Origin of the sequence: Roseateles violae, from assembly GCF_030410485.1 — a bacterium.
Classification (GTDB): domain Bacteria; phylum Pseudomonadota; class Gammaproteobacteria; order Burkholderiales; family Burkholderiaceae_C; genus Roseateles_D; species Roseateles_D violae.
Map to the genome: position 1 here is coordinate 655,852 of NZ_JAUHHC010000004.1, position 55,379 is coordinate 711,230.

Below are 55,379 nucleotides of genomic sequence, written 5' to 3' on the forward strand. Positions count from 1 at the left end.
ATCCGCATTCGCCGCCTAAGTTCCGTGCCAATGGCGCCGCGGTGAACCACGACGGCTTCCACGAGGCCTTCGGCACCAAGGACGGCGACGGCATGTTCAAGCCGGCCGACAAGCGCATCCGCATCTGGTAAGCGCGACCGCGCTCGCGCCGAAGCAAGCCGCGGCGGGCCGCGGCTTTTCCATCCCCCGCACAGCGCGGGGGTAAACCCCTTCGGGTACGGTCGAAGCGGCTTTTAGAATGATTTTGTGCACTCGCACAATGTCCGAGACAAGGAGCATGGCATGGTGACTGCCCGCAGAGGCAAGGCGGCGAAGACGGCGGAAGACGCCCCTCAAACCGGCGCTGAGCCGGCCGGCGCTCATCTGCGCGTGCTGAAGAAGTACCCGAACCGCCGGCTCTACGACACGCAGACCAGCAGCTACATCACCCTGGCCGACGTCAAGGCGATGGTGCTGGACGGCCAGGCCTTCGAGGTGCGCGACGCCAAGACGGCCGAGGACATCACCCGCAGCATCCTCCTGCAGATCATTCTGGAGGAAGAGACCGGCGGCGTGCCGATGTTCAGCACGACGGCGCTGTCGCAGATCATCCGCTTCTACGGCCATGCGATGCAGGGCGTGATGGGCGCCTATCTCGAAAAGAATATGCAGAGTCTGGCCGAACTGCAGGACCGCTTCAGCGCGCAGAGCAAGGGCCTGGCCTTCAGCCCCGAGCTCTGGACCCAGTTCCTCGGCGCCCAGGCGCCGGTGATGCAGAACCTGATGGGCGGCTATGTCGAGCAGAGCAAGAGCCTGCTCGAGCAGATGCAGGAGCAGATGAAGACCGCCGGGGCGCTGTTCCCCGGAATGCCAGGAATGCCCGGTTTTCCGCCGAAAAAGTCCTGATTCCGGGGCTCGGCGCCGCGGATAGGGGAAAATCGCGGGATGAGCGAATCCCATGTCCCGAGCCCGGCCGCCGCTTCCGCCGCCGTCGCTTCCCCCAAGATCGGTTTTGTCAGCCTCGGCTGCCCCAAGGCGCTGACCGATTCCGAGCTGATCCTGACCCAGCTGCGTGCCGAGGGCTACGAGACCTCCAAGACCTTTGCCGGCGCCGATCTGGTGATCGTCAACACCTGCGGCTTCATCGACGATGCGGTCAAGGAAAGCCTGGACACGATCGGCGAGGCCCTGGCCGAGAACGGCAAGGTCATCGTCACCGGCTGCCTCGGCGCCAAGGGCAGCGAGTCCAACCAGGACGCCGGCAGCCTGGTGCGCGAGATCCACCCCTCGGTGCTGGCCGTCACCGGTCCGCATGCGACGCAAGAGGTGATGGACGCCGTCCACACCCATGTGCCCAAGCCGCACGATCCCTTCATCGACCTGGTGCCGGCCTACGGCATCAAGCTGACGCCCAAGCATTACGCCTATCTGAAGATCAGCGAGGGCTGCAACCATCGCTGCTCTTTCTGCATCATCCCCAGCATGCGCGGCGACCTGGTCTCGCGGCCGATCGGCGATGTGCTGAACGAGGCGCGCGCGCTGTTCGAATCGGGCGTCAAGGAGCTGCTGGTGATCAGCCAGGACACCAGCGCCTATGGCGTCGACGTCAAGTACCGCATGGGCTTCTGGGACGGCAAGCCGGTCAAGACGCGCATGTACGATCTGGTGGCGCAACTGGGCGAGCTGGCCCGCCAGCATGGCGCCTGGGTGCGCCTGCACTATGTCTACCCTTATCCGCATGTGGACGAGGTGCTGCCGCTGATGGCCGAAGGCCTGGTGCTGCCCTACCTCGACGTGCCGCTGCAGCATGCGCATCCGGACGTGCTCAAGCGCATGAAGCGCCCCGCCAATGGCGAGAAGAATATGGAGCGCATCGCGCGCTGGCGCGAGACCTGCCCGGACATCGTGATCCGCTCGACCTTCATCGCCGGCTTCCCCGGCGAAACCGAGGCGGAGTTCCAGTACCTGCTGGACTTCATGCAGGAGGCGCGCATCGACCGCGCCGGCTGCTTCGCCTATTCGCCGGTCGAGGGCGCCAGCGCCAACGAGCTGCCCGGCGCGCTGCCCGAGGACGTGCGCAACGAGCGCCGTGCCCGCTTCATGGCGATCGCGGAAGCAGTCTCGGTCGACAAGCTGCGCAGCCGCATCGGCTCGACCATGCAGGTGCTGGTCGACTCCGCACCGGCGCTGGGCCGCAAGGGCGGCGTGGGCCGCAGCTATGCCGACGCACCCGAGATCGACGGCAGCGTGCGCCTGCTGCCGCCGCAAAAGGCCAGCAAGACCCTGAAGGTCGGCGAATTCACCAAGGCCAAGATCGTCGCCGCCGAGGGCCACGACCTCGTGGCCATGCCGGTCTGAGCGGAGCCCCTCGCCCAGTCCCGCCGCGCTGAACGCGGGCAGGTCCTGGTCGGTCCCCCAAGGGGACGGAGATGCCGGCGGCATGGAGCCGCAAGCATCTCCGGGCGGGCCGGCTTGGGAGCGGCCCGGCGCTCGGCCCGGAAGACGGGCCGCCTTCCTACAATGGCGCGTTCATCAACGACCGGGCCCGACCTTGAGCAAGAAGCGCGCGATTTCGACCGAGCAGATCCACCACCCCTACAGGCCGCCCGAAGGCTGGAACGCGATCCCCGTGCCGGTGGCCAAGGCCTCGACGGTGCTGTTCAAGAACGCGGCCGATCTGCACCACTACAAGCCGCGCGACGGCAAGAGCTACCGCTACGGTCTGCACGGCACGCCGACCAGCTACACGCTGGCCGCGCGCCTGGCCACATTGGAAGGCGCGAACCATTGCCTGCTGACGCCCAGCGGCCTGGCGGCGATCACCCTGGTGGCCATGGCCTTGCTGCGCCCCGGCGACGAGGTGCTGGTGCCCGACAACGCCTATGGCCAGAACCGCTATCTGAGCGAATCCTTCCTGCCCGAGTTCGGCATCACGCATCGCTTCTACGACCCGCTGGACGTGGCCGGCTTCGAGGCGCTGCTGAGCGAGAAGACCAAGCTGGTCTGGCTGGAGGCGGCCGGCTCGATCACCCTGGAGTTCCCCGACCTGATCGGCCTGCTGCGCGCCTGCAAGGCACGCGGCATCGTCAGCGCGCTGGACAACACCTGGGGCGCCGGCGTCGCCTTCAATCCCTTCGAGATCGCGCCCGCCACCCATCCGGGCCTGGGCGCCGACATCTCGATGCAGGCGCTGACCAAATACCCGAGCGGCGGCGCCGACGTGCTGATGGGCGCTGTCTACACGCGCGATCCGGCGCTGCACGACAAGCTCAATCATGCGCACGAGCATCTGGGCTATGGCGTCGGCGCCAACGACGTCGAGCTGCTGCTGCGCGCGCTGCCCAGCCTGGAGCTGCGCTACCGCGCGCAGGACGCGAGCACGCGCGCGCTGGCGGCCTGGATGCAGGGCCGGCCCGAGGTCGCGCGCGTGCTGCACCCCGCCCTGCCCGGCTCGCCCGGCCATGCGCATTGGCAGCAGTGCAGCGCTGAAGGAGCCGCCTGCCTGTTCTCGGCCGTGTTCAGGGCCGAGTACGACATGCAGCGGGTCGACGCCTTCGTCGATGCGCTGCAGCTGTTCGGCATCGGCTATTCCTGGGCCGGCCCGATGAGCCTGGCCGTGCCCTATGACATGAGCCGCAGCCGCAGCCTGCCCCTGCCCTATGAGCAAGGCGTGATCGTGCGCTTCGCGATCGGCCTGGAGGCTGAGGCCGATCTGCGCGCGGATCTGGAGCAGGCGCTGGGCGCGCTCGGACGCAGCGCCTGAAGTCCGGAGCTCAGCGCGCGCGCTGCTTCATCGCGCGCTCGACCTCGCGCTTGCCTTCGCGCTCCTTGATCGTGTCGCGCTTGTCGCCCTTGTCCTTGCCCTTGGCCAGGGCGATGTCCGCCTTGATGCGGCCGCCCTTGTAATGCAGGTTCAGCGGCACCAGGGTGAAGCCGCGCTGCTCGACCTTGCCGACCAGGCGGCGGATCTCGTCCTTCTTCAGCAAGAGCTTCTTGGTCCGGTCGGCCAGCGGGTTCACATGGGTGGACGCGGTGCGCAGCGGGTTGATGCGGCAGCCGATCAGGAACAGCTCGCCGTCGCGGATCATCACATAGCCGTCGGTCAGCTGAACCTGGCCGGCACGCACGGCCTTGACCTCCCAGCCCTCGAGCACCATGCCGGCCTCGAACTGCTCTTCAATGTGATATTCGAATCGGGCGCGACGGTTTTCGGCGATGGACATGCGAACAATCTGGGGCCGAAACGGCCCAATACAATTCCCGCATTGTATGAAGCAAGTCAAAAAGTCCGTTCTGCTCTGGTACTCGGCGCATGAAATGTACGAGCTGGTCACCGGCTTCGAGCGCTATCCGGAGTTCCTGCCCTGGTGCGAGCGCGCCGAGGTGATCGCGCGCGACGCCGACGCGGTGACCGCCCGGCTCTCGCTGTCCTTCATGGGCGTGCAGCAGAGCTTCACGACCCGCAATATCGAGATCGCCGACGAGCGCGTGCAGATGGAACTGGTGGACGGTCCCTTCTCGCGGCTGGACGGCGTCTGGCGCTTCCTGCCGCTGAACAAACCGGGCAGCGAAGCGGCCGCCAGCGCCTGCAAGATCGAGTTCGAGCTGCGCTATGCCTTCTCCAGCAAGACGCTGGAGGCGGTGGTCAGCCCGGCCTTCGACCGCATCGCCAACACCTTCGTCGACAGCTTCGTGCAGCGCGCCGAGGCGGTCTACGGCGCACGCTGAGCTCATGGCGACGATCCATGTCGAGCTGGTCTGGAGCCCGGCGACCGGCGATGTCCGCCAGCGCGCGCTCGAGCTGGCCGAAGGCAGCACCATCGAACAGGCGCTGCGCGGCTGCACGGACTTCGCCGATCAGCTGCCCCGCCTGGCCGAATTGAAGATCGGTGTCTGGGGCCGTTTGCGTCCGCTGGACACCGTGCTGCGCGAACGCGACCGCATCGAGGTCTACCGCCCGCTGACCGTCGACCCCAAGGAAGCCCGCCGCCAGCGCTATCGCGACCGCGGCGAGCGCATCGTCTCGCGGCATCGGCCGCTGGCGGGGAAGACGACACGCTGAGCAAGGCGCTTGCCCGCGCGACGCCCAGGTCGGGGAAACCTGCCAGGCCTCAGGCCGTGCTGCGCCGGCGTTCCAGCACGGCCAGCGCGTTGCGGGCGGCGGCCAGGCCCATGTTCAGATAGGCGTCGCTGGTGACGCCGCCGATATGCGGGCTCAGCGTCAGCTTCGCGACGCCCTGGAAAGGGTGACCGGCCGTCATCGGCTCGACCTGGAAGCTGTCCAGCCCGGCGCTGGCGACCTGGCCCGAGGCCAGCGCGGCCAGCAGCGCCGCCTCGTCGATCAGGCCGCCGCGCGCGGTGTTGACGATGATGACGCCGGGCTTGCAGCGGGCCAGCGTCTGCGCGTTGAGCAGATTGCGGTTGTCCTCGGTCAGCGGGCAGTGCAGCGAGATCACGTCGGCCTCGCGCCAGATCGTTTCCAGATCGACGGCCGTGATCGCCTCCGGCAGGTTCTTCGCATAGGGGTCGTGGCCGATCACGCGCATGCCCAGCGCATCGGCCATCCTGGCGAAGCGCTGGCCGATCGCGCCCAGGCCGACCAGGCCGACCGTGCGCCCGCCGAGTTCCAGGCTCTTGTGCGTCGCCTTGTCCCAATGGCCGGCATGCATGCGGGCATCGAGCGTCGTCACCGACTTGGCGCAGGCCAGCATCAGGGCCAGGGCCTGCTCGGCGACGGCGGCCGCATTGGCGCCGACCGCGGCGACGACTTCGATGCCGCGCGCCTGTGCCGCCATCTTGTCGATGGTGTCGGTGCCGCTGCCATGCTTGGAGATCACGCGCAGCGACGGCGCCGCGGCCATCGCGGCGTCCCCGACCTTGCCGTAGCGCACGATCATGGCGACCGGGTCATGCTGGCGGCAGAGCGCGATGATGTCGTCCTCGCTCGGTGCCTTGCCGGCGTAGACGACCTCAAAATCGTTCAGCAGCTCCAGCGCGGGCTGGGCGAGATCGGCGCCGGTGATCAGGAAGGCGGGCTTGATGGCAGGCTGGCTCACAGCGTCTCTCCTTCCTTCAGCACGCCGGCGGTGCGCAGGGCGGCATCGAGCCAGCCCGGGCGCAGGGCCTCGCGGCTCTTGATGCCGGCGATGCGCTTGGTCTCCGCCGCGACCTTCTCGGCCGCCAGCGGCAGCAGCGAGGCGGCCTTCTCGCGCTCGATGACGGTGACGCCATCGGCATCGCCGACCAGCAGATCCCCGGGGCGCACCGTGACGCCGCCGATCGAGATCGGATGGTTGAGGCGGCCGGCGACCTGCTTGGTCGGGCCGTTCGGATTGGTGCCGACGGAGAACATCGGGAAGCCCAGCTTGCGGATCTCCTCGCTGTCGCGGCAGGCGCCGTCCAGCACGACCGCCGCGATGCCCAGCGCCACGCATTGCTGCGACATGATCTCGCCCATCAGAGCGCTGGACTGGTCGCCCTTGCCGTCGACGATGATGACGTCGCCCGGCTGGGCGATGGCCATCGCGGCATGGATCATCAGGTTGTCGCCGGGCCGTACCTCGACCGTGATCGCCGTGCCGGCGAAGCGCATCGTCGGCGACAGCGGCGCGATGCGCCCATTCAGCGCACCGCGGCGGCCGGCCACATCGGCGAGGATGGACGATGCGTAGCCCGAGGCCTTGTCGACGATGTCCCTGGGCGTGCGTTCGATCTCGCGGATCACGTCGGGCAATGCGGCGGCTTGACTGCTCATGAAAGTCTCCTGGTTTGAGGTCGGTTGACGGCGCCTCGGCGCCGGCTCGGCCCGTCGAGGGCTGCGGGTCTTGGGCTCAGTATTGGCGACGGCATTCCTTTGGTCCAATCGATAATTTCTGCAAATTGATCGATACGACTTTTGGATTCAAACAAAGCCCTTGCCCTGCCGACCGCAAAAGGGGCATTGATGAATTGCCAATTACTTTCGATTGGACCTTGGCTGCACATGGCTTGAATACTTGCCGCCGCCGCCTCGAGACGGACGGTGACGCGGCCATGGCAAGCCCTGCCGGCCCTCTATTCCAAGAACCTTCGGAGACCATGTTGAAGCACAAGAAAATCCTCTCGGCGGCCCTGCTGACCGTCCTTGCCGGCGGCGCGGCCGCCGAGGGCAGCGTGACGATAGGCGGCATCCTCGACGCCGCCGTTCGCAATGTCCACAACGAGGGCGGCAGCGCGATCCAGTCCCTGGTCAGCGGCTCCAATGCGACCAGCCGGATCTATTTCCGCGGCGAGGAGGACCTGGGCGGCGGGCTGTCGGCCGGCTTCTGGCTCGAGTCCGGCATCGCCGTCGACACCGGCGCCAGCACCGGCGGCACGCAGTTCTTCGACCGTCGCGCCACGCTCTCGCTGCAAAGCCGCAGCCTCGGTGAACTGCGACTGGGGCGCGACTATGTGCCGACCTACACGCTGTGGTCGCGCCACGATCCCTTCACCCATGTCGGCGTGGCCGGCTCGAACAATTTCTCGTCCTCGTCCCAGCAGGGGCCGATCCGCAGCGCCTTCGGCACCGGCCCGAACACGACGGTCCGGGCCAGCAATGCGGTCGAGTTCCTGCTGCCCGCGGGCCTCGGCGGCGTCGAGGGCGGCCTGATGCTGGCCGCCGGCGAGGGCGGCACGGCCGCGAACGGGCAAGACAAGGTGGTCGGCGGCCGCATCGGCTGGCAGGGCGCGAGCTTCGGCGCGCACGCGAGCCAGGTGACGACCTCGAACGACCTGCCCGCCTCGGGCAAGTTCAAGGACAGCCTGCTGGCCGTCAACGGCACGGTCGGCGGCGTGCGCCTGAACGCCGCTTGGCGGCAGTACGAACAGGCGCAGTCCGAGCAGACCATCCTGCTGCTGTCGGCCATCGCCAGCTTCGGCCAGGTCGACCTCAAGGCCTCCTACCTGCAGGCGAATATGAAGGGCCGCGTCGGCACGCGGGTGATCGACGCCAACGATGCGACGCAGTTCGGCCTCGGCGCCGTCTACAACCTGTCCAAGCGGACGGCGCTGTACGCGCAGGGCGCGCTGATCGAGAACGACGGCGCGGCGACCTTCTCGATCCCGGGCGGCACGACGATGCTCACCGGCGGACGTTCGACCGGCTGGGAAGCCGGCGTCCGCCACAACTTCTGATTCGAGGCCTGCTTGCGGCCGCCTCAGGCGGCCGTCGCCGACTTGGCGAACAGCTCGATCAGCCGCCGCGCCGCCGGCGACAGAAAGCCATTGGCGCGATACGTGACGACCAGGCGCCGCCGCATCTCGGCGCCCTGGACCGGCACCTCCTTCAGGCGCAGAACGCGCCCGCGCCCTTCGAGGTGATAGCGCGAGATGAAGCTCAAGAGGCCGGTCTGCGCGATCAGATCGGGCAGCATCAGCAGCAGCGTCGACTCGACCTGCACCTGGGGGCGCGGCAGCGACTCGCGCTCGAAGGTCTGGTCGAGCCAGTCGCGCGTCGGCGCGCCGGGCGGCTGCAGCGCCCAGCGGTACTTCGTCAGGTCCTTCAGCGTGGCCGGCTGGCGCAGCACTTCATGCTGCTCGCTGGCGGCGACGACGATCACGTCCTCGGCCAGCAGCTGCGAGACATAGCCGGCCTCCTCGCTGCCCTCGGTGCCCACGACCATGTCGAGCTCACCGGCGCGCAGCTGCGGCTTCAGCGCATCGACCAGGCCGACGACGGTGCGCAGCGTGACCTCGGGCGCCTCGGCCAGCAAATCGCGCGCGACCGAGGGCAGGAGGAACTGCGCGGCCGTCGGCACGATGCCCAGGCGCACATGGCCGGTCAGGCCGGCGCCGATCGCCGCCAGCTCCCGCTTCGCATCCTCGACGTCGAAGCGCATGCGCTGCGCCCATTTCAAGAGCACCTTGCCGGCGTCGGTGAGCCGGATGCCGCGGCCCGCCTTCTCGAACAGCGCCGCGCCGCAATCGGCCTCCAGCCGCCGGATGCTGCTGGTCAGCGCGGGCTGGGTGCGGTGCAGCCGCGTCGAGGCCTTGCCCAGATGCTGGAGCTCGGCAATGGTCTCGAAGTAGCGCAGGTCTCGCAGATCCATTCCAAAAGCTCCGTGAATGAATTTCAAGAAAGTATCGATTGGACTTTAGCACCGGCAGAACAAATACTGAGACTCACAAGCCCGGCCATCAAGGTAAGGCACAGACTACAAACGGAGACCGCATGAACATCACCCGTCGCCTGCTGACCCTCGCCGCCCTGAGCGCCTGCGCTGTTGCGCAGGCCCAGTCCTGGCCCGCCAAGCCGATCCGCATCGTCGTGCCCTTCCCGGCCGGCGGCGGCACCGACATCATTGCCCGCGAGACCAGCCAGCGCGTCGCCGCCGCCACCGGCTGGACCTTCGTCATCGACAACAAGCCGGGCGCCGGCGGCAATCTGGGCGTCGACGCGGCGGCGAAGTCGCCCGCCGACGGCTACACGATCGTGCTGGGCCAGACCAGCAATCTGGCGATCAATCCCTCGCTGTACGCGAAGATGCCCTACGACCCGCAGAAGGACCTGACGCCCATCGTGCTGCTGGCCGATGCGCCGCTGGTGCTGGTGACCGGTGCCGGCAGCCGCTACAAGAGCTTCGCCGACGCGCTGAGCGCGGCCAAGGCCGCGCCGGGCCGGATCAACTTCGCCTCGCCGGGCAACGGCACCGTCGCCCACCTGGCGGGCGAGTTGCTCCAGAAGGCCGCCGGGGTCAGCATGCAGCACATCCCCTACAAGGGCGTGGCCCAGGCGCTGACCGATCTGGTCGCCGGCAATGTCGATCTCTACCTGGCCTCGGTGCCCTCGATGCTGGGCCATATCAAGCAGGGCAAGGTGCGCGCGCTGGCCGTCACCTCGGCCCAGCGCGTCGGCGATCTGCCCAATGTGCCGACGATCAACGAGTCCGGCTTCAAGGGCTTCGACGCGGTGACCTGGTTCGGCCTGCTGGCCCCGACCGGCACCCCCAAGGAAGCGATCACCAAGCTGAACACCGAGTTCAACAAGGCGATGACGCAGGCGGCGCTGAAGAAGCGCCTCAGCGACGAGGGCGCCACCACCGTCGGCGGCACCCCGGAGCAGTTCAGTGCCCTGATCCGGGACGAACTGCCGCGCTGGGCCAAGGTGGTCAAGGAGTCGGGCGCGAAGGTCGACTGAGGGGCTTGGCCAGCAGCAGGCCCAGGCCCAGCAGCAGCAAGGCGGCAGCCGACGGCTCCGGAACCGGCGCGAAGGAGCGCATCATGTCCACGCCGGTCGACGAGGTGGCGGTGAACAGGCTCAGGTCGGCCGGCACATAGTTGCCGCTGCCGTCGAGCAGGGAAATGGCCGACACGCCGTTCCAGTACGAGGAACGGCCGAAATCGATGTTCACCGAGCCGGCGGCGGTCGTTTCGCACAGCGGCACATTGAAGCCGCAGTCGATCTTGAAGGTGCTGGCTCTCAGGCGCTCGGTCACGGTGAAGGCGCTGCCCACGGTGAAGGGCAGCGTCATGTCGTGGATGGCGGAGTAGTACAGCGGCCCGCCGGCGACGGCGCTGACGCCGTCGATGGGGAAGCCGCCCGGGAAGGCGGGCGAGGACCGCGCGCTCCATGAGCCAGCGAAGCCGCTGCCGTTGAAGCTCCAGTCTATCGTGCCGCCCATCGAGCCCTGCGGATCGACGAAGCCCTGCAAGCTCACGCCGACCGTGATCTTCCCGGGCGTGCCGTTGAACCCGACCGAGCTGACCAGGATGTCCTCGGCATAGGCGCCCTCGGCGGAAGCGCTGCCGACGACGCCGCCCGCACCGCTGAACGAGGCGGCAATGACCTTGATCACGCCCAGCTGCACCGCGGCATCGGCGCTGCCGCCACCCCCGCCGCCGGAGAAGGCGGACGAACTGCTGAATTCGCCGGTATGCGGATCGGAGCCCTGCTGATCGATCGGAACCTGCGAACCGCTGACGCCCGCATTGCTACGGGCCGAGGTCGAGGACAGCGCCGCCGCATCTAGGCCCGCGCCGAGCAACAGACCGCATAGGGCAAAAGACAGGACACTGCCCGAGAAGCGGTGAGTGCGGCCACCGTCCGTCCTTGGTGTCGACATGATCATCAGCCCTTCCCTGGCCGACCGGCGTTCTACTGCAGACGCCATGCCCGGCCGCCTGGGGACCTTACTGCGGCTCGCAGCAGGTGGCAAGGGCGTGGCCCCGCCGGCTTGGGGATGGGAGGAAGTCGCTGCCTGGCGGCGCCCCGGCGGTGCCGGCGAGTTGCGCGGACAGCGCGGCGAAGAGTCCTAAGGTCGCTGCCGAGCCGCGGGCGCCACGCCTTCGATGCTGGCGCTGCAGCGCGAGCCGCCCGGCACCTTGTCGCCCGGATTGGGCACTTCCAGCCTTGCGACAAAGGTACTGCTGGCCGCGTCGATCACCCGATCAACGCTGCGCACCACGGCATTGAAGCGGGCGCCGCCGACCTGGGCGCGCACGGTCGCCTTGCTGCCCACCTTCACCTGCCCGAAGAGCGCGGCGGGCAGGGCCACGTCGGCGCGCATCGGGTCGATCTGCGCCACCTTCAGCACCGGCTTGCGGCCGCTGCCGGCCTCGGCCAGTTCGCCCACATTGAGCATGCGGTCGACGACCACGCCCGCGAAGGGCGCGCTGACGGTGCGCAGCGCCAGCTGTTCCTGGGCGCGCAGCAGCTCGACCTTGGCCAGTTCGCGGTTCTCCAGCGCCGTCAGCAGCTCGGCCTCGGCCAGGCGCTTCTCGGCGTCGGCCTCGTCGCGGGCCTGCATTGAGATGAACTTCTCCTTCTCGAGATCGGTCAGCCGCACCTGCCGCTTGGTGGCGTAGTCGTTGCGATTGCGCGCGGTGGACAGCGGCCCCTCCAGCTTGCTGCGCAGGCGCGCCAGCTCGACGGCCGCCTTCTCGCTCTGCGATTGCAGCTCCACCAGCGGCTGGCCACGCCGGATCACGTCGCCGCGGTTGACCGTGATCGCGCCGATGATGCCGTCCACCGGCGTGCGCACCTCGATCACCTGCCAGGGCTCCAGCAAGCATTCGAAGCCGCCCTCCTCGGCCGCGGCGGCCGTCCCCGCAGTGGCCGCCTGCAGCGCGACCACCAGCATCCATCCCGCAACTGGGCGCACGATCATTCGCCTCTCCCCGAAAAAGACAGCATCGCCGCCAGACGGCGGTCATGTTTCAGGCTCGCCGTGCGCGCGCCGCGGCTGCGCGCCTCGGACGAGGCCTGCGCCACGCGGCGCAGCAGCCACAGCAGGGCCGTCGGCAGCTCGCCGCGCGCCGCGTGCAGGCGCAGCAGGAAGCGGCTCAGCCGCGGCGCATGGACGCGGAACAACTCGTCGTCGGCGGACACGAGGGCCTCGCCGCTGCCCGGATCACCCTGGCGCGCGGCGCGGCCGAAGAGTTGGCGGTCGATGCGCGCCGACTCGTGGTACTCGGTCAGGATTACATGCATGCCGCCGCGTTCCGCCACGCCGGCGCCCAGCTGGATGTCGGTGCCGCGGCCGGCCATATTGGTGGCCACCGTCACCGTGCCGGGCGCGCCGGCGCGGGCGACGATCTGGGCCTCATCGCGATCATGCTTGGCATTGAGCACGACATGGTCGATGCCCGCCGCCGCCAGCCGCAGGGATAGTTGCTCGGAGGCCAGCACGGTACGCGTGCCCACCAGCACGGGTCGACCCTGCTCGATGGCATGGCGGCGAACGCTGTCGACGACGGCGCTCCAGCGCGCCTCGCCGTCACGCAGGCAGCGTGGCGCCGCGCGCCGCGCCTGCGAGGGCCGATGCAGGGGCACGCGCCAGACCGGCAGGCCGTAGACCCGGCCGATCTCGGCCGCGACCTCGGTCGCGGTGCCGCTCATGCCCGCCAGGCGCAGATAGCGGCGGAAGAAACGCTGGTAGGTGATGCGCGCCAAGGTCACGCGCTCGCCGGTCGCCGCCAGGCCCTCCTTGGCCTCGATCGCCTGGTGCAGGCCGCGCTCCCAGGCCCGGTCGGCCATCACGCGGCCGGTCGATTCATCGACGATCTGCACCTTGCCCTCGACCACCACGTACTGCTGATCGCGGTGGTACAGCCAGCGGGCGCTCAGGGCCTGGGTCACCGCCTCGGCGCAGCCGCGGCGCGTGGCCTCGGGCGGCAGCATGGCGCCGTCTTCCAGCGCCGCGTCCACGCGCTCGCGCCCGAGCTCGCTCAGGCGCACGCGCATCAGCGCACGCTCGATCTCGAAGTCCTCGCCCGGTCGCAGCGTGGCGGCAAAGGCGAGCGCCCAGCCCACCAGTGCCGCGTTCTCGCTGCCGGGGACCGTCGCCGACAGGATCAGCGGCGTGCGCGCCTCGTCGATGAAGACGCTGTCGGCCTCGTCGACGATGGCAAAGGCCAGACCGCGCAGCACCGTCGGCGTCGGCGTCCCGGCCGGTGCCACGGCCTGCGCCAGCGCCCGGTGCAAGGGGCTGGCGCGGTCGCCCAGGGCCGTGCGGTCGCGCAGGTAGTCGAAGGTGAGTTCCTTGTTGCTGCAGTAGGCGATCTCGCCCGCGTAGACGAGGCGCCGCTCCTCGCGCGTCAACTCGTGCACGATGGCGCCGCAGCGCAGGCCGAAGAAGGCGTAGAGCGGCGCCATCGCCTCGGCATCGCGCGCGGCCAGGTAGTCGTTGACCGTCACGACATGCACCGGCAGGCCCACCAGCGCCGCCGCGCAGACCGGCAGCGTCGCGGCAAAGGTCTTGCCCTCGCCGGTCGCCATCTCGACCAGGGCACCGTGCAGCAGCAGCCAGCCGGCGTGGACCTGGCTGTCGTAGTGGCGCTTGCCCAGCACGCGGCCCGCCACCTCGCGCACCAGGGCGAAGAAGGCCGCCGTGGCCGCGGCACCGAAGCGGCTGCGCCGCAGCTCGTGGCGCAGCGCGGCGGCGCGCTGGCGCAGCTGCGCATCGTCCAGCTGGGCCATCTCCGCCTGATGCGAGCGCGTCATCGCCACCACGCGGCGCGCACTGGCGGCCCGGCCGCCCATCATGCGCAGCGCCGGGCGCACGCCGCCATGCCACAGGCCCAGGGCCAGCTCGTCGTGCCAGGCCGGCGGACGCTCGTCGCGCTCGGCATAGGGCCGGCCGCTGGCCAGATCGCGCGGGCTCAGCCGCAGCAGCAGCGACTCAGACATCGAAGTGGCGCAGGAAGAGGCGCCGCAGCGGTGGCCAGGCCTGCTGCAGCAAGGTGGCAGGCGCGTGCGTGAAACGCAGGTGCACGCGTTCGCCGTAGCGCAGCTCGCGCCCGGCCAGGCCGTCGATCTCGACATCGAGCTGGAATACGCGGTCCAGCGTGCGCAGGCCCTTGGGGTCGCGCGGGTCCGCCGCGAACGCGCCGCCGCCGGCCTGCGTCAGGGCAAGACTTGGCACCTCGTCGCGCCCGGCCGGCACCTGGCGCACGACGCGGCCGGGCCAGGTCTGCCCCGGCTCGCTGGCGCGGCGCACCTGCACCTGCAAGGTCGAGGAGCTGACATCGTCGACCGCCGCCTGATCCAGCACCACGCGCACCGTCGCCGGCGTGTCGCCCAGCACATAGCCGATGACGGCGCCCTGGGCGAGATGGCGGCCCGGCAGATCGCTGGCCCGCGGCACCATGTAGCGGCCGCTGGTGGCCGCCGTGACCAGCAGGCCCTGGGCCCGCCCCTGCGCCCGCGCCAGCGCGGACCGCGCGTGCAGCAGTTGCTCGCGAACGATCTCGGCGCGCGCGCGGTCGGCCACGAACTCGGCCGCGTAGCTGGCCTCCAGCTCGTCGACGCGCGCCTGCAGCAGCTGGACCTCGGCGTCCAATGCCGGGTCGACGCTGCGCGCGAGCAGGGCGCCCGCTTCGACCAGCGTGCCCGGCGGCGTCTCGAAGCTGCGGAAGAAACCCGGCGCGCCGGCGCGCACGATGGACTGCTCGGGCAGCCACAGCACGCCCTGGGCCACGGTGCGGTGCGGCAGCGGCAGCACCGCCACCAGCACAAACAGCGCCAGCGCGCTGGCGGCCAGGGTCAGGCGCACGCGCCCGGCACGTTCGCGCGCCTCGGGCAAGGCGCGCAAGGCCTTGAAGGCCTTGAGCATCGGCGTCAGGGTCATCATCACGACCGCCAACAAGGCCAGCACGACACCGATGACGAAGAAGCGCGAGCCGATGAACAGCGCGATGGCCAGCGAGACGAACACCCGGTAGACCGCCGAGGCCAGGCCATAGCAGGCGAACCACCAGCGCTCGGAGCGCGTCTGCGCCGGCGACTCCAGGTCGCGCAGCCGCAGCAGGTAGCGCTGCAGCAGATAGCCCCAGTAGCGCGCGGACTGGGCCGCCAGATTGGGCAGCTCGATCAGGTCGGCCAGGATGTAGTAGGCGTCGTAGCGCAGCAGCGGGTTGCCGTTGAAGACCAGGGTCGAGATGCCGGCGACGAAGATGATGTTGAAGCAGACGGCGCGCACCAGGCCGGGCTCGACCGCCAGCCAGGCGTAGAAGGCCAGGGCCGCGAGAAAGAGCTCGACCATCATGCCGGCGGCGCCGATCAGCGCCCGCTGCCAGCGCGAGCGCAGCACATTGGCGGCCGAGGCATCGACATAGGGCACCGGCATCAGCACCAGCACCATCAGGCCCATATCGTGCACCTCGCCGCCCGCCGCGCGGGTGGCGGTGGCATGGCCCATCTCGTGCAGCGCCTTGATGAAGGGAAAGACCAGCGCCATCAGCAGCAGGTTGTCGGCCTGCAGCACGCGGTCGGACAGATTGCCGGTCAGCTCGCCCCATTGCGCCGGCAGCATCAGCACGGCCGGCAAGACCACGGCCAGCCACAGCAGCAAGGCGCCGCGGCTCCACAGCCGGCGCCACCACGGCGCGTGGCGATCGAGGAAGCGGCCCGGGTCCCACAAGGGCACCCGCAGCGCCATCGGGTTGATCCAGGCGCGCCGACGCTTGGCGCTGGCCTCGCGCTGGCCGCGATCGAAGAGCTCGAGCGCATCCGGCGGCACATCGGTGGCCAGCAGATCGGCACCGTGCAGCTGGCCGAGCAGCTGGATCAGCTCGTCCTGCGTCGGCGCATCGTCGCCCATCTTGTCGCAGGCGATCTGCCACAGCTCGCGCACGCTGCGCTGGCCATCCATGGCCGCCAGCACCAGCCGCGCCGCCGGCGTGAAGCGGTGCACCCGGCCAGAGGCCGGGTCCTGCAGCAGGTACCAGACTCGCTCGCGGTAGCGGTGACGGTGCAGGCGCGCCTGCGCCACCAGGCGCGGCCGCAGCTCGGCGACGCGATACCAGAGGCTGCTCTGCAGCGGCGCGTCGAGCATGGACCGCCTTCCCCGACGCCCTCAGGGCGTCCAGCTCCACAAGGTCAGGCGCAGCCAGTCGACGAAGCTGTGGGTCCAGATCCACAGCAGGCTGCGCTGGCCCACCACGACCTTGCCGATGCCCTGCATGCCCGGCCGCAGCGCGGCCACGGCGGGCCCTTCGATGGCGGCCTCGACCGCGAAGACATTGCGGCCGTCCTGCTGCGTCGAAACGGGGGTGATGCGCTTGACGCCGATAGCCAGCTTCCGGTCCGGTAGGCCCGAGAGCACCAGTTCGCCGCGCTGACCGACCGCCAGGCTGGCGATATCGCGGTCGTCCACCTGCATCATCACGCGAAAGCCCTGCAGCGGCGCCACCTCGAACAGGGTCTGCCCGGTCTGCAGCGGCGAGCCGATCTGCTGGCTGAGATCGCCGGAGACGACCACGCCATCGAAGGGTGCGACCAGGCTGGTGCGCGTCAGGCGCTCTTCGGCCAGCGCCAGCTGCGCCCCGGCCTGGTTGACCTGCGCCGCCAGCACGCCCATCGCGGCGCGGTCGGCTTGCGCCTGGGCCACCGCATAGCGGCGCTGCAGCTGCTCGCGTTCGGCCGTCCACTTGGAGCGTTCCAGCTGCAGATCGCGGTCGTCCAGGCGCGCCAGCGGCTGGCCCTTGCGCACCGTGTCGCCGGCCCGCACCAGGCCCTCGGCGACGAAGCCATCGAAGGGCGCGACGGCGGCGATCTGGGTCGAGCCCTCGACCACCGTGCGGGCGGCGACCCGGTAGTCGGTCTGCCACAGCGCCACGACCGCGATCAGCAGCGCGCCGACCAGCGCGGCGAGCTTCAGCCCGGGGCTGCCCGGCCCGCTGAACTCGCGCATCGCTGCGCGCGCATCGGCGAGCCAGCGTGCGCCCGCGCTGCGCTCGTTGGCGCGCTGCAGCCCCCAGTACGGGCCCAGCAGGACGCCCAGGGCGGCGATCTGGCGCGCCTCGGTCTCGTCGAAGGCCGGGCCGGCGATGCGCTCCAGCGTCATCACCCCGATGGTCTGGCCCTGGCCGCGCACCGGCACCGACAGCATGGCCTGCACACCCAACCGGCGCGCGCTGTCGACATGGGCCAGCGCCCCCAGCGGCTCATCGGCAGGCACCGGCACCTGCACCGGCACCCCGAGGTCCAGCACCTCGTCCATGGCCTCGCCGACCCAGCGCACCAGGTCCGAGCGCGGGTCGAAGACGGCCGAGTTGGACATCACCAGCGGCAAGACCTGACCCGTCCGCTCGAAACCGACCGAGACGCGGTCGCAACGCAGGCGCTGGGCCAGCTCGTTGGCCACCGCCAGCGCGGACGGGTGCAGCTGCAGATGCTGCATGGCCGTGGCCAGGGTCTCGTTGAACAGCGAGGAGCGCGCCAGCTCGGCCTCGCGCTCGAGCAGCTCGAGCTGGCGGAAATGGTCCACCAGCCATGCGGCGCCCCAGTGGATGTCGCGCAGCGCATGCTGCAGATCGGCCAGCGGGCCGGGGCCGATGTCGAACACCACCGCGCCGCACAGCCGCCCGCCCACCTCGATCGGGTAGCCGACATGGGCCAGGCCATCGGCCGCCGGCGGGCCCTCGCCGCCCGGCGCCGCGACCACCCCCTCGCGCTTCTCCAGCGCGCGTTGCGCCACCGCCGACAGGTATTGCAGATCGCGGCGCGGATCCGGCCAGACCGCGGCCACGCCGAAGCTCGCCGTCTGGCCCTCGCTGGTCAGCAGCAGGGCCGCGCGCGCGCGCTGGATGCGCGTGGCCAGCAGCGCCAGCCAGGCGGTGTAAAGCTCGGCCGCATCGCTGGGCGCCGTGAAGCGCGCCCAGGCCGCCGATTCGGCGCGGCTGCGCTGCTCGTCGGCCAGCGAGTAGACCGGGGCGTTGCTCTGCATCGGGCGCTAGACGGGTCTCGTCAGGCGGCCTCGCCGGTCGTCGCCGGCGCTTCGGCGACGGTTTCCTCGGACAACGTGCCAATCAGGCGGTCCTTGATGTCGATGAAATTGCGCATCGAGTGCATCTGCAGGTAGAGCAATTCCAGCTCGTCGGTCTTGGCCAGGCCGGCAAGTGCCTCGCCATCGAGCTTGCGCAGCTTCTCGCGGCTGACGCCATGAAAACCGTTCAGCGACAGCTTGGCGCCCGCGGGGGTCGTCACCTGGGCCTGCATCGGTTCGAGCAGGCCGAGATCGCGCACCTTGCGTCCGAACTGGCGGGTGCGCTCGAACTGCGCCTGGTATTCCTGCAGGAACTTCAGCACGCGCTCGACATAGGCCGTCGGCTTGCCGTCCTCGCCGAACAGGCGTTCGCCGCGACCCTCGCGATTGACGCCGGGGTGCGACTCGTCGATACACAGCGTTAGGGTCTTGCCGTCGGCGCTGCCGGAGAACACGAAGGGGTAGCGCCGGATGAAGGCCGGCACGTACTTGGCCTGCCACTGGCGGTCGGCCGCCAGGTAGAGGTTCTGATCGCCCTTGACGCCCAGCACCGCGGCCGGCAGCACCTCATCGCCGGCAATGGTGAAGACGATCGCGTACTCGACCGCCGCGCGCAGGAACTCCACCGCCATCAGTGGCACGGCATTGATGGTCGCGGTGAACGCGTAGTCCGCACTGGGCTCGAGCGACACATTGGCGTGACGCCCGGCCGATACCGGCACGGCGGTTTCGTAGATCAATAGCTGCTTGCTCATGGACCTCTCCGTTCGTGATGGATTCCGGGCTGCGATCGCGCGCAGGCGATCACAGCGTATAGCAGTTGGTCACTTCGTAAGCTGGTGTAAACCTGGGGGCCGCGCGTGCCCAGCAAGACATGGCACCACGGCCGTGGGCCTGTGCCGCCTCACTCAAGCAGCGCGCTCAGCTTGTGCGTCAGCGGCGCTGTCTTGTCCAGGTGCAGCCGCAGGCCGGCGTTCGGATCCATCCGCTGCGCGCTGGCGCCCAGGTGGCTGACGAAGCGGTCCTGCCAGCTCGGCACCTTGATGCGGCTCGGCAGCGTCGCCGCGACCGGGTCACGCAGCGTGCGGACCGACCAATCGATGTTGATGGCCGCCGCTGCCTCCGCCTGGCCGCTGGGCGTCGCGATCGCCTGGGTGTCCACGGCCACGAAGCCCGGTGCCGCGGAGCTTGGGGCGCCGGTCGCCGTGCTGCGTTGTCCGGCGGCCAGATGGTCGTCCATCACACCGTCTTCCGCGTGCCCCTCGCCGATCACATGACCCATCTCGTGGATCAGCACGCTCAGCAGGTCCATGCGGCCGGCGGCCGGTCCATGGCCGGCCACCAGCCCGCTGCCGGTCTGCCGGAACTCGCTGCTGTCCTGCGGCGTGGCATCGACGAACCAGCCCCAGCCGGCGGCATCGCTGTCGATGGTGATGCGGCCCGTCTCGGCCTGGCCCAGGGTCAGGCCGGACAGGTCGGCCACCCGGAACTCCACCGCATCGAGCTGGGCCAGTTGCGCGGCCGTGACGCCGGTATCGACCCAGCTCTGGCGGGCCTGGGCCACCAGGCCGGCCAACTGGGAGTCGAGCAGCATCGAGGCCTGCGGATTGGCCGCCGTCGGCGCTGCTTGGGCCAGCAGCAGTGCAGTGCCGTTGTCCGGATGCGCCTGCTGGTTGCCGTTGTGCAGATTGCCGGCCACGAACAGCACCAGCTTGCCCTGAGGATCGCGGATCTCCAGGCTGGCGAAGTCGGTGATGCCGGGCTCGCCGTTGTCGGTCAGCGTGAAATAGATCTTGTAGCCGGACACGCCGTTGAAGCGCCCCAGGGCCTCGCCGACCAGGGTGTCGAAGGGCGCCGGCCGCGGCAGCGGGTCGAGCAGCGGATCGTCGTAGCAGCGCACGCTGAGGAGCTGCTCCATATGGAAGCGGTTGCCCTCGAAATTGACCTCCAGATTGCTGGAGCCGCTGTCCGGGTCGCAGTAGATCTCGAAACCATGGGTGACGCGCATGCCGTCTTCGGTGTAGACGCTGCCGCCGCCGGTCATGCGGCCCATGCTGTGCACCGGCGCGGTGACGCGGTAATAGGCCGGATCGTCGTCGCGCACGACCGTGCCGCTGACCACGTCGGTGCCGCTAACCTGGGCCACATTGACATAGCCGCCCTCCACCATCGCCCGGTTGTTGACGCCGCGCGAGGTGAAGAGCCAGGTCTCGCCCGGATCGAGCAGGCCGTCGCCATCGGTGTCGCCGGCGTTCTTCTGGCCGCGCAGCACCGGCGCCGGCTGGAAGTCGTCGTTCGGGTTGTCGGTGGCGGCGTCGTCGATCAGCGTGATGCCCGAGAGCGTGCGGGTGCCGGTGTTCTGCACCTGGAAGGTCCAGACCGGCAGGGCGCCGGCCTGCAGCAGGACCGGCCGATCGGGATCGTTGGCGTCCTCCGCCGCGGTGGGACGGTTCGGGTCGACCGCATTGATGGCCTTGACGACGCGGATCGAGGCCTGGCCGCCCGCCGGCGTGCCGAGGTAGTAGGCCAGATCGGTGTCGCTGAAGCGCTGGCCGCTGCCGTCGCTCGGGCTGGCGATGACGGTGGCCGTGTTGACATGCTGGCCCAGCGTGGCCGTCGTCGGGGCGTTGACCACGCCCGCCGAGCTGAACAGCCAGACCTCCTCGGCGCCGAGGCGGCCGTCGGGATCGGTGTCGCCGCCGATCAGCACCGGCATGAAGCCGTCCGAATCGACCAGGTCGACGATGTCCAGCGTCACGCCCGACTGGTTGAAGACCTGGTAGGTCCAGACCACCGGGGCGCCGACCTGCAGCAGCGGGCCGGTGGCGCTGTTGGCATCCTCGTAGCGGGTCGGCGCGGTCGGATGCAGCGCATTGATGGACTTGACGATGCGCACGCCGCCGGCCTGGCCCAGATAGCTGGCGCTGTCGCTGTCGGTGGCGGTCGCGCCGGTGCGGCTGTCGGTGGCCGTGGCCTTGACCACATTGGTGTTCAGGCCGGCCTGCGCCACCAGATAGCCGACCGGGGTGCCGGCCGAGGTGTAGCGCCAGGTCTCGCCGACATCGAGCAGGTTGTCGCGGTCGGTGTCGCCGATATTGAAGCCGCCGCTGAGCAGCGGGGTCGGCGTGAAGTCGTCGCTCGTCACGCCCGGCGTGCCGGCATCGTCGCGCACCGACGTCACCGTCAGCGGCCCGTTGCCGGTATTGCGCAGCAGGTAGCTGAAGCTGATCGGTGTGCCGAGATTCAGCGGCAGCGGCTGGGCCGGATTGTCGGCGTCCTCCGCGACCGTCGGCTGCAGCGGGTTGGCCGGGTTGATCGCCTTCTCGATATCGATCGTGGCGACCGCACCGAACAGATTGGCCGGGTCGTCGTCGCGCACGATGGCCCCTGTGCGGTTGTTCGTGGCCGTGACGCTGACGTAGTTGGTGTAGGCGCCGGGGGCCGCCGTGCGGTTGGCGCTGTAGAGCCAGGTCTCGCTCTTGTCGAGCAGGCCGTTGCGGTTGGCATCGCCGACGTTGTAGGCCACGCCGCCCGACAGCGAGGTCACCGGCGTGGGCATGAAGTCGTCGCCCGGCACGCCGACGGTGCCGGCGTCGTCCACCAGCGCCACATTGCGCAGCGGATCGCTGCCGGTGTTGCTGACCACGTAGCTGAAGACCACCGTCGAGCCGGCCTGCACCATCACCGGCGTGGCCGGGTTGTTGGCGTCCTCGATCGGGCTGGGCCCGAAGGGCTTGACCGCATTGACCGACTTGACCACCTGCACCCCGGCCGCGCTGCCGTAGTGATAGGCCATGTCGCTGGCCGTGGCCACGGTGGCGCTGATCGGATCCTTGACCGTCGCCAGCGCGGTGTTGGCGTACTGGCCGCTGCCGACGGTGCCGGTGGCGCGGTACAGCCAGACCTCGTTGGTATCGAGCTGGTTGTCGCGGTCGAGGTCGCCGACGTTGAAGCTGGTGCCGGTGGCGAGCATGGCGGCCGGCGTGAAGTCGTCGCCGCTGGCCGTCGTGCCGGCATCGTCGCGCAGCGACGTCACCGTGACGGCGCGCTCGCCGGTGTTGAACAGCTGGTAGGTCCAGACCACCGTGCTGCCCACGCTCAGGATCGGGCCGGTCGCGCTGTCGGCCTGCTCGTAGGTGGTCGGGGCATTCGCGTTGACCGCATTGACCGACTTCTCGAGCTGGATGCTGACCGCCGGCGGCGAAACCACGCCGGTGTAGTAGGCCGGGTCGTTGTCCTGCACGACGGTGCCCGTCAGAACGCCGGCGCCGCGCACGGTGGCCAGGTTGACGTAGCTGCCGGCCACGGCGCGATAGGCACCGGCCGCGGTACCGGCCGAGCTGAAGCGCCAGACCTCGCCGCTGTCGATCTGGTTGTCGTGATCGGCATCGCCGATATTGAAGATCTGGCCGCCGACATTGACGGTGACCGCCGCCGGCGTGAAGTCGTCGCCGGTCACGGCCGGCGTGCCGGCATCGTCGACGATGGCGCTCAGGCTCAGCGCCTCGGCGCCGTCGTTGAAGACCAGATAGGTCCAGGTGATCGGCGTGCCGATCAGCAGCGTCGGGCCCGGGGCGCCGTCGGCGTCTTCGGCGGCCGTCGGGTTCAGCGGGTCGACCGCGTTCAGGGCCTTCTCGATGCGGATCGCCGGCTGCGGCGTGCCATTGCCGTTGTAATAGACCAGATCGTCGTCCTGCAGCGCGTTGCCGGCGGCCGAGTTGCCCTGCACCGTCGCCAGATGGCGCTGCAGGCCGGCCTTGGCCAGGCTGCCCGTCGGTGCGGCAAACAGCCAGGTCTCGCCGACTTCCAGCAGCCGGTCGCCATCGTCGCCGCTGACATAAACGGGCACGATGTCATCGCCCAGCAGGGCCGGCGTGCCGGCATCGTCGAGCAAGCTGACATCGCTGATCGGCGCGCCGTCCGGGCTGAGATTGCGCACGAGGTAAGTCAGCTTGAGCGCCGTGCCGGCGGCCAGTGCCGGGCCGGTGGGCTGGTCGGCGTCCTCGGCCGTCGTCGGCGCCAGCGGCAGGACCGCGTTGATCGCGCTCTCGATCTGGATCACCGCCGTGTCGGGCGCCGAGGGCACGCCACCGCTGGGCGTGCTGCCATGCTGGGTCTGCAGCGGCGCCAAAGTGCGGTCATCCTCCTTGCCGCCGGAATCGTCGTACTTCGCATGGCCGTGGCCCGGCTGCGGGTCGCGCGGCCCGCCATGCTGATCGTTCCACTCCGGATCGTCCTGGTTCACCAGGCCGATCTCGCCATGCGGCTCGGCCTGCGAGCGGTCGGCGCCGCCGGCGTAGGCCAGCTCGGTGATGAAGGCCTGCGCATGCGGCGAGAGCAGGCGGTTGATCGTCGGCGCGCCGAAGCGGGCGAAGGGCACGATGAAGCTGTTGAACTCGCCGGTCCAGTCGAACATCCGATCATGGCCGGTGTTGGCGATCAGCACGTCCAGCCCGCCGCCGCCATAGGCGAAGTCGCCGGTGCCGGCGGTGTTCTGCACATCGGTCGCGTCGTCGGTCTCGTCGTTGAGGCCGCCGTGGGTGTCGAGGTTGTCGTCGAGCTGGTGGTAGTCGTCGCCCAGGCCGCCGAACAGCCGGTCGTGGCCGGTGCCGCCGAACAGCGCGTCGTGACCGCCGTCGCCGAAGATCCAGTCCTTGCCGTCCTCGATCAGCACGCCGCGATCGAAGGCCTCGAAGTTCAGCAGGAAGCCCTCCACCTTCACCATCGGGTTGTCGGCGTCGTAGAAGTCCAGCTTGCGGGTGATCGGGTCGTACTGGAACGGCGCCGCGGTGGCGGCCCGCACATCGTTGTAGAACGGGGTCAGCGCCTCGGCGCCCGATAGCGCGTCGTTGCCGTCGCCGCCGTGGATGAAGTCGTCGCCGAGGCCGCCATAGACGACGTCGTCGCCGCCCTGCTGCTCCCAGGCCAGCAGATTGACGGTCTTCTTGATGTAGCCGTTCAGATCAACCACCGCGCCGGTGAAGGGGCCGGGCAGTTCGATCAGACGCTCGGTGCTGATGGTGATGCCGTACAGCGGCTCGGCCAAGCCGTTTCGGCTGGTCGAGATGCGGCCATCATCGCCGAGCAGGCCGTCCTCGCCGCTGCCGCCGAACAGCCGGTCGCTGCCGGTGCCGCCGTAGAGATCGTCGTCCCAGCCGTCGCCGTAGAGCACGTCGTTGCCGCGCCCGCCGTGGACGATGTCGTCGCTGTCCTCGGCCTTGACCAGGTCGTTGCCGCCGATCGCGGCCGCATCGTTGCCCGGCGTGTAGTCGAGCAGGTCGAAGGTGCGCACGACAATGCGCTGGCCGCTGCGCTGTTCGGTGGCCTGCGGATTGGCCGGATCGGAACCGATGTCGACCGTCTGGTCGTAGGTGAAGCTCAGCGGCTGGCCGTTGGCGCCGAGGATGCGCAGGATCACCGCATTGTCGCCGGTGATCACGTCGGCATCGAAGGCATGTTCGGCGATCAGGCTGAGACGCGAATCGCCACCGGTGCCCAGCGTGTTGCGCTCGATGCGGGTACCGGCGCCGCCGAAGATGATGTCGGCGCCATCGGGCCGCAGGTTCGGCACGCTCAGGCCGTAGAGGTTGGAGCTGCCGCCGATGAGGTCGTCCTGGCCGAGGTTGCCGAAGATCACGTCGTTGCCGCCGCCGCCCTCGACATAGTCCTCGCCATCGCTGAGCAGGCTCTCGACCGAGGCCTGCACGATCAGCGCACCGCCGCCGCTGATGCTGGCGGCGACCTGCGGGCCGAGGATGGACGCATCGCCCTGGATGAGGTCATCGCCCAGCTGGCCGAAGATCTCGTCATCGTCGGCGCCGCCGGCGATGTAGTCATTGCCCCAGACGCGGACGTCGCGGTTGTTCGGCTGCTGTTCCAGCGCGGCGCTGTGGTCCAGCAGGCGGATGCGGTATTCGCGATGCAGCACTCGCTGCGCCGTGACGCCGGCCGGCAGCACGCCGTCCGGATCGGCGTTCAGCGGCCGGCCCTGGGCATCGACCGAGACGGTCTGCGAACGCCCTTCGCCGGCCCCCGCCAGTTCGCTGTAGAGCGTGGCGCCGGTCAGCGTGGCGAAGCGCACGTCGAGGTTGTCGGGGCGGTAGTAGATGTCGGCGTTGTCGCCGGCGATCACGTCGCTGCCGGTGCCACCGTCGAGGCGGTCGTCGCCGTCCAGCGCACCGACGACATTGCCGCCGCCGATCAGGATGTCGTCGCCGTTGCCGCCGAAGACTGTGTCCTTGCCCTGCTGGCCCAGCAGCACGTCGCTGTCGTCGTCGCCATAGATCAGGTCGTCGCCGCTGCCGACGTTGGTCGTCGTGTTGATGGCCGTGAAGACCACCGAACGCTGACCCGCCGGGCGCAGCTCGGGCGCCAGCGGGGGCAGGCTTTCCCTGGACAGGAAGAAGCCGCCGACGGCCTGCACCTGGCCCTGGTCGCCAAAGACCAGGTCATCGCCGCTGCCGGCGTGGATCTCGTCACCGCCGCCGCCGCCGAAGATCAGGTCGCCGGCGCTGCCGCCGGAGATCAGATCGGCCGCGCCGTTGGCGAAGCGTTCGCTGGCCACCGAGTCGACGAAGCCGGTGGTCAGCAGCTTGTCGCTGGCCGTCACCGGGAACTGCAGATTGCTTGCATTGGCCGTGGCGTAGCCGAACACCGCCTGGCGGCCGGCCGCCGCGGCGTAGTTCGGGTGGATCGTGCCGCGCGGCACGATCTGGTTCACGACGCCATGGTCGCCGAAGATGATGTCGGCACCGGCCTCGCCCGAGAGCGTGTCCTTGCCGGCGATCATCTCGTCGTGCACGGGCCCGAAGGGCAGCCGGCCGAAGCCGGCGTCGGCCGTGACCATCACCAGCGTGCGCGTGATCGGGTCGACGTTGAAGCCCGAGTCGCCATAGATCAGGTCGACGCCGCCGCCGCCGCGGATGGTGTCGTCGCCCGAGCCGCCGGCCAGGTGATCGCCGGCACCGGTGCCGATGATCGTGTCGTTGCCGGCGCCGCCGTAGATGGCGATGCCCAGCACGGTGGTCTCGACGTCGGCGCCGGTGAACAGGGCGCTGGCGTCGATGACGTCGTTGCCGGCCCGCTGGAAGGGATTGGCCCGCGGGAAGCGGAACAGGTCGTCGGCCGTGCCGACTTGGTCGAAGAGCTTGGCGCCCAGCACCAGGTTGTCGCGCCGGCTGGTGGCGCTGGTCGTACCGGCGTACCAGTTGCCGTCCTGCGAGGTATCGCCGTAGATGACCAGCGGCGAGCCGGCACCCGCACCGCCGGTGACCGTGATGCGGTCGCCGACGATGCTGCTGCCGTTCGGCGTCAGTGCGCTGTTGCCGCCGCCATGCACGATGGTGATCGTGCCGTGGCGGGCCGGGCCGCGATCGGCCTGCGGGCCGTCGTCGGCGCCCTGCAGCGTGCCGGTGATGCTCAGCGTGTCGTTGCCCTGACCCAGCAGCAGGTTCAGCACCTCGATGTCCGACTTGCCGCTGGCCGCATCGCCCCAGCTGATGCCGGCCAGGGCCGAGCTCTCGCCGAAGCGGTTGGTCGGGATGTTCAGGGCCGGCGGCATGCCGAAGCCGGTCAGGCCGGTGCGGCCGAGCACGCCGACCTTGTCTTCCTGGCTGTCGTCATCAAAGATGTTCAGCGTGTCGATCTGGTCGCGCTCGTTCGGCTGCGGGGCGATCGTCAGCAACGGGGCATTGCGCTCGCCCGGCAGCAGGACGGCCTCGTTGAGCACACGCTCGCCGCGGGTGCCGCCGACGATCTCCAGCGGCCCGCCGAGGTTGGTCAGCAGATGGGGCGTGATCGGCCATTCGCGCTGCGTAGCCGGGTCGATCGGCAGCGAGCCGGCCACGAAGGCCGGGTTGGGCTTGACGGTGACCGTCTGCGGCACATACCAGTTGGCGGCGGTGAAGGTCAGGGTGGTCGGGGCGGTCAGCACCTGGCCGTCGGTGGCGATGGTGATCACCACGTCCTGCGTCGGCGCCGAGGTCAGGCGCACCGTGTAGCTGTCGTTGACCGACTGGTCGCCCGGCACGGCGGGATCGTCGGCCACCACCTGCGTGGAGCCGTTGCTCTGCCGCACCAGCACGCCGGCGGTGTCGTTGTCGTAGACGCTGACGGCGAACTGCAGGCGCTGGCCGGTGTAGTCGGTGGTCCCGCTCTGGGCGCTGACGACGGCGTCGATGAAGGAGCGCTTGAGGTCTTCGCGGGTGAGGTCGTCCACCGCGCTGAGGTCGATCTGGATGCCGCTGAGCGAGCTGGCCGCGTCGAAGGTGACCCGCGCCAGGCCGTTGCCCAGCGGGGTGAGGGCCGCGCCGCCCAGCAGCAGTTGCTGCGGGTCGTAGCTCAGGGTGACGGTGACCGTCTGGCTGCCCGTCAGCAGCTTGCCCAGGCGCAGCGTGACGCTGTCGGCCAGACCCGGCGTGTAGCCGCCGGCGCCCGGCGTGAGACTGCCTTCCAGCACCAGCGTGGAGCCGCCGCTGTGCTCGACGCTCAGCGTCGCCGCATCGTCGTCCAGCACCGTCACCTCGACATTGCGCACCTTGGCGAAGTCGAAGCTGTCCGTCGTCTTCTTGCGGTCCTCGGCGCTGACCACGGCGCCGGCATTCACCACGGCGCGCACGCTGTGGTTGACGGTCACGGTGCGCGTGCCTTCGGACAGGCTGTCCTGGGCGCCATGGACGTAGACGGTCTGGTTCTGGTCCCAGTTCGCGGCCGTGAAGGCCAGCACGAGGGCGCGGTTCTCACGCACCTCGTCCTGCCCGTCCACCGGCACCGTGCGGGTGAAGTGGGCCGCGTCGCCCTGCGACAGCCACAGCGTGTCGCCGCCGGCGGCCTTCTCCTCGCGCGCGGAGCGCGCGGCCGACACTGTGACGTAGACCGTCATGCCCTCGGCCGGCTTGGTGGCCAGGCGCACCAGGTAGCTGTCGTTGCTGGCGGCGTTGCCCAGCGCCCCTTCGCGCACGCTGGTGCTGCCGCCGGTCTCGGTGATGATCACCGCGCCGGTGCCGGCCTGCGCCACGGTGGCGCCGACGCCGGCTGCGGCGATGTTGTCGTACAGCCCGCCCGGCGAGCTGACGCCGTGCGTGATGCTGCTGGACGCCCCTTCCAGCTGCTGCATGACGATGGGCTCGGCCACGTCGCCGCCGACATTGAAGCTGTCGCTGCCCAGGCCGCCGATGACGCGGATCTTGACGCCCACCGGCGTGCCCAGGATGTAGAAGTCGTCGTCGGCCTCGAGGCCGTCGATCTCCAGCACCTCGATATTGTCGAAGCGCACGTTGACGCCGGCACCGAACACCCCGTCCTCGGTGATGACGAAGTTGTCTGCGAACTCGGTGCCCAGGATGACCAGCTTGTCGAAGCCGCTGCCGCCATCCACCGAGACCGGCGCGTTGATGTTGTACTGGACCGTGTCGTTGCCCTCGCCGGGCTTGACCTTCATCTGCGAGGCGGTGGAGATGTCGCTGGTCAGCAGCGGCACGGCCACGCCGCTCGCATCGCGCACGATATTGCCGTTGGCGTCGGTCTGGGCCAGCGCAAAGGCACGGATCAGGAACTCGTCGTCGCCGGCGTCGCCTTCCAGGCGCAGCTCGGCCTTGTTGCTGTAGACGGTGAAGCTGTCGTTGCCGCTGCCGCCCTGGGCCACCAGCGGTGCCGAAACGCCCGGGCTCAGGTAGCCGCGCGTGGTGGCGATGGTGCTGAAGGCGTCGGCGGCAGGAAGATTGGCCGGCAGGCGCTGGCTGCCGAAGAGCTGACCGATCTGGAAGGCGTCGGCGCCGCTGCCGCCGTCCAAGGTGACGATGGTGCTGGTGTCGTCGACGGCGAAGAAGTCGTTGCCGGCACCGCCGTAGACGTTGAGCCGGCCATTGAGGTTGGCATCGTAGTTGACGCGCTGCACCTGCTGCGGCCGCACCGAGCCGTCGGCGCTGGCCGTGCGCGCCTGGTTGAGCGAGCCGTGCAGCAGGGCGACGAAGCCCGGCGCGCTGGCCGCTTCGTCGGGGATGTAGGCCGAGCGGCGCAGCAGGAAGATGTCGTCGGTGCTACCGCCGACCTCGCTGCCGTCGACGCCGTAGATGGCGGCCTCGTCGACACCGTCCGCGGGCGCGCCGGTGTCCAGGATGTTGACGACGTAGTTGCGCTGCACGCCCTGGCTGCCGGTCGTGCGGATCTCGTAGAAGTCCGTGTCGGCTTGGCCATCCAGCGTCAGCGTGTCGCCGCTGCCGTCGGCAAAGACATGCATGGACTGCAGGCGGTCGACGAGGAAGCGGTCCTCGCCGTCGTCGGCCAGCGTGGCGCTGGAGACCGACCAGCTGCCATAGGCCGTCGTATTGGCGGTGAGGAAGGTCTGGTCGAAGGTAAAGGTGTCGGCCTCGGCATGGCCGAAGAAGCGCGTGAACTCCTTGCTGTTGGCGTTGAACACCGACAGTTCGGCCGGCGCACCGAGGCGGCCGATGGTGCCGCGCAGCAGCATGCGCGTGCCGCGGTCCTCGTCGACCTGCTCGGGCTGGCCGGTGCCGTCGATCTGCGGATCGACGTTGTCGGTCTTGCCGATGCGGCGGCTGTCGCCGCGCACCGTGATGCCCAGGCCGCCAGCGCCGCCGGCAACGATGCGGCTGCTGGCCGCCGTGCTGACGTTGTCGCCGACCCACAGCGTGGCGGTCAAGAAGGCGAGGATCTCGCCCTGCGTCACCGGCGTCGCCTGATCTTCGAAGATTCGCGCGGTGGCGCCGCCGGCGTCGAGCAGCACCAGGTTCTCGGTGTCGGCCGCCGAGGTGTCGGGCACGGTCAGGCGCAGGGTGCCGCCCAGCGCACGCGCCGCCAGCACATTGAGTGCGCCATTCACCTCCGTGAGGTAGACATTGCTCGCAGCCTGCGCGAACAGGCGCCCGCCGCTGCGGGAATCGATGTCCAGGTCGTCGCCGGCGCTGCCGAGGCTGCCGCTGCCGCGCGCATCGAGGTCGATGTCGAAGGCGAAGACGTTGACGCCATCGCGGATGCGGCCGTCGGCGTCTTTGTAGGTCTGGCCGTTGGCGTCGACGTCGCCGGTGTCGCCGTCGACGATGGAGCCGCTGCGGGCCACCAGGGTCGCGTTGCCGGCGGTCGAGTAGACATGGTGGACGCGCAGGTCGCCGTCGGTCTCTTCCAGGTAGATGCTCTGCAGCGCATCGGCCTTCAGCAGGCCGGACTTGGCGGCGCCGTCGACCTGGTCGAGCAGATTGGTTTCTACGAAGTTGATGCGCGTGCCGCCCGCTGCATTGCCGATGCCGCCCGCGATCGCCTTCAGCGTGATGTTGACGCCGGTGACGTCGGCGCTGGGGTCGTCGAGGGCGTCGACGATGGACAGCGGCGCGGTCAGCGTGACCTCGTTCGCGGTGGACGTGATGTCGCCGACACGCATGTCGCCGATCTGCTCGGTCAGCGTGACGAAGCCGTTCGTCAGCACGTCGATATGGCCCGTGGCGGCGCCAAGGATGTCGGTGATGCCGCTGACATTGACCTGCGGCGCCGACGGGGCGGCATTGGCGGCCTTGACAATGATGTTGCCGGTGCTCGGGCTGCCGTTGGCCACCAGGCCGGCCGTCTGGCCGTTCGGGTTGACGAAGTTGTAGGTGGACTTGATGGTGGTGCTGCCACCGTTGCCGCCGTAGAAGCCGACGTCGAGCTTGGCCCCGAAGCTGGCGTTCGGCGGGTCGTCCGGCCGGAACTGGTTGTAGAAGTTGCGGTCGACGGCCGGGCCCGTCGTCGCGCGCACCCGGACGCCGCCGGCGTTGCCGACGTTCGCCTCCAGCACGCCCGCTTGCAGGATCAGGTCGTCGCTGCCGTTGCCGGTGATGCCGGCCCGGACCAGGTCGATGTTGAAGGTGTGCGGGTTGGGCAGGCCGGCGCCGCCGAGCTGGGCCGCGGGGTCGCGCAGCCGGCCCTTCAGATCGAGGAAGTCGTCGGCGCCGGCCTGCGCCAGCAGACGCGTGCCGGAGGTGAGCGCGATCGTCGTCGCGCCATGCGTCAGCGTGTGCGTGCCCTTGTCGAGGTTGGCCGGATCGATCGCGATCGCCAGGTCGTTGTGTGCGTTCGCCGGCGTGCTCGCCAGGCGGATGCGCTGGTCGTCGAGGCGGATCACATAGTAGGTGGCGCCGTCGACGAGATTGCCGAGCGGCGCGGCCGCCGGGCTGGCGTGGTAGACCACCGCGTCGCCGGTCTCGAGCAGCTGCGGCGTGCTGAACGCGAACAGCGGACCCTGCACGACGTCCACCGACAGGTGCTTCTTCGCGCCGGGGTTCTGCGCGTCGTAGCCTATCGTGCCCTGCTGCGCATCGAGGACGAGATCGCGCGTGCGGATCAGCGTCGTGCGCCCGGCTATGAACTGGTCGCGCGCGGTGGCGGCGACGATATCGCCGGTCAGCGCGGTGATGCGCGTCCTGCCGATCGGGTTCTCGATCGTGCCGTTGAGCACGATGTCGGGTGCGAAGCCCAGCTGGGTATTGAGGTTCTGGACCACCACATCGGTCGGCGCAACCGTGCGGCGCAGATCGAAGGTCAGGCTGGCGTCGCGATCGTCGCCATGGGCCTGCAGGTCGACGAAGGCATTGCTGGCGCCGCCGACACTGATGTTGTTGATCTGCAGCCGGCGCGTCGACAGATTGGTGATGGTGATGCCGCTGAAGGTGTCCGCGAACTGGAACAGCGCGCGGAAATCGGTGGCGCTCGGATCGGCGAGGTCGTTCTGGATCTTGTTCGAGATGAACAGGGCCTGGCCACCGACCGCCGCGGGCGTCGGCACGTCGCCGACGATCGCGTCGCCGTTGGCAGCGATGGTGACCGTGGTGCCGATGGCCTTGACGACATTGCCGTTGGCGTCGATCAGCACCTCGGGGCTGGGGCCGGCGGAGATCTCGACATCGGCGTCCCAGCGGATATTGCGGATCTGCTCGGAAACATCGCTGACGTTCGTGTCGTCCGCCTGCACCAGCAGCGCGAGCGCCGTGTAGTTCTCGTTGACGCCGGCGCCGGTGGCGTCGCTGTCACTGCCATCGATGCGGCGCAGCGGCGTGTCCGCATTCGAGCGCGGCGCGGTCTGGACGCGCGCGCCATCGCGCGCCAGGACGAGGTCGCTCAGCTTGGTGCTGTTGCCACCGGTCTCGATCGGGATCGGGATGAAGGCGATCGGAATCGCCAGCGTGTCGCGGTCGACATGGGCGTCGCGGTGGAAGGCGCCGATGTCCACGCCCCGCGTGCTGCGAATGCGGGCGTCGGTGTCGATCAAGCTGGTGACCGTCGACTTCGTGTCGACGTTGGCGTCGGAGATGGCGACCGCGACGAAGCCGCCGGCCAGCGCGAAGCTGTGCACATAGGTCTGCAGATGCGACACCTGCGCATTCAAGGTCAGCGTGTCGGCATCGATCTGGGCGCGCTGTCCAACGGAGGTGGTGGTGCTGCTGGTGACGCTGGTGGTGGCGCTGGCGTTCGAGCCGGCGCCCACGCCACCGCCCTCGGCCTGGGCGTAGACATGGGTGTCCATCGACGAGTCGGACAGGATCGCGACATGGCCGCGCGACTTGAGGACGGCGTCGTCGGCCACGGAGGCCTTGCTGATATTGACGACATCGACGCTGTCCGCGTCCTTCATGGCCGAGATGCCGCCGCCGCCGACGGCCGACACATAGGCCGTGCCCTTGCTGACCGAATGCGTGGCGACCGTGATGCCGGTTTCGGCATCGACGCGCGCGGCGCCGATGGAAGCCTGGGCGTCGTTGATGATGGTGAGCCGGGCCGTCGGCAGATTGATCGCCAGGCCGCCGCCGGCGCCGAAGTCGACGCTGGCATGCGAGGCGCCGTCGCCGGGGGGCGGCGACAGCAGCCGCAGCGAGGTGCCGCCCTGCCCCAGCAGCTTGTGGCTGCCGCCGGGCAAGGGGCCGGCGAGGTCGATGTGCAGCGACTGCGTGCCGCCGGTGCCGGCCAGCTCGACGCCCGCGCCGCCGAAGGCGTGCGTGCCGCTGCGCCCGATGTCGTTGACGTTCAGCACGGCGCCGCCGGGCGTGGCCGCGAGCTGGAATTTGGCGCCATCGCTGTTGACGACGTAATAGGTCGTGCCGGCCTGCAAGGCACCGAGCGTCTGGCGCACCAACTGGTGCTGCACGCCGGCGCCGCCGGACTTGTCGGGTGTCAGCGGGATCGCCGTGCCGCGCAAGGTGGCCGCGTGGTTGGCCTCGTTGGCCAGCACGTCGCCGGCGATGCTGAGCGTGTTGCCGCTGACGCTCTGGATCGTCAACGTTCTGTTGTTGTTGGCCGTGCCGGTGATGAGGATCTGCTGGCCCGCGGCAAAGCCGTCTGCGGCCCAGTTGCCGCCGTCGTTGCGCACGATGGTGTCGGCCGCGTTGTTGACCTGGTTGAAGCTGACGCTGCTCAGCGCGGCATAGCTGGGCAGCAGCTGGATCTTGTTGGCGTCGACCGCCAGCGTGTAGTAGCTCGCGCCATTGGTCAGGCCGCCGATCGCGGCGCCGTTGCTCACATAGGTGACCTTGTTGCCGGTGGCATAGCCCGAACCGCCGACATAGTTGCCGTCGGCGTCGAAGCGGGCGAGATAGAGGCTGTCGTTGTTGACGGTCAGCAGCGCCGGGCTGCCGGCCTTGATGTTGTCGTCGCTGTCATGAACACCATCGGTGTCGACCTGGACGCTGTTGAAGACGGTCGGCGCCGGCGCGACATAGCTCACGGCCTGGCCATTGCTGAAACCGCCGAGATGGATGAAGTTGTCGGCGGTGACGGTCGACGGCGATGTCGACGGGTCGAATCCTGTCGGCGCGGCGTTGGCGGCCGCCTGGGTCGTGAACAGCTTGACCGTGCGCTCGTCCAGCACGCGTACGAAGTAGGTGCTGTTCGGATTCAGGCCGATGCCTGCGGTCGATCCCGGGTCGTAGCGCACGGCGTCGCCGGTGGCGAAGCCATGGGGCGCCGCGAAGCGGATCACGTCGCGCGCCGCGTCGACGCCGACACCCGGATCGATCAGCGAGCCGGTGTCGGCGGATCCGGCGCCGAAGGTGGCGCCCAGTTGCACGCGGTTGCCGTCGATGACGATGACCCGGTAGCTGCGATCGGACTGCAGCGCGCCACCGGCGGTCTGCACCGGCGCATTGCCGTTGGGGTCGTAGGTCACCACGTCGCCGGTGCCCAGGCCGTGCGCGACGAAGCGGATGGTGTCGCCGGTGATGTCGATGTCGTTGGCCGGCTGGAAGGTGTCGCCCAGCGTGACGCCACCGGTGTCGGTCTGCGCCAGGATGTCGGCCAGCACGTCGACGCGGCCGCCGGCAAGCACCGTGGCGGCGTCGCCGATGGTGGCACGCACGGTGGGCGTGATCAGGCCGCTGTTCGTGATCGTGCCAACGGCGATGCCGCCGATGGCCACGCCCTTGGTCGACACATTGGCCGCGGCACGATGCGATTCGGCATCGAGCTTGACGTCGCCGCCGGCGCTCACGGCGCTGCCCTGCCCGATCGAGGCCGTCACCACCGGCGTCAGCAAGGCGGTCGCCGAGGAACCGACGCCGGCCCCGAAGCCGCCCGAGCCCAGGCCGACATTGACTTGACCCTGGCTGGTGCTGGTGGCGAGAAGCCGGACGTCGCCGACGGTGTCGATGGTGGCGGACTGCCCGATGGTCGCGGAGACGGCGTGCGTATCGAGCACCACGGTCTCGGCCTTGACGGCCGAGAACAGCAGGCCGAGACCGACGCTGGTCTCGGTGGACGAAGGCTTGGTCGTTGCCGCTGCGTCGAGCAGCAGCGAGGCGGCATCCAGCACGGCGCCATCGCCGACGGTGGCGCGCGTGGCGCCGCCGACGCTCGACTCGACATGCATGATGTTGACGGTCAGGCCGGAGATGCTGACGCCGGTGGCGCTGGCCGTGCTGAGGTCGGTGCTGCTGGCGCGTGCCTCGACGGCGGCGTTCTTGTCGGTCACGCGCGCCGTCCCGCCGATGCGGGCCAACACCGACGCCTCCGGCGTCACCCTGGAGACCGGCGCGATGCCGCCGCCGGCATACAAGCCGATGCTGATGGCCAGCGCCTCGGTGTTTGCGCTGTTGTCGCCGTTCGCATGCAGCGCGACCGCCTGGGCGCGCGACACCGTGCCGTCCATGCTGGCCTGCGTGCCGCCTGCGACGGTGGCGGTGAGCCGGGAGGCGGCGACGCCGATGCCACCGCCCGAGCCGACATCGGATTTGGCGTGGGCCTTGTTGCTGGCCTTGGCATCGACCAGCAGCGTGCCCGCCGTGGCCACGCTGGCGCTGGCGCCGACGCTGGCCGACACGCCGGCCGTCGACGTGACCTCGGCCGTGGCGCCGGTGACGCTCAACGCGATGCCGCCGGCGATGCTGACCGACACATTCACCGCTTCGGCGGTGTTGGTGGCCTCGGCCGAGACGGTGACGTCGGACGCCGACAGCAGGTCGCCATTCATCGTGGCGCCGGTGGCGCCGCGCACATGGGCTTCGGGCAGCATCACCGTGATGCCGGCGAACAAGCCGCCCGCGCCGCCGCGGGCCGAGGCCTCGGCGCTGTTGTTCGCGCTGGCATCGACCGTCAGCGCGCCGGACAGGCGGAGCTGCGCGTCGTCGCCGACGCTCGCCATGGTCGTCGTCTGCGCGGTGATGTCGGCGTTGGCGGACACACCGGCACCGCTGGCGAGGAAGCTGGCGGCAAAGGAGAACACGTCGGCCACGGCGCTGTTGTCCGCCTGGGCCAGGACGTCGAGGTCGGCCGCCTCGATCGCGGCCCCGGCGCCGATGCTGGCAGCGGTGGCGCTGCCGATGAAGGCTTCCTGCTTGACCGCGCTGACCGAGAGCAGGCCCGACAGGGCCAGTCCCAGCGTGCTGCCGTCGACGGTGTTGGCCGCCTTGGCCGACACCGACACGTCGCCGGCGCTTACGTGCGCGCCGGCACCGATGCTGGCCGTGGTGTCGCCCTCGATCGTGGCGTCGACGAGCACGACATTGATCGCGACCCCGACACCGGCCGCCACCCCGGTGGTGGAGGCGGTGGCATGCGACGTACTTTGGGCGTCTATCGACACTTCGCCGCTGCCGGCGGAGACGCTGGCGCCGTCGCCGACGAAGGCGCGCGTCGAGCGCTCGATCAAGCTGCTGGAGCGCACACCGGCGCCGGCCGCCAGGCCGATGGCGACGACGTCGGTCTCGGGCGTGGCGATATTGTGCGAATCGGCCAGGATGTCGAGGCCGCTGGAGATGATGGTCGACTGGCCGGTCGCGCCGGCCAGCGTCGCGCCGGCGATCGTGACCTCGGAGACCACCGCGGCGACGCCGACGGTGCCGGCGGCCGCGCCGACGGTCAGCGCATCGATGTCGGCGCTGGATGTGCCGTGCACGCGGACCCGGTGGCCGAGGGCGCTCAGCGTCGACGCATCGACCAGGGCCTGCGTGGTGCCGGCGATGGTGGCCTGCGACAGGCCCACCGCGGCCGAGGCCGTGACCGACACGGCGGCCACCGCGCTCTTGGTCGTGACCGTGGGCAGGTCGTGCGCGGTGACGGCGATGTCGCCGCCCAGGGCCGTCACGGTGGAGCGGCCGATCGAAGCGTTGACGTCGTCGTGGATGTCGTTGCTGGCCACCAGCACACCGACCGCAATGCCGACGGCGCCGCCGGCCACCGCCACCGAGGCGTTGACCGCCGAGATCGTGGCCGTGTCGTCGGCCAGCACGCTGACCCCGCCGGCGCTGCGCACCGATGCATCCAGGATATGCGCGTCGACCACATTGCCGATGCTGTTGGTGGCGGCCACGCCGGCGCCGGCAATGGCGCCGCTGCCGATGGCGCCGGCGATGGCCAGCGAGGCTGCCACCGACACGGCCTCGATGCTGGCGTTCTCGACGGCGGTGATGGCAACGTCGCCCGTCCTGGCCTCGACGCCGGCGTCGGCTATATAGGCCGAGACCTGGTTGTCGACCGAGTTGTTGGCCACGGAAACGCCCACCGAGACGGCGACGGCCCCGAAGGCGGCGAAGGCACCGGCCACCGCGACCGCCGCGGTGTCGGCCTGGATCTGCGACAGGTCGCTGGCGTGCAGATCGACCGAGCTCGCCGAGATCCCGCCGGCGCCGCTGCCGTCGATATAGGCGGCCACATCGGTGCTGATGCGGTTGTCGCTGGCCACGCCGGCACCGGCGGCCGCGGCGGAGGCCAGCGAACCGGCGGCGACGGCCACCGAGCCGGTGAACACGAAGGCGTCGACGGACTGCTGCCCATTGGCCACCATCGCCAAGGCGCCGCCGGCCCGGATGCTGCTGTCCTCGGCGAAGGCCTTGACCTCCAGCGGTGCGCTGTTCAGGTTGACCAGCTTCCACAAGGTCGAGTCGGAGAAATCGCCCTGCACCGCGGTGACCTGCCGCCACAGCTTCAGGTCGCTGTAGTCCTGCGTGGCCAGGCTGCCGGCCGACAGGGGGCTGCTGCCGAAATACTCGAACACCGCGTCCTCGGCCGCGCCGCCCACGCCCGCCAAGCGCTTGACACGGTCGCCGGTATTGACCTGGCCGCTGCTGCTGGACGTGGTGAAGTCGAACTGCACCACCAGCGGGTCGCCGAGGTACTCGTACACGTCGCCGGCGCGCGGCCCGTCGCTGACGAGCACGGTCGCACCGGTGCCGAGCGCGAGCACGTTGTCGCTGCTGGTGTAGCTGTGCGGCACGCTGATGTGGTTCTGCGTGCCGATGTAGTTGCGCGCCAGGCCGACGCCCAGCGAGGCCCCGATGCCGCCGACCGAGCCGCCGACACCGACGCCGATCGCGGCGGAGACGATGATGGCGTCGATGCTGGACTTGTTCTCGGCGCGCAGCGCCACGGCGCCCGACGCGGTGAGGCTGGCCTGCGACAGATAGGCGTCGGTGCGGCCGAGGATGACGTTCTCGGCCAGCGCACCGGCGCCGGCCACGCCGATGCCCACGGTGCCGGCGGCACCGAGGGCCACCGAGGCCGCGGCCGACACGGCCCGGATCGTGGCCACATCTTCAGCGTCCAGCCGGATGTCGCCCTGCGTGGCGTGCACCGTGGCGCCGCTGACCGTCGCCAGCACGCTGTTGTTGATCGTGTTCTGGGCCAGGGCCACGCCGATCGAGACGCCCACGCCCACGGTCCCCGCGCCGATGCCAATGGCGACCGCGCCGGCAAAGGCGCTGATCGTCGAGCGATCGTCTGCCGTCAGGTCGACGCTCGAGGCCTCGATCACGGCGCCCGCGCCGCCGATGGCGCTGCGGACATCGGCGGCGATGCGGTTCTCCGAGAACACGCCGGAGCCGGCAATACCCACGCCCACATTGCCCGCGCCCACCGCCGCCGAACCCGCGAACACGATGGAATCGATGTTCTGGCGTGCCAGCGAGTCGAGCCGCAGCTCGCCAGCGGCGATGACGCTGCTGCCGCTGAGGTAGGACCGCACCTCGATCGGGCTCGGATCGGAACCCGGCTCCCAGCCGATGAAATTGCGCGCCACCGAGACGCCGATGGCCGCGCCGACGCCGACCTGGCCGACCCCGACCGCGATGGACAGCGAGAGGACGACGGAGGAGATGTTGATCGTGCTGACCGCGCTCAGCGAGACGTCGCCGGCGCTGTGCAGCACGCTGTCCTCGGCGAAGGCATTGGTCGTACCCAGGATGACGTTCTGCGCCACCGCGCCGGCGCCGGCGAGGCCGATGCCGACCGTGCCCAGGCCGATGGACACCGAGCCAGCGGCCGACAGCGCCTCGATCGAGCCCTTGCTGACGCTCACCGTCAGCGGCGCGCCGATCGCGCTCGTGCGCTCGAGCACGAAGGTCTGGCCGTCCGGCGCCACCACCAGCCAGTTGCTGCCCGGCACCGACTCGGAAACCTTCAGCTTGTCGACCCGCAGCCAGTGCGAGGCATCCGCGTAGTTCTGCGTGGCGAGATTGGCGTTCTTGCCGTCGTTGTCGCTGCCGACATAGCGGTAGACGCCGGCGGCCGTCTTCACCGTCGTGCCGTCGCTCAGGTTGTAGAGGCTGCGCAGCGACTGGCCGTCGGTGCCGCCGGCCGGTGGCGTCAGCGGGATCGCCACCGGCGTGTCGGCCTTGGCGTTCGCCTCCGAGCTCGCGAGCTCGATCACCTTGGCACTGACATTGATGACGTAATAGGTCTGTCCGCTGACCAGCCCGCCGATGGCCGGGCCGCCCTTGGCGTCGTAGAGGACCTTGTCGCCGGTGGCATAGGGATGCGAGGCGTCGAAGACGAGCTGCTTGCCGTTCTGCACGCTGCCGATGTCGATGCGCCCGCTTTCGGGCGTCAGCATCGCCTCGGGTGTGACCGACTCGGTGACGGCCAGCGGCGCCATGCCGGCGGCCTGCAGGGCCGCGTCCATGGCCGCGCGCAGCCGGCCCAGCAGCAGCGCGTCGCCCTTGGCGTCCTGCGTGGCCTCGTTGAGCGCCGCGGTCTCGCCGATGTCCTGGTCGGCCGTCGCCGCGTCCGCCAGTTCGTCGGCGGTCAGCAGGCCGCCGAGGTTCACGTCGAACAGGTGCCGGCCCTGCTGCAGCGCGGTGATCGTGAGGTCGCCGGACGAGCTACTGACGCCGCTGTCGGCATCGCGGATGAAGGCATCGACGTGGTTGTCGATCTCGTTGAAGGCCAGCGACAGGCCGATCGATATCGCCGCGCCCACCTCGGCGCCGAAGCCCACGGCCACCGAGGCCGCACCGGCGATGGACTTGATGCCCGGCGAGTCGTCGGCCAGGATCTGCACGCTGCCGGCGCGGATGCCGGCGCTTCCATCGCGGTCGATGAAGGCCAGGGTATCGAGAGCGATCTTGTTCTCGGCATAGCTGCCGGCACCGCTCAGCGCGATGCCGACCTCGGTGCCGCCGCCGATGCCCGCGGCCAGCGCAACGACGACCGCGTCGATGCTCTCGGTGGAATGGGCGCCGACGCTCAGGTCGCCGGCCGCGCGCACGCTGCTGTCGACGATGGAGGCCTGGATCTGCGAGGCGTTCTTCGCCGCATTGACCTGCTTCCACAGCCGCGAATCGCGGTACTGCTGGATGCGCAGGTCGAAGCCCTGGGCTCCCGCGGTGTCCGGATCGCTGTCGTTGGCCGGCGGGCCGATGTATTCGTAGATGTCGCCGGCCAGCGCGCCCTCGACCACGCGCACCTTCAGCCCCGGGGTCAGCGTGGGCTGTCGCGGCGCGTTCTTGTCGCCCTGGCTGGGCACGTCGACATCGGCCGTCACGCCCGGCGCGTTCGGGTCCCAGCCGATGAAGTTGCGCGCCACGGCAATGCCGACGGCGGCGGCGACGCCGACGCCGTCGGTGCCCAGGCCCACCGCCACCGCCACGCCGGCGACGGTGGCGTGGATCTCGGCGGTGCCCGTGGCCTCCACCGTCACATCGCCGACCGAATGCGCATTGCTGCCGATGACGCTGCCCTCGATGTCGGCATGCGTGTGCGAGAGCACGATATTGGTCGACTCCGCCGCGCCGCCGGCGACGCCGACGCCGATGCTGCCGACCGCCACCGCCACGGCGGCCGCGATGGTGACCACCCCGACCGAGGACGCGTCGCTGGCCGTGACGAGCACGTCGGCGCCGCCGGTGTCCACGCGACCCAGGTTCACCAGGCTGGCGCCGACCTCCTTCTCGATCCGGTTGTGCGCGAGCGCCAGGCCCAGCGAGACCGCGATGCCGGGTCCATCGGTCGTGCCGCCGATGCTGGCGGCGGCGGCCATGCCGAAGGCATTGATCGTCGAATCGTCGCTGGCCGTCACGCTCAGCAGGCCGTCGGCATCGACGGTGCCCGAGGCCTCGGGGTTGGCGGCGTCCGGCGCGTTCGTGTTGGCGATGCGCGCCGTGATGCTGTTGTCGATCTCGTTGAAGCTGAGCGCGCCGGTGGCGGCGACGCTGACCGCGCTGGCGCCGCCACTGATGGCCACCGCCAGGCCAAGCCCCAGGGCGACCGAGGTGATCTCGGCCTCGCTGTCGGCCGAGACGGTGAAGCCGCCGGCCGACTCGATGTCCGAATCGAGCACCTCGGCGACCAGCGTGTTCTCGATCTCGTTGACGGTGAGCGAGAAGCCCAGCGAGGCCGCGATGGCGGTCTCCTGGCTTAGCGCGAAGCTCAGCGCCGCGGCGCCGGCAACCGAGACGATCGACGAATCGTCCTCGGCCGTGACGGCGATGCCGCTGCTGCCGCCGCCGCGGTTCTGCAGCAGGCTGTCGCCGCGCACGCGGGCCTGGGTGTTGTTGCGCACCTTGTTGTAGCCGACCGAGCCGGCCAGGCTGACCGCGCCCACGGCGCCGCTGGCCGAGGCCCCCAGGCTGCCGGCGGCGCCGATGGCCAGGGCCAGGATCTGGCCGCTGCTGTGCGCATCGACGGTGATGGCGTCGCCCGCGCTCAGCCGGGAGTCGTCGACCTCGGCCCAGGCCAGATTGCCCTCGCCGTCGCCGTCGATGCGGTTGATCGCAAAGGAGCCGCCGATGGCGACGGCCGCGGCCGTGCCCTGGGTGGACTGGCCGATGGCGATGGCCAGCACGCCGGCGCCGGCGATGATTTGCGCATCGTTGTGCGCGCTGACGTCGACGGCGCCTTCGGCGTCGACATGGCTGCGGCGCACGGCGGCCACGGTGTCGGCATCGATGTTGTTGACCGAGCCCGAGCCGGCCAGCGCCCCCGCGAAGCCGGTGCCCGACTGCTGGGCGATCGCGCCGCCGAAGGCACCGGCGACCGAGAAGGTCTTGATGCTGCCGCTGGAGAGGGCCTCGACCGTGATGCCGCCGCTGGCCTGCGGGTCCCACAGGATCTCGCTGTCCTCGAGCAGGGCCTCCGTGTCGGTGGCGATGGTGTTGACGGCAATGGCCACGCCCGCCGACAAGGCCACGCTGGTGCCCCTGCCCGAGGCCTGGGCCAGCGAGACGCTGCCGGCGAGGGCGAAGATGTCGGCATCGTTGCCGGCGTGCACGAGGGCATCGCTGACGGCGTCACCGCCGAGCAGGATCGCCTCGCTGTCGAGCATGCGGGCGCGCGTGTGCCCGCTGATGAAGTTCAGCGCCACCGAGCCCGCCAGCGAGCCGGTCACGGTGCTGCCGCCGCCGCTCGTCTTGCCGCCGGCGGCCACGGCGCCGGCGCCGCCGGCCGCCAGGCTCCAGATATTGGAGACGTCGTCGGCCGTCACCGACAGGCGGCGCTGGGCCGTCTCGACGACGAAGTCCTGGAAGTCGACGCTGCGCAGCGTCAGATGGGCATCGTCGATGAAGGCGTCGGTGCGCGCGTCGATGCCGTTGTAGCTGAAGGCGCCGGCCAGCGCGACGGCGTTGGCGCCCGAGTCGGTCTTGGCCAGCGCCAGGCCGCCGGTGGCCGAGACGATGTCGTTGTGGTTGACCGCCTTGATGTCGACGGCGTCCGCCCTGACCACGTAATCGGTCAGCGAGGCGCGGGTGACATCGGTGACATGGTTGATGGACACCGCGGCGGCCACGGCCAGGCTGCTATTGGCCTGCTGGTCCTTCTGTCCCTGGGTGGGTGCACCCGCGGCGGCCGGCACGTTGCCGGCCTGCCCGGCGGCGCCGGCCGCCGGCGCGTTGCCGCCGGCATTGGCCTGCGGCGTGTCGGGCGATCCGTTGGCCACCGCTCCGGCCACGGTGAAGGCGTAGAGGCCGCCGGCCACGCTGGCGCGCGCGGTGACCGCGCCGACCACGTCGATGCCCTCGGCCTGGCTCACGTCGACGCCGTTGTCGTCCAACTCGCCGATGATGGCGCGCGTGTCCCGATCGATCTCGTTGATGGCCACCGAGATGCCGGCGCCGATGGCCTTGCTCTTGGCCACGCCGCCGGCCCAGTTGATCTGCGTCTCCAGGCTGCCGCCATAGACGTCGACGCGGCCACCGGTGATGCGCGAGCCCTGGGCGATATGGGCCAGCGTGTCGCTGTCCTGCTTCAGGAAGGAGAAGGTGCCGCCGACGGCCAGCTTGCCGGCGTCGGCGCCGGCCTGGTTGAAGGAGAAGCCCATGATGGCTTCCTCGGCCTTGACGTTCAGGCCCGACTGCTGGCCGCTGTAAAGGTCGACGTCCTTCTCGATGATGGCGTGCGTGGTGTTGTTCAGGAAGCGCAGGCTGATGGCGCCGCCGATACCGCCCTTGCCGCCCTTGGTCGGGGTGAGGCTGGCATCGAAGGAGGGGTCGATTTCGTCCAGGCCGTTGGCGGCGAACCGCAGCGGGTCGCTGATCTCGATGCTGGGCAGCTGGAAGGCGAACACGCCGGTCACGCCCATGAACTGCATCCAGTTCGTCGCCTCGATCGAGACCACATGCTCGTCGACATTGTTGGCGTTGGCGCTGTGGGTGACGTTGTCGTTGTTGGCCGGGTCGTAGTTGTCCGGGTCGCTGTAGTACTCGGGCGCCGGGCGGTAGAACGGGTCCTGGTTGATGACGGCGCCGCTGCGCACGATGGACTCGGCGACGTTGTTGAACACCAGGACGTTGATCGAGCCCGCCACCGCCACCTTGTCGGCCGAGGTGGTGCTGCGCGTGAAGGTGTTCATCAGCGACCTCAGCCCGCCCGACCCGTCGAGGTAGGTGTTGAAGAAGTCGAAGCCCTTGCTGGAAATGTTGTCGCTCAACTCGCCGGCCGAGGCGGGCACGAACTCGTCGAGGCGGGTCAGGAAGGGATAGGTCACGCCCGACAGCAGGCGCAGGGCGCGCATCGAGTCGAGATGGGCGCCGCCTTCGATGATGGCGCGCGAAGCGTTGTTGATCACGCCCACGGTGAGGGCGGCGGCGATGCTGTTGTCGGCCGAGGTGTTGGGCTCTGCCTTGCCCGTGTTCGTGTCCGTCTTGCCCTTCTGCTCCTCGCCGGTGCTTTCGGCGCTGATCGAGAGTTCCTCGGTGATGCCCGAGGTCAACTCCATATCGTCGTTGGAGTTCAGGTCCGCGGTGGAGCGGATGAGGGTCTCGACGACGTGATCGGTGAAGCTGAAGGCCAGCGCGCCCGCCACCTGCCCCAAGGGCTTGCCGTTGGCGCCACCGGCGTTGCTGTTGGCCTGGTACCTGGCCGCCACCTGGCCGACCAGGTTGTCGAAGAAGCTTTGCTTGTAGTCGAAGCCGCTCTTCGGCGTCTTGGGCTTGTCGCGATCCTCGGCCTCGAAGCCGGCGGTAGCCGAGGCCGTGTCGCTGGCCCCCAGGGCCGAGCCGATGCCGAAGGTGAGGAAGGTCGAGTCCAGAATCTGCGTCGCCGCCAGGCGGTAGCTCTGGCCCGCCGGCAGCGGCGTCACGGCGCCGAGCTTGATGCGGGCGACGCCGCCGCGGGTCTCGTTTTCCAGCGCGCCGAGCTGGAAGGTCTGCTTGTCGACCAGGCGCTGGTCGCCGATCAGATTGAACTGGTCGGTGCCGGCCATGATGTAGTAGAGGCCACCATGCTCCAGCCCCTCGATCATCGGCGTGTAGATCTGGCCGTCGATGAGGCCGTCGGGGTCGCGCCAGCGCGAAATCTGCTCGCCGTCGGCGTCGAGTTCGGGCGTGCCGTCCGGGTTGAAGCTGGGCACGACGCGGTCATTGTCGTCATGGCCCGGCTCGAAGAAGTTGACCGCCTGGCCGAGCTCGAAGGTGTTGCCCGGGCCGTTGACGGTGATCTTGTCGCCGACGATGTCGTCCTGCGTGAAGCGGTTCGAGTTGGTACTGGGCGAGAAGTCGACCGGCCCGTACAAGGCCGTCGCCGCCGCGAGGGCTTGTGCAATCGCGATCGGCCCGATGGCGCCCGAGGCCGCCACGAACTCGGCGATCGCCTTGGCCTTCGCCTCGGCCGGGGTCAACAGGTCGATCGGCACGCCGTCAATAGCGTTCTGCTCGTTGCGCGCCAGCTGGACGTAGCGGCTTTCGTCGACGGCCGTCGTCGGGTCGTCTTCCAGCGCGATGACGGTGTAGGTCTCGCCGTTGGTCAGGCCGCCGATGCTCATGCCGCGGCGCGACGAATAATCGGCCGTGTCCTCGGTGACGACGACCCAGTTGTTGGCCTGATTGGCCTGGTTGTAGACCGAGATGCGGTTGTTAGCGAAGTCGACGTAACCCCAGGGTTCGGAGGTGACGCGCCACAGCGTCGGATCGCGGTAGTTCTGCTTGGCCACTGCGAGGTCGATGCCGGCGGCGTTGGAGACCCGCGGCCCGATGTACTCGAACACGGTCCCGGCCGGCATCAGCAGGTCGGACCAGCCGGCCGGGTCGGTGGCCGATACCGGCACCTCTTCGGTCACCTGCACGGTGTCGCCGACGATGCCGTTGGCGTCGTCGGCCGGCATCAGGCGCTTGACGGTGGCCGCGCTGGTCACGGCCGCGGCCTTCAGCGTCGGGTCGAACTCGAACTTGACGACCTCGCCGCCGTTCGTGTTCATGTCCGCCTGCACCTTGCCGGCTACGTCGGCGCGGATATCGGCCTTGGAGAACTGCAGCGCCAGCGACAGCGCCGCGACGCCATCGGCGAACAGGCCGGCCTCCGATTCGGCCTCGGACTCGGTCTCGCCCAGCGCGCGGATGTTGACGGTGCGGCCGCCATGCACCTCGGCTGTGGGCGCCACGGTGGTCAGCGAGCTCAGGCGCGCCCAGCTGACGGCCAGCGAGGCCGCGAAGGGGACGGACTTCCGCCCTTTCACCGGGCCCTCTTCCTCGACCTCGGTGGCGGTGGACATGGCCGCCGTGGCGCTGCCGTCCGAGGTGATGTTGACGGCACCGCCGCCTTCGATCTTGGCGCCGGCCCGCACATCGATGCTCGCCTTGGCGTCCGCCTGCGCGTAGCCGAGGCTGAAGAGCAGGCTGGAGGCCTGGCCGCTGGCGTCGGCCGAGGCGGTGGCATAGATGCCGATCACGTCGCCGGCCAGGATCTGGGCACCGGCGCCGATGTCGACATGCGCTTCCGAGGCCTTCACCAGCACCTTGATCGGCAGTGCGATGAAGTCTTGCAGCAGGCTCAGGCCGGGATCGACGAACCACTGCTTCTGCAGCGTCGTCAGCCCCAGCTGGGTGGCGATGTCGCGGTCCTCGGCCTGCGCCACCAGGTAGATGTTGGCGGCTTGGAGCTGGGCACCGGCGCCGATATCGATGTCGACGGAACGGGCGATATAGCCCGAGGGCAGCAGGTTCTCGATGTCCGGCGTGCCGATGCGGCGGGCGCGGAAGACGATGTCGTTGTCGGCATCGCTGGCATTGGGAGCCAGCGTCGACAGGATCGCGCCGGGCTTGACCTGGATGTTCGCGGCAAACACCTCGAGATAGCCGCCGTGCGTCGCCACGTCGCCCTCGAACACCACCTTGTCCACGTAGATGTCGGTCAGCGGATTGGGCCGACCGGCGAAGTTGCCATAGATCTGCAGGTCGGCGGCGAAGCTGCCATCCAGCCCCTGCACATGGATGGTGTCGGCGCCGAAGCTGCCGTTGATCGTCAGCGACTCGGTCGGGGCCTGGAAGTCGATGGTCGAGCCGAAGACCAGGCCCTCGCTGGTGAAGCGCAGATTGTTGAAGAGCAGTTGCATCTGCCCGTCGCCGGGCGTGCCGATGTCGCGCAGCACCATGTCGTCGGCGAATACCGTGCCGCTGAGGGTCAGGTTGGCGGCGTCGCCCTCCGTCAGCGTCTCGGGGTCCATGCCGGTGTAGACCACATGGCGGCCATAGAGGTCGACGGCGCCGCCCTGCTCGGCGACGGTGGGCACGAAGACGTCGGTGGTGACGCCGTTGGAGACGGCGAAGCCGTCGCGGAGCTCATTGCCGGCCAGGATGCCGCCGTGCAGCGTGCCGCTGAGCGAACCGCCCGCCTCGAACAGGAAGTAGTCGTTGACGTCGTCGCGCCCGACCAGCGACTCGAAACCGCTGAAATGGATGCCCGCCACATCGCCGGCATTGGGGCCGCTGATCGTCCAGTTGGCGATGGTCGCGCCCTCGGCGCTCGGGTCCTCGGCCTCGGGCGGGCGCGGGCCGACGAGGCTGTCGGCCGCCGCGCTGCCCACCAGGATGTCGATGCGGTCGAAGGCGGCGACGTCGGTGGCCTGGGCGGGCAGCGGTTCCGGCTCGCCGGGCACATAGACCTTCAGGTTCACCGTCACGCCGCTGCTGCGGCTGGCGAAGCTCAGCGTGTCCGGCGCGGCCACGCCGGTGTCGCCGACCTCGCGGCTCAGGCCGCCATCGACCAGGCCGCTGATCGAGCCGCCGGCGAGCAGGCGGAACTCATCCGCCGCCTCGCCGCCGATCACGCCTTCGATCGAGCTGAACCGCGTCTGGCCGTTGACCACGCCGGCATCGGCGCCATCGATCAGCCAGAGGTTGTCGATATTGGCGCCGATCAGCGAGTCGTAGCCCAGCGCGCCGCCGTTGCCGCCGTCAATAGCGCCGCTGATGCGGCCGACGCCGCTGTCGCCGCTGCGCAGGATGAAGAGGTCGTCGCCGGTGCCGCCCCGCAGGTTCTCGAAGGCCTGGAAATGGGTGATGCCGCTGGCAGAGCCCCGATTGAGACCGTCGATGGTCCAGCTGACGCCGCCGCTCGCGCTTTCGTCGGGGCCGGTCAGCGTGTCGTTGCCGGCGCCGCCGTCGACCTCGACGATCAGATCCACCGGCAGCAGCACGCCCACCGTCACGCGGTCGTCGCCGCCGCGCGCCAGGATGTGCACCTCGGCGACGCCGCTGCCGTCGCTGCCGAAGGTCTGCACATGTTCGCTGGCCAGGCCGGCGTCCAGCACGAAGTCCAGGATGACGCCGGCGTCGTTGAAGTCCGGCGACAGCACGAAGCCGACCGCGTCGGCGCTTTCGCGCAAGGTGGCGGTGAGGATGCCGCCGCTGAATTGCAGCAGCGCGCCGCTGAAGCCGGCGTCCAGCGCGTTGATGCTGATGCGGTCGTCGCCGCTGCCGGTGATCAGCGACAGCGAACCGCTGGGGCTGGCGAAGCTGAAGCTGGAGCTGGCGCCATTGCTGAAGCTGAAGTTGTCCAGACGCACGCGCGTCTGGCCCGGGGCCGGCGTGTCGACGACGATATCGGTGTCGAAGATCGAACCGGTGAACACGACATGGTTGCCGGTGGTGACCAGCGCGTCGTAACGGTCCATGCCGCTGAAGTTGCCGCCGTGACCGGTGGCGCCCGACTGGTCGGCGCCCGTGGGCTGGTAGGCGGTGATGTGGCCGCTGGCGTCCTGCGCCGCAAAGCCGTCCAGGCCGCCCGCGCCGCCGGCGATCATGCCACTGATGCTGCCGCTGCCGACGAAGACAAAGGCGTCGTTGCTGCTGGCCTGGCCCGTGAGACTCTCGAAGCCGGCGAAGGCCATGCCGTCGACGCTGCCGCTGTTGCCGCCGGTGATGTCCCAGCGGGTCTGGTCCAGCACCGCGACCGGACCGATCAGGGTGTCGCTGGCGGCGCTGCCCACCACGCTTTGCAGATGGGCAAAGGCATGCACGGCCGTGCCCAGGGCCTGCTCCAGGTCCACCGTCACCGGCGCGCCGAAACCGCTGTAGTCCAGCGTGTCCAGCGCCGGTGCGGCGCTGTCGATGACGCCGCCGTCCAGCGTGCCCGCCACCGAGGCACCGGCGCTCAGCTTGAAGGTGTCGTCGGCGCTGCCGCCGGTGAAGTTCTCGATGGCATCGAAATGCAGGTCACCGAGCTGACCCTTCCCGGCGCCACTGAGCTTCCACAGATTGACCGCGTTGGCGCCGAACAGCGTGTCGACGCCGGCGCCGCCGAGGAGCTCTCCATCCAGCGAGGCGCCGGCCTGCAGACGGAATTCGTCCTTGGCACTACCGCCCGTGAGGTTCTCGATGGCCCGGAAGGCAGCGCCGTTGAGCATGCCGGCATTGACATCGAACAGGCTCCAGCTGTTGTCCTGGTTGCCGCCGATCAGCGTGTCTTCGCCGTTGCCACCGTCGAGCTGACCACTCAGCGCGGCCGCCCCGACAAAGCTGAAGCGGTCGTCGCCGCCGCGGCCGCTGAGGTTCTCGATCCCGCTGAAGCCACTGATGCCCTGCGCCGAACCGGCATTGGCCGCGCTGATCAGCCAGTCGGTGTCGACGTCGGGGCCGATCAGCGTGTCGGTGCCCTCGCCGCCCTTGATCGTCAAGGGCACCGACAGCGCATCGGTGCTGATGCGGTCGTTGCCCGCGCCGGCATCGAGCACCAGACCGAGGATGCCGACGGTCTCGTTGCCGAGGGTGAGCGTCTTCGATGCTGCCGCGTCATCGAGATAAGTCAGGTTGACGACCACCCCGCCGTTGGCCGAGGTCGCCGACTGGTGGATCTCCACCACGTCGTCGCTGCCGGCAAAGCTGACCGTATAGACACCCGCGGCGCTTGCGGTCATCGGGTCGGCCGAAAGAAGCAGACGCGGCTCCAGCGCTTCCAGCCGCAGCGAGGGCCGCCGCGCCAGAGGGCTGCTCGCCTTCTGTGCCATCGCCCAACGGGCGTGTTGGGACTGGGCGATACGGCTCTTCAGCTGACGCAGCAACTGCATGGCGGTCTCCTCAGGCACACCTGATTCGGGGGCGTGGACGCCCTTCTCGCGCACCGCCGGCATCAGGAGACCGGGGAGGCTCGCCGCCTTGAACTACCGCAACCAGGACCTTTGACGCAGCGTCGACGCCATCAAAAGCCTTTACAGCTAGCAGGGATTCTGGCTTGTAAACGGATGTTGCAGCAGGTCGGCGATGCATGGACGCCCGGCAAACATTGCTTACCCCCACGATTGAAGTCGCAGGAGACCCATGAAAACCCTGGTTTGCAAGGCCGCGGGACCGACAGCTGCCCCATGTCCGCTTCGGCCTCGGCTTACCGGCGGTGGGAGCGGTCGTGGCACCCATGCCAACGGGAGCGCCGGCCGCGCCATCCAGCGCGAGCTGGGAATGCTGTTGCCGGATTTCGCTCTGCATACGAGCGCCCGCTGCGATTCCGCATCGGGCACCTGGACCGCAATCAACACGCAAGGAGCATTCATGGACACCAGCAATGACCGCCGCATGGTGACGGGACTTTTCCCGGACCGCGCGAGCGCCGAATCCGCCTACGGCTCGCTGGGCGAGCGCGGCTACAGCCCGAGCGACGTCGACGTCGTCATGTCGGATGAAACCCGGCAGAAGCATTTCGCCGACACCGGCACGGAAACCGAGCTCGGCAACAGGGCCGCCGAAGGCGCGGCCGTGGGCGGAGCCATCGGCGGCACCGTGGGTGCCATTGCCGCCGCCCTTGCCGCAGCGGGTACCACGCTCGCGCTGCCGGGGCTGGGCCTGGTCATTGCCGGGCCGCTAGCCGCGGCGCTGGCCGGCGCGGGGGCGGGCGCAGCCGGCGGCGGTCTGATCGGAGCGCTCGTGGGCTGGAACATGCCGGAAGAGCGGGTCAAGCATTACGAAGAAGGGATTCGCAAGGGCGGCATTCTGATGGGCGTGCGCGCGAAAAATGACGAGGACGCCGCGCACTTCGAGGACCGCTGGACCGCGAACAAGGCAGAGCACGTCTATCGCTGATCACCGACGCAAGCGCGCAGACTGCATCGCCGACGAAGCAAGCCTGTCGGCGCTTGCAGCTTGCGCCCCTAGGCGTGGGGATTGTTGGCGCTCGGCCGCCATTTGCAGAATGAGCGCACTCATTTCCAAGCCGTGGCTTAGAGCCGCGGCCTGGATTCGCGCTCGTTGGAAAGGAGCTTCCGATGCTCAAGTCCCGGCTTCTTCTGCTTCCCCTCCTCGGCTTGTTCTGCACCGCCAGTGGCGCGGAGGACATCGTTGCCGTCACCACCGGCGTTCAACGCATCCAGACCTTCGACAGCGCCACACCTGGAACGCTGACCCGCGATGTGGTGATCTCGGGGCTGCAGGGGACCGACTCGATCGTGGCCATCGATCGTCGGCCTTCCAACGGCCTCATCTACGGGATCACCAACAACAACCGCATCTACACCCTGGATTCGGTGAGCGGGACGGCGACCTTCGCTTTTGCGGTCAGCGCCCTCGGCGGTGTGGCGGGCGGCGGAAACACCGGCTTCGATTTCGATCCGGTCGCCGATGCGGCAGGCCAGTTCTCGCTCCGCGTCTCCGGCAACCTGCTGACTGGCAGCACCGTACAGAACGTGCGCATCAACGTCGATACCGGCGCGACGCTGGTGGACACCCCCTTCTCCTTTGCCTCGGGCGACCCGAACCAGGCGATCACGCCCCTCCTGCCCGCTTTTGCCTATACCAACAACGTCCCGGGTGCGAGCTCCACCTCCTTGTACGGCCTCGTGAGCCGTCCCGGCGCGAGCATCAATCCGCCGCTCCTGGTCAGCATGCCCAATCCCGCGGCCGGCAGCTTCAGCACGGTCGGCGCGCTCGGCCTGCCCAATCTGACCAACCCCTTCGGCTTCGACGTTTCCGGCGCGACAGGCATCGCTTACGCCGCGATCGGCACCGCCAGCGGGGCACAGCTTTTCACCATCGATCTGGCCACGGGCTCGGCCACGCTGATCGGAACGACGGGCGGCAGCCTGCCGCTTGTCGGCATTGCCGCATCGGTCCCCGAGCCCTCTGCGGCTCTCTTGCTGACGCTTGGCCTGGCGGGCTTGGGCGCCGCCGCCCTGCGCGGGCGGCGCCAGCCGGCACCGTGAAATAGACCGGCAGCGACAGGCAGCCCGGATAGCCGCGCGCCCGCTCGATGCTCGACCCGCCCCTTACTTCGCCGCCGCGGGAAAGGCCGGCAGCTTGCCGATGTCGCGCGGATCGTGCTGGATGATCAAGGTGGCCTTCAGGTTCTTCGCGATCTGCTTGATGCGCTGGATCGAGGCGATGGTCTGAGCGCGGTCGTGGTTGAAGCCGGGCACGCCCTCCTGCTCATAGTTCTCATGAAAGTGGACGGCATCGCCACTCAGGATCAGCGGCCCCATCTCCTTGAGGCGGACGAGCAGCATGCTGTGTCCCGGCGTGTGCCCCGGCGCCCGCAGCATCATGACGCTGCCATCGCCGAACACGTCCTTGTCGGCGCTCAGCGGCTCGACCTTGCGCTTCTCGGCGATCCACTCCTCGAAGCCCTTCACGTTCGCGCCGGCCATCGGCGGATTGGCGTTGATGCCCTCCCAGTCGCCCTTGCCGATGAGCAGCGTCGCGTTCTTCAGCGGGCCGAGTTGACCGGTGTGGTCGGCGTGGTAATGGCTGATGCCGACATACTTGACGTCATCGGGGTTGACGTTGATCTGCTTGAGCAACTCGACCAGCGGCTTGTTGGTCGCGCTGGGAACCGAGCCCGGCAGATAGCCGGTGTCCCAGATCATCAGATCCGCGCCGTGGCGGATGACGTAGCAGCTGAAGGTGAACGGCTTGCTGGTCTCGGTGTAGGCAAAGCTGTCGCTGAAGCGCCTCGGGTCGTTGGTCCCGCTGCCGCAATCGAGCCGCGTCAGCGAGACCTCCTGGGCCGCCGCCGACAGGGAGAGCAGCGCGCCCATGCCGAGCGCCAAGCAGAAGCTGAACTTCATATCGTCTCCTTGTGTGCGTTCGATGATAGCGGCGCACAGGCCCGGCATGGCGGGTCGTCAACGCGCTCAGGCGCGGCTCATCTCCATCACCCAGTTGGTCTCCCAGCTGCAGCCCCCATCGCTGGAGAAGGCCTGCTGCCAGCGCAGCTGCTCGGTGCCCAGCCGGTCCCATTGGTAGCGGACCCGGATCGTCCGACCGTCGTAACGATCATCCCCCTCGAAGATGCCCCGGTCGCCGTCGAAGCCGCCGACCACCGGCGGCAAGAGGTGGCCGGTGGCAGCCTCCAGACCGCCGTCGCGGTTGTTCAGCCAGAAGATGCTCCAGAGGCCGGTGAGCGGGTTGAACACCCGCAGCGACATGCCGACAAAGCCCGGGCGCCAATCGCCTTCGGGGGTGAAGTCGTCGACATTGCCGATGCCGCCCGGCAGCTTGCTCATGCGCATGCTGGCGCCGAACTGCTCCCAGTCGTCGGCGCCCTGCAGCGGCTTGAGCAGCTTGCGGTTGCGGATCCGCCAGGCACCGACGAGGAAGTCGAAATCGGCAGCTGTACCCATGATGAAGTCCTTTCTGTGTTGCAAAGCCAGCGTCAGACCGAGCGCCAAGCGGCGGCGGCGGTGAAGGCGGCGGCCAGGATGAGGATCGAGCCGACGCCGAGGGAAAGGCCACGTTGCGCGGCAGCGCCCGGACCGGCCCAGCGCTGGGCGCCGGCCGCGACGAGGGCGACCACGCCGTAGATCGCAATCTGATTGCCGGCGGTGATGGCGCTTAGCAGCAGCGCCTGCTCGGCCACACCGCGCTGCGGCGTGCGCAGAAAGCCCGGGAACACCGCCAGCATGAAGGCATAGGCCTTGGGATTGAGCAGGCAGTTCAGGACGCCGCGCAGGAAGATGGCGTCGCGCGCCTGTCCGGCCTCGCCCGGCTTCAGTTGCGGGCCGGCCGAAGGCGCTGCGCGCAGGATCGCCAGGCCGATCCAGCTCATATAGGCGCAGCCGGCCAGCAGCAGCACATTGAACGCTGCGGGCCACAGCAGCAGGAGCGCGCTCAGGCCCAGCACATTGACGATCACATGGACGAAGCCACCGACGACGATGCCGGCCAGTGCCAGCAGCCCTCCGCGCAGGCCGGCCGTCAGGGCGCTGCCCGCGACGAAGGCCATGTCCATGCCGGGCAGCACGATGATGCCGAAGGTCAGCGCGAAGTAGATCCAGAGTTCGTGGCCAGCGTCCATGGCGGGTTCCGAAAAAAAGGGGTGAAGGCAGTCTAGGCAGCACTTAGGACAGAATCGGTCCTATATCGAACGGAACCATGAACCGATGGAAAAGCCGACGAGTCGGGTGCTAGCGGTTTTGGAGCTGCTGCAATCGAACGCGCGCCTGCCCGGCGCCGAACTGGCGCGGCGGCTGGGCGTCGAGCCGCGCACCGTGCGGCGCTATATCGCGCATCTGATCGAGCTGGGCGTGCCGGTCGACGCGCAGCGCGGCCGCGACGGTGGCTATGCGCTGACGGCCGGCCACAAGCTGCCGCCGATGATGTTCACCTCGGACGAGGCGCTCGCCCTGGCGATGGGCTTGCGCGCGGCCCGCGAACTGGGGCTCAACGGCATCCTGCCCGCGATTGCCAGCACCCAGGCCAAGCTGGAGCGCGTGATGCCGCAGCCGCTGCGCCGGCGCATCGGCGATGTCAATGAGGTGGTGGCGCTGGACCTGCGCCGTCCGAGCGGCGCGCAGCCGCCGAATGCCAGCGCCGAACTGCTCGGCCTGAGCGCTGCCGCACGCGCGCAGCAGCGCGTTCGCCTGGGCTATCTGGACGCATCGCAGAGCGCGAGCGCTCGCGATGTCGACATCTATGGCCTGGCCTACCGCGGCGGCGCCTGGTATGCCGTCGGGCACTGCCATCTGCGTCGCGCCGTGCGCTCCTTTCGCCTCGATCGCGTGCAATCGGTCGAGGCGCTGCCCATCAGCTTCGGGCGCCCTCCCGGTTTCGATGTGCTGGCCTATCTGACCGAGTCCATCGCGACCCTGCCGCGCAGCCACGCGGTCGAGGCGATCCTGCATTGCGATCTGGCGACCGCGCGCCGCGCGCTCTATGCCGAGATGGGTCTGCTGGACCCCTGCGCCGAGGGGGTCAGGTTATGCGCACAGGCCGACGACCTGGAGTCGATGGCGCGCGACTTCAGCCGCCTCCCTTTCGGTTTCAGCATCGTCAAGCCGGCCGCGCTGCGCCGCGCGCTGGCCAGCCATGCGCAGGCGCTGCTTGCTCGCAGTCGCGGCTGAAGAGCAGATAGAGCTTTCGAAGTACAAGCATGAGGTGTCCCCTGGAAAAGTTGAGGATGGGCGGTTGATGAAAAAGGCGATTCGCGCCAGATATGGCTGCGCTACGCGCGGCTAGCAGTTCGGCGCGCGGACGCGATAGGGAAATTCCGCGAAGTCGGTTGCCGATTTGGCGCGGAAGCGCTGCGCCAACTTCACGGCCACCAGCCAGTCGACTCAACTGTTTCGATGCCATTCGGGTATATCAGATGCAGCGTGGTGATGCTGCCGAAAGGATCAGATCCGCCGCTCACCAGGCGCGTGATGGTCGCTTCCGTCAGCTCTGCTCGAAGCGGATCCGGATCCAGTGCCGCTGCGTCTGCCCGGGGCGCAACACGTAGCCCACCTGAGGCCAGGACGCTTCGCCGAGGTGGTGCACGGTGTCCGGCGGGTACTGGGGTTCGAGCGCCAGGCCGGCATGG

25 protein-coding genes (1 of these 25 running past the window's edge) are annotated in these 55,379 nt (G+C 69.4%); 11 read left to right on the forward strand and 14 right to left on the reverse strand.

Going from position 1 to position 55,379, the window contains the following annotated elements:
- From QWJ38_RS17455 to QWJ38_RS17470, 4 genes are all read left to right on the forward strand, one after another.
- Nucleotides 1-131: the 3' end of a M13 family metallopeptidase gene (locus tag QWJ38_RS17455; RefSeq protein ID WP_290360377.1), read on the forward strand. The gene continues 1,906 nt to the left of window position 1, outside the view; 131 of the gene's 2,037 nt are visible here — the last part of the coding sequence; its start codon lies off the left edge, out of view; the stop codon is at nucleotides 129-131.
- A gap of 151 nt (nucleotides 132-282) precedes the next feature.
- Nucleotides 283-885 (forward strand): polyhydroxyalkanoate synthesis repressor PhaR, encoded by a 603-nt coding sequence (gene phaR / locus QWJ38_RS17460; protein ID WP_290360378.1) that lies wholly within the window; start codon nucleotides 283-285, stop codon nucleotides 883-885.
- Nucleotides 886-924: 39 nt separating this feature from the next.
- Nucleotides 925-2,337 carry a 30S ribosomal protein S12 methylthiotransferase RimO gene (gene rimO / locus QWJ38_RS17465; RefSeq protein ID WP_290360379.1) on the forward strand — a complete coding sequence of 471 codons (1,413 nt, stop codon included), beginning with the start codon at nucleotides 925-927 and terminating at the stop codon, nucleotides 2,335-2,337.
- A 193-nt stretch (nucleotides 2,338-2,530) separates the two neighbouring features.
- Nucleotides 2,531-3,742 (forward strand): PLP-dependent transferase, encoded by a 1,212-nt coding sequence (locus QWJ38_RS17470; protein WP_290360380.1) that lies wholly within the window; start codon nucleotides 2,531-2,533, stop codon nucleotides 3,740-3,742.
- Between the two features lie 10 nt (nucleotides 3,743-3,752).
- On the opposite strand, the gene smpB is transcribed toward QWJ38_RS17470, so the two are convergent.
- Nucleotides 3,753-4,202, reverse strand: a complete 450-nt coding sequence (smpB, locus tag QWJ38_RS17475; RefSeq protein ID WP_290360381.1) for an SsrA-binding protein SmpB — start codon at nucleotides 4,200-4,202, stop codon at nucleotides 3,753-3,755.
- Between the two features lie 46 nt (nucleotides 4,203-4,248).
- On the opposite strand from smpB, the gene QWJ38_RS17480 reads away from it, so the two are divergent.
- Nucleotides 4,249-4,707: a type II toxin-antitoxin system RatA family toxin gene (locus tag QWJ38_RS17480; protein WP_290360382.1), complete on the forward strand. Its 459-nt coding sequence runs from the start codon at nucleotides 4,249-4,251 to the stop codon at nucleotides 4,705-4,707.
- Nucleotides 4,708-4,711: 4 nt separating this feature from the next.
- Nucleotides 4,712-5,041: an RnfH family protein gene (locus tag QWJ38_RS17485; protein WP_290360383.1), complete on the forward strand. Its 330-nt coding sequence runs from the start codon at nucleotides 4,712-4,714 to the stop codon at nucleotides 5,039-5,041.
- Nucleotides 5,042-5,090: 49 nt separating this feature from the next.
- Here the strand turns inward: QWJ38_RS17485 and QWJ38_RS17490 are convergent, their stop codons facing one another.
- Complete coding sequence (locus tag QWJ38_RS17490; protein ID WP_290360384.1) at nucleotides 5,091-6,035, reverse strand: NAD(P)-dependent oxidoreductase; 945 nt, start codon at nucleotides 6,033-6,035, stop codon at nucleotides 5,091-5,093.
- Nucleotides 6,032-6,733: an RraA family protein gene (locus QWJ38_RS17495; protein ID WP_290360385.1), complete on the reverse strand. Its 702-nt coding sequence runs from the start codon at nucleotides 6,731-6,733 to the stop codon at nucleotides 6,032-6,034. The genes QWJ38_RS17490 and QWJ38_RS17495 overlap by 4 nt, the downstream gene beginning before the upstream one ends.
- Before the next feature lie 326 nt (nucleotides 6,734-7,059).
- Between QWJ38_RS17495 and QWJ38_RS17500 the strand changes: the two genes are divergently transcribed.
- Nucleotides 7,060-8,133 carry a porin gene (locus tag QWJ38_RS17500; RefSeq protein ID WP_434063995.1) on the forward strand — a complete coding sequence of 358 codons (1,074 nt, stop codon included), beginning with the start codon at nucleotides 7,060-7,062 and terminating at the stop codon, nucleotides 8,131-8,133.
- Nucleotides 8,134-8,156: 23 nt separating this feature from the next.
- On the opposite strand, the gene QWJ38_RS17505 is transcribed toward QWJ38_RS17500, so the two are convergent.
- Nucleotides 8,157-9,047 (reverse strand): LysR substrate-binding domain-containing protein, encoded by an 891-nt coding sequence (locus QWJ38_RS17505; protein WP_290360387.1) that lies wholly within the window; start codon nucleotides 9,045-9,047, stop codon nucleotides 8,157-8,159.
- A gap of 122 nt (nucleotides 9,048-9,169) precedes the next feature.
- Here QWJ38_RS17505 and QWJ38_RS17510 point away from each other — a divergent pair, with 122 nt between their 5' ends.
- A complete protein-coding gene (locus QWJ38_RS17510; protein WP_290360388.1) occupies nucleotides 9,170-10,135 on the forward strand; it encodes a Bug family tripartite tricarboxylate transporter substrate binding protein in 966 nt (321 codons plus the stop codon).
- Here the strand turns inward: QWJ38_RS17510 and QWJ38_RS17515 are convergent.
- From QWJ38_RS17515 to QWJ38_RS17545, 7 genes are all read right to left on the reverse strand, one after another.
- On the reverse strand, nucleotides 10,107-10,982 hold the full coding sequence (locus QWJ38_RS17515) for a PEP-CTERM sorting domain-containing protein (RefSeq protein ID WP_290360389.1): 876 nt from the start codon (nucleotides 10,980-10,982) through the stop codon (nucleotides 10,107-10,109). The genes QWJ38_RS17510 and QWJ38_RS17515 overlap by 29 nt on opposite strands.
- A gap of 267 nt (nucleotides 10,983-11,249) precedes the next feature.
- A complete protein-coding gene (locus tag QWJ38_RS17520) occupies nucleotides 11,250-12,104 on the reverse strand; it encodes an efflux RND transporter periplasmic adaptor subunit (protein ID WP_290360390.1) in 855 nt (284 codons plus the stop codon).
- Nucleotides 12,101-14,125, reverse strand: coding sequence for a preprotein translocase subunit SecA (locus QWJ38_RS17525; RefSeq protein ID WP_290360391.1), 2,025 nt, complete (start codon nucleotides 14,123-14,125; stop codon nucleotides 12,101-12,103). The genes QWJ38_RS17520 and QWJ38_RS17525 overlap by 4 nt, the downstream gene beginning before the upstream one ends.
- Nucleotides 14,118-16,271, reverse strand: a complete 2,154-nt coding sequence (locus tag QWJ38_RS17530) for a site-2 protease family protein (RefSeq protein ID WP_290360392.1) — start codon at nucleotides 16,269-16,271, stop codon at nucleotides 14,118-14,120. The genes QWJ38_RS17525 and QWJ38_RS17530 overlap by 8 nt, the downstream gene beginning before the upstream one ends.
- A 21-nt stretch (nucleotides 16,272-16,292) precedes the next feature.
- Nucleotides 16,293-18,164 (reverse strand): efflux RND transporter periplasmic adaptor subunit, encoded by a 1,872-nt coding sequence (locus tag QWJ38_RS17535; RefSeq protein ID WP_290360393.1) that lies wholly within the window; start codon nucleotides 18,162-18,164, stop codon nucleotides 16,293-16,295.
- Between the two features lie 20 nt (nucleotides 18,165-18,184).
- Nucleotides 18,185-18,958 (reverse strand): SapC family protein, encoded by a 774-nt coding sequence (locus QWJ38_RS17540; RefSeq protein ID WP_290360394.1) that lies wholly within the window; start codon nucleotides 18,956-18,958, stop codon nucleotides 18,185-18,187.
- A gap of 149 nt (nucleotides 18,959-19,107) precedes the next feature.
- Nucleotides 19,108-49,665 (reverse strand): LEPR-XLL domain-containing protein, encoded by a 30,558-nt coding sequence (locus QWJ38_RS17545; protein WP_290360395.1) that lies wholly within the window; start codon nucleotides 49,663-49,665, stop codon nucleotides 19,108-19,110.
- Nucleotides 49,666-50,143: 478 nt separating this feature from the next.
- Between QWJ38_RS17545 and QWJ38_RS17550 the strand changes: the two genes are divergently transcribed.
- The gene (locus QWJ38_RS17550) at nucleotides 50,144-50,671 is read left to right on the forward strand and encodes a hypothetical protein (protein ID WP_290360396.1); all 528 of its coding nucleotides are present in this window, start codon (nucleotides 50,144-50,146) and stop codon (nucleotides 50,669-50,671) included.
- 182 nt (nucleotides 50,672-50,853) lie between these two features.
- Nucleotides 50,854-51,786, forward strand: coding sequence for a DUF4394 domain-containing protein (locus QWJ38_RS17555; protein WP_290360397.1), 933 nt, complete (start codon nucleotides 50,854-50,856; stop codon nucleotides 51,784-51,786).
- A gap of 63 nt (nucleotides 51,787-51,849) precedes the next feature.
- Here the strand turns inward: QWJ38_RS17555 and QWJ38_RS17560 are convergent, their stop codons facing one another.
- The 3 genes from QWJ38_RS17560 to QWJ38_RS17570 form a co-directional block, all read right to left on the reverse strand.
- The gene (locus tag QWJ38_RS17560) at nucleotides 51,850-52,647 is read right to left on the reverse strand and encodes an N-acyl homoserine lactonase family protein (RefSeq protein WP_290360398.1); all 798 of its coding nucleotides are present in this window, start codon (nucleotides 52,645-52,647) and stop codon (nucleotides 51,850-51,852) included.
- Nucleotides 52,648-52,713: 66 nt separating this feature from the next.
- Nucleotides 52,714-53,202 carry a hypothetical protein gene (locus QWJ38_RS17565; RefSeq protein ID WP_290360399.1) on the reverse strand — a complete coding sequence of 163 codons (489 nt, stop codon included), beginning with the start codon at nucleotides 53,200-53,202 and terminating at the stop codon, nucleotides 52,714-52,716.
- Between the two features lie 32 nt (nucleotides 53,203-53,234).
- A complete protein-coding gene (locus tag QWJ38_RS17570; protein WP_290360400.1) occupies nucleotides 53,235-53,876 on the reverse strand; it encodes a LysE family translocator in 642 nt (213 codons plus the stop codon).
- A gap of 85 nt (nucleotides 53,877-53,961) precedes the next feature.
- Here QWJ38_RS17570 and QWJ38_RS17575 point away from each other — a divergent pair, with 85 nt between their 5' ends.
- Entirely contained in the window at nucleotides 53,962-54,921 is a 960-nt protein-coding gene (locus QWJ38_RS17575; RefSeq protein WP_290360401.1) for a helix-turn-helix transcriptional regulator, read from the forward strand.
- The last annotated feature ends 458 nt before the right edge of the window (nucleotides 54,922-55,379 follow it).

Coding starts and splice junctions, on each gene's coding strand:
- phaR (WP_290360378.1), top strand. CDS start 283: ATGGTGACTGCCCGCAGAGGCAAGGCGGCGAAGACGGCGGAAGACGCC.
- rimO (WP_290360379.1), top strand. CDS start 925: ATGAGCGAATCCCATGTCCCGAGCCCGGCCGCCGCTTCCGCCGCCGTC.
- smpB (WP_290360381.1), bottom strand. CDS start 4,202: ATGTCCATCGCCGAAAACCGTCGCGCCCGATTCGAATATCACATTGAA.
- QWJ38_RS17480 (WP_290360382.1), top strand. CDS start 4,249: ATGAAGCAAGTCAAAAAGTCCGTTCTGCTCTGGTACTCGGCGCATGAA.
- QWJ38_RS17485 (WP_290360383.1), top strand. CDS start 4,712: ATGGCGACGATCCATGTCGAGCTGGTCTGGAGCCCGGCGACCGGCGAT.
- QWJ38_RS17495 (WP_290360385.1), bottom strand. CDS start 6,733: ATGAGCAGTCAAGCCGCCGCATTGCCCGACGTGATCCGCGAGATCGAA.
- QWJ38_RS17505 (WP_290360387.1), bottom strand. CDS start 9,047: ATGGATCTGCGAGACCTGCGCTACTTCGAGACCATTGCCGAGCTCCAG.
- QWJ38_RS17510 (WP_290360388.1), top strand. CDS start 9,170: ATGAACATCACCCGTCGCCTGCTGACCCTCGCCGCCCTGAGCGCCTGC.
- QWJ38_RS17520 (WP_290360390.1), bottom strand. CDS start 12,104: ATGATCGTGCGCCCAGTTGCGGGATGGATGCTGGTGGTCGCGCTGCAG.
- QWJ38_RS17525 (WP_290360391.1), bottom strand. CDS start 14,125: ATGTCTGAGTCGCTGCTGCTGCGGCTGAGCCCGCGCGATCTGGCCAGC.
- QWJ38_RS17530 (WP_290360392.1), bottom strand. CDS start 16,271: ATGCTCGACGCGCCGCTGCAGAGCAGCCTCTGGTATCGCGTCGCCGAG.
- QWJ38_RS17535 (WP_290360393.1), bottom strand. CDS start 18,164: ATGCAGAGCAACGCCCCGGTCTACTCGCTGGCCGACGAGCAGCGCAGC.
- QWJ38_RS17540 (WP_290360394.1), bottom strand. CDS start 18,958: ATGAGCAAGCAGCTATTGATCTACGAAACCGCCGTGCCGGTATCGGCC.
- QWJ38_RS17545 (WP_290360395.1), bottom strand. CDS start 49,665: ATGCAGTTGCTGCGTCAGCTGAAGAGCCGTATCGCCCAGTCCCAACAC.
- QWJ38_RS17550 (WP_290360396.1), top strand. CDS start 50,144: ATGGACACCAGCAATGACCGCCGCATGGTGACGGGACTTTTCCCGGAC.
- QWJ38_RS17555 (WP_290360397.1), top strand. CDS start 50,854: ATGCTCAAGTCCCGGCTTCTTCTGCTTCCCCTCCTCGGCTTGTTCTGC.
- QWJ38_RS17560 (WP_290360398.1), bottom strand. CDS start 52,647: ATGAAGTTCAGCTTCTGCTTGGCGCTCGGCATGGGCGCGCTGCTCTCC.
- QWJ38_RS17565 (WP_290360399.1), bottom strand. CDS start 53,202: ATGGGTACAGCTGCCGATTTCGACTTCCTCGTCGGTGCCTGGCGGATC.
- QWJ38_RS17570 (WP_290360400.1), bottom strand. CDS start 53,876: ATGGACGCTGGCCACGAACTCTGGATCTACTTCGCGCTGACCTTCGGC.
- QWJ38_RS17575 (WP_290360401.1), top strand. CDS start 53,962: ATGGAAAAGCCGACGAGTCGGGTGCTAGCGGTTTTGGAGCTGCTGCAA.